General features: G+C 67.2%; 54 protein-coding genes, 1 tRNA gene and 1 pseudogene (2 of these 56 cut by a window edge). 28 read left to right on the forward strand and 28 right to left on the reverse strand.

The features are described 5' to 3' along the window. The 5 genes from ASF68_RS15825 to ASF68_RS15850 all read left to right on the forward strand — a co-directional run. Window positions 1-370: the 3' end of a hypothetical protein gene (locus tag ASF68_RS15825; protein ID WP_056013217.1), read on the forward strand. It extends 1,778 nt beyond the left edge of the window; only the last 370 of its 2,148 coding nucleotides appear in the window; the start codon falls outside the window, past its left edge; it ends in the stop codon at window positions 368-370. Between the two features lie 74 nt (window positions 371-444). Then, complete coding sequence (locus ASF68_RS15830) at window positions 445-921, forward strand: hypothetical protein (protein ID WP_056013220.1); 477 nt, start codon at window positions 445-447, stop codon at window positions 919-921. Between the two features lie 413 nt (window positions 922-1,334). Next, entirely contained in the window at window positions 1,335-1,988 is a 654-nt protein-coding gene (locus tag ASF68_RS15840; RefSeq protein ID WP_056013226.1) for a ScbR family autoregulator-binding transcription factor, read from the forward strand. 79 nt (window positions 1,989-2,067) lie between these two features. After that, a complete protein-coding gene (locus ASF68_RS15845) occupies window positions 2,068-2,955 on the forward strand; it encodes an arginase family protein (RefSeq protein WP_082498745.1) in 888 nt (295 codons plus the stop codon). 29 nt (window positions 2,956-2,984) lie between these two features. Then, a complete protein-coding gene (locus ASF68_RS15850; RefSeq protein WP_056013229.1) occupies window positions 2,985-3,977 on the forward strand; it encodes a phosphotransferase enzyme family protein in 993 nt (330 codons plus the stop codon). Window positions 3,978-4,026: 49 nt separating this feature from the next. On the opposite strand, the gene ASF68_RS15855 is transcribed toward ASF68_RS15850, so the two are convergent. Further along, window positions 4,027-4,533 carry a hypothetical protein gene (locus tag ASF68_RS15855; RefSeq protein ID WP_056013232.1) on the reverse strand — a complete coding sequence of 169 codons (507 nt, stop codon included), beginning with the start codon at window positions 4,531-4,533 and terminating at the stop codon, window positions 4,027-4,029. A 119-nt stretch (window positions 4,534-4,652) separates the two neighbouring features. Here ASF68_RS15855 and ASF68_RS15860 point away from each other — a divergent pair, with 119 nt between their 5' ends. From ASF68_RS15860 to ASF68_RS15870, 3 genes are all read left to right on the forward strand, one after another. Next, window positions 4,653-5,078 carry a helix-turn-helix domain-containing protein gene (locus tag ASF68_RS15860; protein ID WP_056013236.1) on the forward strand — a complete coding sequence of 142 codons (426 nt, stop codon included), beginning with the start codon at window positions 4,653-4,655 and terminating at the stop codon, window positions 5,076-5,078. Between the two features lie 51 nt (window positions 5,079-5,129). Beyond that, complete coding sequence (locus ASF68_RS15865) at window positions 5,130-5,975, forward strand: NAD(P)H-binding protein (RefSeq protein ID WP_056013240.1); 846 nt, start codon at window positions 5,130-5,132, stop codon at window positions 5,973-5,975. A gap of 109 nt (window positions 5,976-6,084) precedes the next feature. Then, on the forward strand, window positions 6,085-7,092 hold the full coding sequence (locus ASF68_RS15870; RefSeq protein ID WP_056013243.1) for a hypothetical protein: 1,008 nt from the start codon (window positions 6,085-6,087) through the stop codon (window positions 7,090-7,092). 146 nt (window positions 7,093-7,238) lie between these two features. Here the strand turns inward: ASF68_RS15870 and ASF68_RS15875 are convergent, their stop codons facing one another. Beyond that, window positions 7,239-7,805: a hypothetical protein gene (locus ASF68_RS15875; RefSeq protein ID WP_056013246.1), complete on the reverse strand. Its 567-nt coding sequence runs from the start codon at window positions 7,803-7,805 to the stop codon at window positions 7,239-7,241. Window positions 7,806-7,918: 113 nt separating this feature from the next. Here ASF68_RS15875 and ASF68_RS15880 point away from each other — a divergent pair, with 113 nt between their 5' ends. Continuing rightward, window positions 7,919-8,722 (forward strand): ATP-grasp domain-containing protein, encoded by an 804-nt coding sequence (locus ASF68_RS15880; RefSeq protein WP_056013248.1) that lies wholly within the window; start codon window positions 7,919-7,921, stop codon window positions 8,720-8,722. Window positions 8,723-8,741: 19 nt separating this feature from the next. On the opposite strand, the gene ASF68_RS15885 is transcribed toward ASF68_RS15880, so the two are convergent. From ASF68_RS15885 to ASF68_RS15895, 3 genes are all read right to left on the reverse strand, one after another. After that, on the reverse strand, window positions 8,742-9,008 hold the full coding sequence (locus tag ASF68_RS15885; protein WP_056013250.1) for a hypothetical protein: 267 nt from the start codon (window positions 9,006-9,008) through the stop codon (window positions 8,742-8,744). A gap of 123 nt (window positions 9,009-9,131) precedes the next feature. Then, window positions 9,132-10,166, reverse strand: coding sequence for a zinc-binding dehydrogenase (locus tag ASF68_RS15890; RefSeq protein ID WP_082498729.1), 1,035 nt, complete (start codon window positions 10,164-10,166; stop codon window positions 9,132-9,134). Window positions 10,167-10,231: 65 nt separating this feature from the next. After that, window positions 10,232-10,630: a cupin domain-containing protein gene (locus ASF68_RS15895; RefSeq protein WP_056013255.1), complete on the reverse strand. Its 399-nt coding sequence runs from the start codon at window positions 10,628-10,630 to the stop codon at window positions 10,232-10,234. A gap of 185 nt (window positions 10,631-10,815) precedes the next feature. Here ASF68_RS15895 and ASF68_RS15900 point away from each other — a divergent pair, with 185 nt between their 5' ends. Both ASF68_RS15900 and ASF68_RS15905 read left to right on the forward strand, forming a co-directional pair. Further along, window positions 10,816-11,688, forward strand: a complete 873-nt coding sequence (locus ASF68_RS15900) for a helix-turn-helix domain-containing protein (RefSeq protein ID WP_056013256.1) — start codon at window positions 10,816-10,818, stop codon at window positions 11,686-11,688. Further along, entirely contained in the window at window positions 11,685-12,254 is a 570-nt protein-coding gene (locus ASF68_RS15905; protein ID WP_056013259.1) for a sugar O-acetyltransferase, read from the forward strand. Before ASF68_RS15900 ends, ASF68_RS15905 begins: the two co-directional genes overlap by 4 nt. 54 nt (window positions 12,255-12,308) lie before the next feature. Here the strand turns inward: ASF68_RS15905 and ASF68_RS15910 are convergent, their stop codons facing one another. Genes ASF68_RS15910 through ASF68_RS15920 form a run of 3 tightly spaced genes read right to left on the reverse strand, consistent with a single transcriptional unit; the run spans window position 12,309 to window position 14,556 of the window. Beyond that, window positions 12,309-13,022 (reverse strand): DUF3349 domain-containing protein, encoded by a 714-nt coding sequence (locus ASF68_RS15910; RefSeq protein ID WP_056013262.1) that lies wholly within the window; start codon window positions 13,020-13,022, stop codon window positions 12,309-12,311. 2 nt (window positions 13,023-13,024) lie between these two features. Further along, complete coding sequence (locus ASF68_RS15915; protein WP_056013265.1) at window positions 13,025-13,333, reverse strand: hypothetical protein; 309 nt, start codon at window positions 13,331-13,333, stop codon at window positions 13,025-13,027. A gap of 11 nt (window positions 13,334-13,344) precedes the next feature. Then, on the reverse strand, window positions 13,345-14,556 hold the full coding sequence (locus ASF68_RS15920; RefSeq protein ID WP_056013532.1) for an inorganic phosphate transporter: 1,212 nt from the start codon (window positions 14,554-14,556) through the stop codon (window positions 13,345-13,347). A gap of 191 nt (window positions 14,557-14,747) precedes the next feature. Between ASF68_RS15920 and ASF68_RS15925 the strand changes: the two genes are divergently transcribed. Continuing rightward, complete coding sequence (locus tag ASF68_RS15925; protein ID WP_157580503.1) at window positions 14,748-15,098, forward strand: VOC family protein; 351 nt, start codon at window positions 14,748-14,750, stop codon at window positions 15,096-15,098. A gap of 87 nt (window positions 15,099-15,185) precedes the next feature. Here ASF68_RS15925 and ASF68_RS18840 read toward each other — a convergent pair whose 3' ends face one another. The 3 genes from ASF68_RS18840 to ASF68_RS15935 all read right to left on the reverse strand — a co-directional run bounded on the left by ASF68_RS18840 (window position 15,186) and on the right by ASF68_RS15935 (window position 18,030). Then, window positions 15,186-15,338, reverse strand: a complete 153-nt coding sequence (locus ASF68_RS18840; RefSeq protein ID WP_157580506.1) for a DUF2474 domain-containing protein — start codon at window positions 15,336-15,338, stop codon at window positions 15,186-15,188. Between the two features lie 148 nt (window positions 15,339-15,486). Continuing rightward, window positions 15,487-15,939 carry a VOC family protein gene (locus ASF68_RS15930; protein WP_157580509.1) on the reverse strand — a complete coding sequence of 151 codons (453 nt, stop codon included), beginning with the start codon at window positions 15,937-15,939 and terminating at the stop codon, window positions 15,487-15,489. 153 nt (window positions 15,940-16,092) lie between these two features. Then, window positions 16,093-18,030 (reverse strand): ABC transporter ATP-binding protein, encoded by a 1,938-nt coding sequence (locus ASF68_RS15935; protein ID WP_056013270.1) that lies wholly within the window; start codon window positions 18,028-18,030, stop codon window positions 16,093-16,095. A 205-nt stretch (window positions 18,031-18,235) separates the two neighbouring features. Between ASF68_RS15935 and ASF68_RS15940 the strand changes: the two genes are divergently transcribed. Continuing rightward, window positions 18,236-18,979 carry an alpha/beta fold hydrolase gene (locus ASF68_RS15940; RefSeq protein ID WP_056013273.1) on the forward strand — a complete coding sequence of 248 codons (744 nt, stop codon included), beginning with the start codon at window positions 18,236-18,238 and terminating at the stop codon, window positions 18,977-18,979. Between the two features lie 551 nt (window positions 18,980-19,530). On the opposite strand, the gene manA is transcribed toward ASF68_RS15940, so the two are convergent. From manA to ASF68_RS15985, 8 genes are all read right to left on the reverse strand, one after another. Next, window positions 19,531-20,736 (reverse strand): mannose-6-phosphate isomerase, class I, encoded by a 1,206-nt coding sequence (gene manA / locus ASF68_RS15950; protein WP_056013279.1) that lies wholly within the window; start codon window positions 20,734-20,736, stop codon window positions 19,531-19,533. Next, complete coding sequence (locus tag ASF68_RS15955) at window positions 20,736-23,486, reverse strand: CIA30 family protein (protein WP_056013282.1); 2,751 nt, start codon at window positions 23,484-23,486, stop codon at window positions 20,736-20,738. The genes manA and ASF68_RS15955 overlap by 1 nt, the downstream gene beginning before the upstream one ends. Next, complete coding sequence (locus tag ASF68_RS15960) at window positions 23,483-24,496, reverse strand: ROK family protein (protein ID WP_235526849.1); 1,014 nt, start codon at window positions 24,494-24,496, stop codon at window positions 23,483-23,485. The genes ASF68_RS15955 and ASF68_RS15960 overlap by 4 nt, the downstream gene beginning before the upstream one ends. Next, window positions 24,493-26,979 (reverse strand): glycosyl hydrolase 2 galactose-binding domain-containing protein, encoded by a 2,487-nt coding sequence (locus ASF68_RS15965; protein ID WP_235526850.1) that lies wholly within the window; start codon window positions 26,977-26,979, stop codon window positions 24,493-24,495. Before ASF68_RS15965 ends, ASF68_RS15960 begins: the two co-directional genes overlap by 4 nt. Beyond that, entirely contained in the window at window positions 26,976-27,737 is a 762-nt protein-coding gene (locus ASF68_RS15970; protein WP_369796511.1) for a carbohydrate ABC transporter permease, read from the reverse strand. The genes ASF68_RS15965 and ASF68_RS15970 overlap by 4 nt, the downstream gene beginning before the upstream one ends. A gap of 155 nt (window positions 27,738-27,892) precedes the next feature. After that, the gene (locus ASF68_RS15975; protein WP_056013287.1) at window positions 27,893-28,852 is read right to left on the reverse strand and encodes a carbohydrate ABC transporter permease; all 960 of its coding nucleotides are present in this window, start codon (window positions 28,850-28,852) and stop codon (window positions 27,893-27,895) included. Between the two features lie 83 nt (window positions 28,853-28,935). Then, a complete protein-coding gene (locus tag ASF68_RS15980; RefSeq protein WP_056013290.1) occupies window positions 28,936-30,234 on the reverse strand; it encodes an ABC transporter substrate-binding protein in 1,299 nt (432 codons plus the stop codon). 153 nt (window positions 30,235-30,387) lie between these two features. Next, a complete protein-coding gene (locus ASF68_RS15985; RefSeq protein ID WP_056013293.1) occupies window positions 30,388-31,257 on the reverse strand; it encodes a LacI family DNA-binding transcriptional regulator in 870 nt (289 codons plus the stop codon). A 74-nt stretch (window positions 31,258-31,331) separates the two neighbouring features. Between ASF68_RS15985 and ASF68_RS15990 the strand changes: the two genes are divergently transcribed. Further along, window positions 31,332-32,555 (forward strand): ROK family transcriptional regulator, encoded by a 1,224-nt coding sequence (locus ASF68_RS15990; RefSeq protein WP_200936456.1) that lies wholly within the window; start codon window positions 31,332-31,334, stop codon window positions 32,553-32,555. Window positions 32,556-32,604: 49 nt separating this feature from the next. Here ASF68_RS15990 and ASF68_RS19000 read toward each other — a convergent pair whose 3' ends face one another. After that, on the reverse strand, window positions 32,605-32,868 hold the full coding sequence (locus ASF68_RS19000) for a hypothetical protein (RefSeq protein WP_162239365.1): 264 nt from the start codon (window positions 32,866-32,868) through the stop codon (window positions 32,605-32,607). 68 nt (window positions 32,869-32,936) lie between these two features. Between ASF68_RS19000 and ASF68_RS15995 the strand changes: the two genes are divergently transcribed. After that, a complete protein-coding gene (locus tag ASF68_RS15995) occupies window positions 32,937-33,527 on the forward strand; it encodes a VOC family protein (protein ID WP_082498730.1) in 591 nt (196 codons plus the stop codon). A gap of 20 nt (window positions 33,528-33,547) precedes the next feature. Beyond that, window positions 33,548-33,913 (forward strand): hypothetical protein, encoded by a 366-nt coding sequence (locus ASF68_RS16000; protein WP_056013298.1) that lies wholly within the window; start codon window positions 33,548-33,550, stop codon window positions 33,911-33,913. 262 nt (window positions 33,914-34,175) lie between these two features. Here ASF68_RS16000 and ASF68_RS18845 read toward each other — a convergent pair. From ASF68_RS18845 to ASF68_RS18855, 3 genes are all read right to left on the reverse strand, one after another. Continuing rightward, window positions 34,176-34,242, reverse strand: a tRNA-Thr gene (locus ASF68_RS18845). Between the two features lie 827 nt (window positions 34,243-35,069). Then, window positions 35,070-35,258, reverse strand: a complete 189-nt coding sequence (locus ASF68_RS16010; RefSeq protein WP_056013304.1) for a hypothetical protein — start codon at window positions 35,256-35,258, stop codon at window positions 35,070-35,072. 45 nt (window positions 35,259-35,303) lie between these two features. Beyond that, on the reverse strand, window positions 35,304-36,143 hold the full coding sequence (locus ASF68_RS18855; protein WP_157580512.1) for a DUF6988 family protein: 840 nt from the start codon (window positions 36,141-36,143) through the stop codon (window positions 35,304-35,306). Window positions 36,144-36,212: 69 nt separating this feature from the next. Between ASF68_RS18855 and ASF68_RS18860 the strand changes: the two genes are divergently transcribed. The 4 genes from ASF68_RS18860 to ASF68_RS18865 all read left to right on the forward strand — a co-directional run bounded on the left by ASF68_RS18860 (window position 36,213) and on the right by ASF68_RS18865 (window position 40,267). Continuing rightward, the gene (locus tag ASF68_RS18860) at window positions 36,213-36,524 is read left to right on the forward strand and encodes a hypothetical protein (RefSeq protein WP_157580515.1); all 312 of its coding nucleotides are present in this window, start codon (window positions 36,213-36,215) and stop codon (window positions 36,522-36,524) included. Window positions 36,525-36,795: 271 nt separating this feature from the next. Next, window positions 36,796-37,632: a hypothetical protein gene (locus ASF68_RS16015; protein ID WP_157580518.1), complete on the forward strand. Its 837-nt coding sequence runs from the start codon at window positions 36,796-36,798 to the stop codon at window positions 37,630-37,632. 545 nt (window positions 37,633-38,177) lie between these two features. Next, complete coding sequence (locus ASF68_RS16020) at window positions 38,178-39,431, forward strand: AAA family ATPase (RefSeq protein WP_056013311.1); 1,254 nt, start codon at window positions 38,178-38,180, stop codon at window positions 39,429-39,431. Beyond that, the gene (locus ASF68_RS18865) at window positions 39,431-40,267 is read left to right on the forward strand and encodes a hypothetical protein (protein ID WP_157580520.1); all 837 of its coding nucleotides are present in this window, start codon (window positions 39,431-39,433) and stop codon (window positions 40,265-40,267) included. The genes ASF68_RS16020 and ASF68_RS18865 overlap by 1 nt, the downstream gene beginning before the upstream one ends. Window positions 40,268-40,859: 592 nt before the next feature. On the opposite strand, the gene ASF68_RS16025 is transcribed toward ASF68_RS18865, so the two are convergent. After that, window positions 40,860-42,845, reverse strand: coding sequence for a hypothetical protein (locus ASF68_RS16025; protein ID WP_157580523.1), 1,986 nt, complete (start codon window positions 42,843-42,845; stop codon window positions 40,860-40,862). A 202-nt stretch (window positions 42,846-43,047) separates the two neighbouring features. Here ASF68_RS16025 and ASF68_RS18870 point away from each other — a divergent pair, with 202 nt between their 5' ends. After that, window positions 43,048-43,461: a hypothetical protein gene (locus tag ASF68_RS18870; RefSeq protein ID WP_157580526.1), complete on the forward strand. Its 414-nt coding sequence runs from the start codon at window positions 43,048-43,050 to the stop codon at window positions 43,459-43,461. A 793-nt stretch (window positions 43,462-44,254) separates the two neighbouring features. Here the strand turns inward: ASF68_RS18870 and ASF68_RS16035 are convergent. Beyond that, window positions 44,255-45,394, reverse strand: coding sequence for an alpha/beta fold hydrolase (locus ASF68_RS16035; protein WP_056013320.1), 1,140 nt, complete (start codon window positions 45,392-45,394; stop codon window positions 44,255-44,257). Further along, window positions 45,391-45,624 (reverse strand): hypothetical protein, encoded by a 234-nt coding sequence (locus tag ASF68_RS18875; RefSeq protein WP_157580529.1) that lies wholly within the window; start codon window positions 45,622-45,624, stop codon window positions 45,391-45,393. Before ASF68_RS18875 ends, ASF68_RS16035 begins: the two co-directional genes overlap by 4 nt. 101 nt (window positions 45,625-45,725) lie before the next feature. Here ASF68_RS18875 and ASF68_RS16040 point away from each other — a divergent pair, with 101 nt between their 5' ends. From ASF68_RS16040 to ASF68_RS16055, 4 genes are all read left to right on the forward strand, one after another. Continuing rightward, a complete protein-coding gene (locus tag ASF68_RS16040; protein ID WP_056013322.1) occupies window positions 45,726-46,757 on the forward strand; it encodes a LacI family DNA-binding transcriptional regulator in 1,032 nt (343 codons plus the stop codon). 62 nt (window positions 46,758-46,819) lie between these two features. Next, window positions 46,820-48,085, forward strand: coding sequence for a flavin-dependent oxidoreductase (locus ASF68_RS16045; protein WP_235526851.1), 1,266 nt, complete (start codon window positions 46,820-46,822; stop codon window positions 48,083-48,085). Beyond that, the gene (locus ASF68_RS16050) at window positions 48,082-48,561 is read left to right on the forward strand and encodes a MarR family winged helix-turn-helix transcriptional regulator (RefSeq protein ID WP_056013325.1); all 480 of its coding nucleotides are present in this window, start codon (window positions 48,082-48,084) and stop codon (window positions 48,559-48,561) included. The genes ASF68_RS16045 and ASF68_RS16050 overlap by 4 nt, the downstream gene beginning before the upstream one ends. Continuing rightward, the gene (locus ASF68_RS16055) at window positions 48,558-49,025 is read left to right on the forward strand and encodes a DUF3237 domain-containing protein (RefSeq protein WP_056013328.1); all 468 of its coding nucleotides are present in this window, start codon (window positions 48,558-48,560) and stop codon (window positions 49,023-49,025) included. The genes ASF68_RS16050 and ASF68_RS16055 overlap by 4 nt, the downstream gene beginning before the upstream one ends. A gap of 46 nt (window positions 49,026-49,071) precedes the next feature. On the opposite strand, the gene ASF68_RS16060 is transcribed toward ASF68_RS16055, so the two are convergent. Further along, a complete protein-coding gene (locus ASF68_RS16060) occupies window positions 49,072-50,661 on the reverse strand; it encodes an APC family permease (protein ID WP_157580001.1) in 1,590 nt (529 codons plus the stop codon). Between the two features lie 229 nt (window positions 50,662-50,890). On the opposite strand from ASF68_RS16060, the gene ASF68_RS16065 reads away from it, so the two are divergent. Then, window positions 50,891-51,826: an alpha/beta hydrolase fold domain-containing protein gene (locus ASF68_RS16065; RefSeq protein WP_056013330.1), complete on the forward strand. Its 936-nt coding sequence runs from the start codon at window positions 50,891-50,893 to the stop codon at window positions 51,824-51,826. 18 nt (window positions 51,827-51,844) lie between these two features. On the opposite strand, the gene ASF68_RS16070 is transcribed toward ASF68_RS16065, so the two are convergent. Then, window positions 51,845-52,540: a TetR/AcrR family transcriptional regulator gene (locus ASF68_RS16070; RefSeq protein WP_082456092.1), complete on the reverse strand. Its 696-nt coding sequence runs from the start codon at window positions 52,538-52,540 to the stop codon at window positions 51,845-51,847. Window positions 52,541-52,606: 66 nt separating this feature from the next. Here ASF68_RS16070 and ASF68_RS16075 point away from each other — a divergent pair. Next, a pseudogene (locus ASF68_RS16075) lies at window positions 52,607-54,280 on the forward strand (amidase); the annotation flags it as partial. A gap of 408 nt (window positions 54,281-54,688) precedes the next feature. After that, window positions 54,689-56,402: the 5' portion of an aminotransferase gene (locus ASF68_RS16080; RefSeq protein ID WP_056013338.1), read on the forward strand. It continues 1,160 nt past the right edge of the window; only the first 1,714 of its 2,874 coding nucleotides appear in the window; the start codon lies at window positions 54,689-54,691; the stop codon falls past the right edge of the window.

Consider the following 56,402-nt stretch of genomic DNA (forward strand, 5'->3'; position numbering starts at 1 on the left):
CACCTACGACCATCGGCTGGTCGGCGGCTCCAGGGATGTGCGGCCCCAGGATCTCGGTCGGGCGTTCATGCTGGTGTCGGGCCCGAGGATGCCGTCACCGGTGTTCGCAGGCGCCCTGCGGTCGGTCCGGGCGACCACGGTCGCGCGCCGGCTGGAGATCCACCGACTAGCGGTCCTGCGGCAGCAGATCGGCTCGTTGCGCGCCATCCCCGCACCGCTCATGTTCGAGCGGACGGACGGGTGTCTGTTCGGGGCGCAGCACGACGGATGGCTCACGGTCGTGATCCCGCGTCCGGCGCAGGACGGCCAGCGCATCCGCCTCGCCCGGGTCAAGCTGACCCGCGCCGAGCGGGAGAGCCTCACCGTCTGAGGTCGTCCGGCGTCATCCCGGAATCCTCCGATCGGTCGATGGTCCGGCGTCGACCTGGTGCCTACCGTTGCAGGATGCCCCGAGACCTCGCTGCGGACCATCCACCCCTGATCGGCGACACCCGACCCGACAGCGATGGGCTCGTGCGTCGGCGCCGGCTCCGAGCCGCCGGAGTCCTGCTGCTCGTCCACGGCATCCTCATGGAGGTGCTCGTCGCCTGCGCGCTGCCGGTGATGCTCGTCCTCGGGGTGAGCCCGGCGACCGTTCCCGGTGGGATCGAGGTGTTCGCGCTCCCCTATCTGAACGAGAACCTGGCGTTGATGATGCTGATGAGCGGGATCTTCGGGATCCTCCGCACGATCGGTGCGGTCGGCGTCCTCCGGAATCGGGCCTGGGGGTTCGAGCTCTCGGTCCTCAACAGTGCCGTCACGCTCGTCCTGATGATCTTCATGTTGCCCGCCGGTGTCGCCGACGGGCTCCTCGCCGGTGCGGCGTTGACGCTGCTCCTCATGGCCCGATCCGGCGAGCGCCCGATCCTCCAGCTGCCATGAGGAGTGCCGGCGGCGGGCCAGGGCCAGCATGGGACCAATGAAGCGGGAGGAGCGGGCCACGCCGGCTCAGTCCCCCGACTGGCGCGTGACCCGCACGATCGCGATGATCGTCGATGCCAGTGCCCCCGATGGCATCGTGCGAGCAGTCCGACCGGCCTCGCCGGACGCCTTCCCTCGCGAGTGCGACCCGGCCCGGCGCGCGAACCCCCGGTTCGCTGCCGGTCGGATGTCTCCCCGCAGGAGCAACCCTGCCATAACTAAGCGGGCCGCACCAGTTAGTGGCGTCGTCTTCCACAGGCTCACCCGATCCCCGACCCATGGAACGCGGAGACCGGGACTGGTACCTTCAGAACCTCAACACGGCCATCGCTTCGTGACGGTCCGACCACATGCGCAGAGTCGAGGAGATCCGGATGCCGGCTACACGTCGCATTCCGACGCAGGAGCGCGGTCAGGCGACGCAGCAGGCTGTCGTCGAGGGAGCCGCGAAGGTGTTCGACCGGATCGGGTTCGGGAACGCGAGTCTCTCGATGATCGCGGAGGCCTCGGGTGTCTCGCAGGGCTCGATGTACTTCCACTTCAAGTCGAAGGAACAGATCGCCCTGGCGGTCATCCATGAGCAACACGCCCGGTCCTTTCCGGTGATGGCTCAGGTCAGCGCCCAGTACGACGGGGTCCTCGAGCGACTCATCCGCGCTTCGCGAGCCATCGTCGACCAGCTCGAGCACGACCCGGTCGTCCGCGCCGGCATCCGACTCGCGCTCGACGAAGGCTCGCTCAGCGCACCGGCGGGCGACTTCTACGAGGACTGGATCGCCGGGACGGCACTGGAGCTCGCGTCCGCGCTCGACGAGGGCGTGCTGCGGAGCTCCATGCAGGCGCCGGATCTCGCGCGGACCCTCATCGGCTTCTTCACCGGTGTGCAGCTCACCGCCCAGGCGACCCTCGGCCGAGGCGATGTCGCCGCGTCGGTCGACCGGATGTGGCGCCTGACGATCGACGCCATCGTTCCCGAAGCCGGCCGAGCCGCCGCGAACCGGATCCGCGAGCACGCGTTCGAGCAGTAGTCGCCTGCGCTCCACACGAGCGGGTCAGCGACGCACCGCTCGTGTCGGCAGTCGACGGCAGGATGGACGAGTGATCACCATGCTGTCCGCCCCGACCAACCTGGGCCTCCGACCACCGCAGCGCGGAAGCGTGCCCGGCGCGGCGAAGGCCCCTGAGGCGTTGCGCGAGGCGGGGCTGTTCAGCCGGCTCGCGTCGCTCGGCGCCCGAGACGGCGGGGTGATCCTGCCGGGTCGGTACGTCGATGACGATGACACCCGCGCCCCAGGACGGGTTCGCAACCAGGATCCGCTCATCGACCACACCCGACGACTCGCCGGTCGGATCGAGGACGCATGGTCGTCGGGCAGCACTCCGCTCGTCATCGGAGGAGACTGCAGCGTCCTGCTCGCCGCAGGAGTCGCATCGGCGCGACGCGGGCGCATCGGCCTCATCCACGTCGACGGTCACACCGACTTCCGGCACCCGGGCAACAGCGCCGAGTGCGCGAGTGTGGCCGGAGAGGACCTCGCAGCCGCCGTCGGGCTGCACTGGCCGGCGATCGCCGACATCGACGGGCTCGCGCCCTACTTCGAGCCGGCTCGGACATCCCACCTCGGGCATCGCGACGACGACGAACATGCCGCAGAGGCACGTGCCGTGCTCGGCTGCGTCGTCGCCGCTTCGGAGCTCTCCTCGAGCGGGCTGACTGCGGCGACCTCGGCCGCCCTCGAAGTGGCGGGCACCTCCTACTGGGTGCAGATCGACGTCGACGTCCTCGATCCATCCGTGATGCCCGCGGTGGACAGCCCAGATCCCGGCGGCATCGACGCCGCACAGCTCACCGAGCTCATCAGCGTTCTCGCCCCTCGTGCAGCTGGCATCTCGATCACCGTGTTCGACCCCGACCTGGACCCGTACGGCTCGTACGCACGACTCCTCGTGGACGTCCTCGCGCGCGGACTCCCTGCAGCCGGGTCGCGCAGCTAGGCTCGGCGCATGCTGCGAAGGGGGAAAGCATGACCGAGGTCGCCGCACCGCTGCTGGAGATGTTGTGGGAGAACGACGATCCCGCGGAGGTCATCAGCACACGGTTCGGCCTCGACGATGCCGCTGCGGCAGGCCGGTGGGTCGCCGCGACCGTCGGTGACCACTGGGGCGTCGAGGTCGAATCGGTCACGCGGATCGTGATGAGCGGCCACAACGCCCTGGCCTGGATCAGCGCGTCGTCCGGACCGTTCCTCGCGAAGTGGTCCGTCCTCCCGACGAAGTTCCCTCGGCTGACGGCACTGACCCAGCTCACGGCCTGGCTCGGTGAACGGGGACTGCCCGTGTCGGAACCGGTGCCCGCACTCGACGGGCGGGTGCAGGTGGAGACCGGCGAGCGGACGTCGATGAGCCTCCAACGCCAGATCACCGGGCTCCTCCTGGACATCGCGGAACCACAGCAGGTCCGAGCGGCCGGGGCTGCCCTCGCGAAGCTGCATCTCGCTTTGGCCGACTATCCGCGCATCGAGGACGTGGGTGCGTTCGCCGACCAGCCCCAGCCGCTGGCGACACGGATCACCGACTGGCTGGAGTCCGGTCGTTCGGGTGCGCTGACGCCCGCAGCCCACGAGCAGATGTTCGGGTTCCTCGCCGGTGCGCCGTCCGAGCAGTTGTCCGCGCAGCTCGTCCACGGGGACTTCCGGTCCTCGAACATCCTGTGCACCGGGCACGACATCACGGCGGTCTTGGACTTCGAGGAAGCCCGATTCGACTACCCCATCATGGAGTTGGCCCAATCGGCTGTGATGCTGGGGACCCGTTTCCGAGACTGGGGACCGGTCCCGCCCGAGGTCCACGTCTGGCTCCGTGAGGGGTACGAATCCGAGCGCCCGCTGACGGCGGCGGAGGCCGGCTGGTGGAAGCTCCTCGTGCTCTGGTTCTCCTTCCTCCTCGTCCCTCCGAAAGAAGATCCGACCGGATGGGGCCCGGCGGCGCGCGCGCTCCTCCCCGAGATGACCGCCTGACGCGGAGCGTCGACTGACACGTACCGCGAACGCTGCTGCCGGTGCAGGCTCAGGTGAGGACGGGCAGCGCCCAGCCACTCAGGACCGCACCCGCGGCGAGCACCGCACCAGCCGCACAGACGAGGCCCGCACTGATCCTCCGGGCGAGACCGAGACGGCCGCGCAGCCGTGTGACGGTGTCGACGTACTCCTCCAGCTCCCCCGCGAAACGACGCAGCAGCGCATCGTCGGCAGGCGTTGTCGGAGTAGCGGTCGTCGGCTCGGACAGACGTTCCACCGCGCGCGCACAGGCTGCTATCCGCAGTTGCATCGCTCCCGCGACCTGCTGAACGATGACCCCTCCAGCCAAGATCAACGCCCCGAACGAGGTCACCAGGATCGGCAGCGTTTGCGCCAGTTCCGCCTCCGAGTAGTCGTCGAGCGGACCGACGTACGCCGCGCCCACAACGAAGCCGACGCCCAACACCGCCACGACGACGACCAACGCACCGGGCCAGGTGGCGAGGGGCTCATCGACCAGCTTCCGGAACCGCTGGATGTTCTGCACCTGAGCCATGCATCGAACCTACCGGCGTCAGGAATCCTCGTACAGCGCGGGTCGGATCGTCGGGTATGCCGGGCATCCGTACGGTTACCGCTAGTAACCTGGTACCTCCTAGCGACCGAAGGAGCGCGATGACCTCGAACCCGCCCGTATGGAACGTGATGCTGGACACCTGTCCGTCTCGGACCTCGCTCGCGAGGATCGCGAACAAGTGGACCGCCATGATCGTGATCGCGCTGAGCGAGGGTCCCGCGCGCTTCGGGACGGTCCGGCATGCGGTCGGCGGGATCAGCGGGAAGGTGCTGGCCAGCACGCTGCGCGACCTCGAGCGCGACGGCATCCTCACGCGAACCGCCTTCGACGAGATGCCGCCGCGAGTCGAGTACGAGCTCACACCGCTCGGGCAGACGCTGCGAGAGCCACTGATGGCGCTGGGTCTGTGGGCCGAGCAGCACATCGAAGAGGTCCTGGGAGCACGAGACGCGTTCGACGACAGACGCTCGGACGAAACGGGTTCGACGCCGGAGTCCGAGAAGCTGCCACGAAGGGGCCTCTGACCCGGCTGGTTACCTTGATGTAACCGGGGCCCGGTGTGCGCTACTGGGCTCATGAACATTCTCGTACACGGCGCCACCGGCGCCCAGGGCGGCCCCGTCGCCGCCAAACTCATCGAACGCGGCCACACCGTCACGGCCGGCGTCCGCAACCCACAGGCGTATTCGGCTGGAAATGCGATCGCTCTCGACCTGGACGACGTCTCCACACTCACCAAGGCCTACGAGGACGTCGACGGCGTCTTCGTGCACCTGCCGCTCGGTTCGCCCGAGCAGCTGCAGACCTGGGCGAAGACCATCGCCATCGCGATCAGTTCGGCTCGGCCCGCGCGGGTGGTGGTGTCGTCCAGCGGATACCCGGTCGACTTCACAGCCGAGCACCCCAGCGCGATCGTGACGCTCCTCCGTGGACTCGAGGGAAGCGGTGTGTCGACGGCGGTCGTCGCACCACGGTTGTACCTGGAGAACCTGCTGGCTCCGCACATCGTCGGCGCCGTCCGGACCGACGGCGTGCTGCGGTACCCGCTCCGCGAGGACTACGCCGTCTCCTGGTCATCCCACCTCGATGTCGCAGACGTCGCCGCCGGTCTGTTCGCCGACACCGACATCACCGGAGTCGTCGATCTCGGCGCGCTACCGGGCCTCGTCGGCGCGGACCTCGCCCAGAGCTTCGGCGAACACCTCGGCCGTGAGGTGCGGTTCGAAGCGCAGAGCCCGGCACAGATGGGCGCGGAGATGGCCGTCCTGATCGGCGAGGAAGGGATCAAGCCGGTCGTCGCGATGTACACCCACCGCTTGACCCAACCTTCGGACGTGATCGACGAGTCGACCAGCGCCCAGAAGCGACTGGGGATCGCGCCCCGCTCCGTGTCGCAGTGGCTCGCGGATATGGGAGTCTGACCCGCCGCGAGGCCGCCGACCCTGAACTGGCCCCGTCCAGCCGACACTGGACGGGGCCAGCGGACTAGAGTTCAGGCCAGGGGCGAGAGCGCGATGATGCGGAGGACCGGTGAGTTCTGAGACCTTCGTGTTGCTCGCCGTCTCCGTGATGGTCGCCGGGTCGTGCGCGCTGTTGTTCGTCGTCGACAGCCGCCAGTCTCTGTCCGGCCGGTACATCAACCTCTGGCTCACGGCCTCGATGCTCGCCGTGCTGTGCACGGCTTCCTACCTGGCCGCGACGGCGCTGGGGGATCCGCCGTTGGCCGTCGCGGTGGGGAACGGTGCGATGGTCGGGGCTGTCGGCTTCGTCTGGCTGGGCTGCCAGGCGTTCAACGGTCGACGGGTCCGGTTCTGGCAGGTCATCGCCGTGACACTGATCGCAACGATTCTGACGTTCCTCCCCGATTCCTACGCCCCGAACTGGGCGGGTGTCATCCCGAAACTGCTGGGCTTGAGCCTCTTCGCCGCACTCACCGCGGTCGAATCCCGGAGGGGTCTCTTCGGATCGTTCCGGGTGAGTTGGGCGATGACCATCGTGCAGGCGCTCCATGCGTCCTACAGCGCGGCGCGCGCCGTGATCTTCGGCCTCGACGGGCCCGATGGTGGCGTGTTCGAGCAGTATTTCAACACCGAGATCACGACGGTGATCAACCTGGTGTTCGTGGTCGTCACCACCTTGGTCCTGGTGTTCCTGCGGCTCGAAGAGCTCTCCAGTCGGCGCGCGAGCGGGGGCCCCGGTTCCTTCACGACAGCCCGTCGGCTCCAGGCGCTCCATCATGAGCACCCGGGTTCCGTGATCCTCTCCGCCGAAATCGTCGATCTGCCCGTGGTCAAAGCCGCCTACGGTGTCGCGCACGCGAACGAACTGGTGAGTCGGCTCATCGACAGTGTCGTCCAGTCGAGCCCGGGTGCCCTCGCGGTCGCCAGCACCCGCCGTGGCACGGTCCTGCTCCTGCTGCCGCAACAGCATGAGCGCGAGGATCGGGCGGTCGGCGCCGCGATCGAGGACGCCTATTGGAAGCTGTCGGTCGCGATGGTCGACGGCTACGCGAGCACCCTGCGGATCACGACGCTCTGAGCCATGCCGCGACCGCAAGCAGCGCGCCGGCGACCTCACCCCGGCTCCTGAACACCTCCCGCGTACACCCAACGCGTGCAGTAGGAGCCGTCGTACCGCGACGCCCGTTCGCACGGTCGGGGGCGTGAGCGACCTGTCAGCCTGCGTCAGCGGGGGTCGAGCCGGCCGTTCGTGAAGGCGGCCGTCGCGGCGGCGATCGTGTCGATCGGCACGTCGATCCCGGCAGAGCCGACCTGGAGCCCGAGGTTGCCGATCGTCCGGTGGTGCTTCGGCGACAGCGTCGACCTCACGCCCTCGGTGGTTCCGGTGACGCCGTCGACCATCCGGTAGGTGAGCACGCGGTGCCGCAGCCGTTTGCGCGAGGTGACGGATGAGATCAGGTGCCACGGGAGGAAGATCGAGCCCTGCAGCATCGTCCACTCCATCCCTGCGGCGTCCAGTGTGAGGACGGAGCCGAGCGATGCCCGCTTGCGGGCAGTACGGATCAGATACACCGTGCCGAACACCAGGTACCCCGTGGTCAGCAGGACCAGACCAGAGGCGAAGAGCGCCGAGCCGAGGCTGGTCTGCGTCATCCCCAGCGCAACCGCTCCGACAGCTGAGAGGACGGCGAGCACGCTGGTGAGCACGATCGTGTTGCGGAACACCCGCCGGACCGCCGGGGCGTCCGTGCCGACGATCAGCGGCGGGAAGGCGTTCGGCGTGTTCGTCATGCCCCGAGTCTGCTGCATGTCGGGCTCAGCGGTCTCACCGAGACGCCCGACCCGGCACGAAGAGGGGCCCTGAGGATCCCGTGGAGGGCTCGATCGTGATCCATACTGGGGCGATGACGGCAGGTACGGCTCCCACCTGGGCCCTGGAGCGCGGGGTCTTCAGTAGCGGCGACGAGACGCTCCGAGCGGCGATCGTCCGTTCAGGCGGGACGATCCTGGAATGGAATGACGCCTGGCTGGCGGACGGCCGGCTTCCGGACGTTCCGGGGGCAGTGGTCTTCCACGGCTCCCTGGCGAACGCGGACTGGATCGTCCGAGAGACCGACTGGCGACCTGGCGCCTTCTGCGCGACCGGCCGGTTCGCGTGCTCGAGCTGGCACCCTGCCGTGCGTGAGCTGCTCCTGACACCGACCTCGGTGCTGACCACGGTCTCGGAACTCGTTGCGACGGGCGCACCCGAATCCTTCGGTGACCGCGTGTTCGTTCGTCCCGACAGTGCGCTGAAGCCGTTCAGTGGCCGCGTCCTCGAGCGCGCATCGATCACCTTGGAGTCCCTCGACCACGGCTTCTACTACGACGACGCGGACCTCCCCGTCATCGTCTCCCCCGTGATCGAGGTGCGCGACGAATGGCGTCTGGTGGTCATCGACGGAGCGGTCGTCGCCGGCAGCGGGTACGCCGCCGACGGGCGAACGGCCGGGGCACCGCTCGGTGCAGACCATCCCGCGTGGGTGTTCGGTGCGGGCGTCCTCGAGTCCCTTCCGCTCCCTGAACCGGCGTTCATCATGGACGTCGGCGAGGGCCCGGACGGCCTGCGGCTGGTCGAACTCAACCCGTTCAGCGGTGCCGACTTCTACAGCTGCGACCCGGACGCCATCGTCCACGCCGTCAACCGCCTGCTCAGCGCAGCCGATTGAGGCGGAGTTCCAGGTCTCGCTAGACGAGTTCCAGAACGGCGGTCGATCCGAGCACCATGCCGATGGCCGCTTCGGTCTTCGCGTCGTCGGTGTACGCGCCCAGCCGGATGTCCCGGCGACCACCGCTCATGAAGGTGAGTTCCACGAAGACGGTCTCGACGGCCTCGGAGGCTTCCACGTCCTCATCCCGGTACAGCTTGGTCTCCCACGAGACGCTCACGATGCTCTCGGTGTTGAAGAATTCGCGCTTCTTCCCGGTGCCGACGTCAGCAAGGAACCATGCCATGTTTGTCCCACATTCTCCGGCCGAAAATCGACCAAGGGTCGTATTCTACTGCCGACGTCGATGCGAGCGGATGCGGTCGGTTCCTCGGCCGGCCTCGTATCCGGCTGGAGCGCGTCGCGCCGACTATGGGCGGATCAGCACTTTGAGCGCCTCGCGGGAGTCCATGAGGCGGTAGGCCTCGGCGATCTCGGAGAGTGGCAGCTCACGATCGAAGACCTTGCCGGGCGTGATCGTCCCGTCGAGGACCTGTGGCAACGCGGCTTCGATGTAGGCGCGGACGGTCGCCGGGCCGCCGGTCAGGGTGGCGTTCTTGCCGAACAGCGACGAGAACCCGACAGGCGCGTCCTCGTACTGCGGGACCCCGACGCGCGAGATCGTTCCGCCAGGGCGCACCACCCCGTAGGCCTGCTCGTAGGCGGGCAGGTGTCCGACGGCTTCGAGCACGACGTGCGCTCCCTCCCCGCCGGTGAGCTCGAGCACCTTCCGGACACCCGCGTCGCCCCGTTCGGCAACGACGTGGGTGGCGCCGAACTCTCGGCCGAGGTCGGTGCGGGCCTCGTGACGGCCCATCAGGATGATCGTCTCGGCGCCCAGTTGGCTCGAGGCGAGAACGGCGGACAGGCCGACGGCGCCGTCGCCGATGACGACGACGGTCTTGCCGGCCTCGACCCCGCCCGTGTGTGCGGCGTGGTACCCGGTGAGGTACACGTCCGAGAGGGTCAGGAGTGACGGCATCAACGCCTCATCCGTCCCCGCTGGGATGACGACCGCGGTGCCGTCGGCCTGGGGCACCAGCAGCTGCTCGGCCTGGGTCGCGGATGACGCGCCGTCGAAGAACCCGCCGTGCACACATGAGGTGGTCACGCCGTCACGGCAGAACGCGCACGTGTTGTCCGACCAGGCGAACGGGACGATCACGGTGTCCCCGACGGCGAGGCGTTCGACGGCATCGCCGACCTGCTCGACGACGCCGATCGCCTCGTGTCCCATCCGGCGTCCTTCAGGGGTCTCCTCGAGGGAGTGGTACGGGTGCAGGTCGGAGCCGCACACGCAGGCGTAGGTGACGCGGATGATCGCGTCCGTCGGATGCTGGATCGAGGGCTCGGGGACGTCTTCGACGCGGACGTCGCCGGCGTTGTACATCAGGGTTGCTCGCATGAGCGTTCCTCTCGTGTCGGTCGTGCAGTGTGGTGCGGTGCAGTGTGGTGCGGTGTGATCGCGCTTCAGCGGTTGTCGTACTCGGCGTCGGTGACGTGATCGCCCCAGTGGGCACTGTCGTCGCCGTCGGGGGTCTCCCAGAGCGCGAGGTGGGTCATGAAACTGTCGGGTGCTGCGCCGTGCCAGTGCTCCTCGCCGGGAGGCGTGTACACGGTCTGCCCTGCGCGGACCTCGACCACGTCGCCGCCACGCGCCTGCACGAGCGCGGTGCCCTCCATGATGCGGAGCGTCTGGCCGAGCGGGTGGGAGTGCCAGGCGGTGCGAGCCCCGGGGCTGAACCTGACCAGGCCGGCGCTCAGGCGTTGGCCTTCGTCCTGCGGAGCGACGACGGGGTCGAGCCACACGTCGCCGGTGAACCACTCGGGAGGATTCTTCACCGTGGGGGTCGTGGGGAGGATGCGCATGATCGTCCTTTCTCTGGATGGGTCGTGGCGACGGTGGACAGTGAGCCCTGCCCGGTCCACCGGACGGAGGCGCCCGAACGTCACACCACGAGTGAAACGCGATCTCGCGCAAGCAGGGAGTCTCTCTCGAACGGTGTACTGCCAGTGCATCCCACACCCGCACGGACCGTCGTACGGTGGGTGGCATGGACAACAAGGCCGAGGTGCGTGAGTTCCTCATGTCACGGCGTGCGCGGCTCTCGCCCGCGGATGTCGGGCTCACAGCCGGCGCGAACCGCCGCGTGGCAGGACTGCGCCGATCAGAGGTCGCGATGCTCGCCGACCTGAGCGTCGAGTACTACGCCAAGCTCGAGCGCGGTGACATCGCGGGCGCATCCGCCGCCGTGCTGGAGTCGCTCGCCCGGGCGCTGCTCCTGGATGAGACGGAGCGGATGCATCTGCTCGATCTCGCGCGTGCGGCCGACGGCATCCCGACATCCGGCCGCCACCGGCGCCGTGCCAACGCCCAGCAGCCCTCCCGCGTCGCGTTGCAACGCACGCTCGACGCGATCACCGGGGGCCCGGCGTTCGTCCGGGACCGTCACCAGAACCTCGTGGCGACGAACCCGCTCGGTGCAGCGTTCTACTCGCCGGTCATCGGAGCCGGCGGAAGGATCCCGAACCTGGCGCGATTCCAGTTCCTCGACCCCGCAGCGCGCGACTTCTACCCCGACTGGGAGCTGTTCGCTCAGATGTGCGTCGGCATCATGCGGGTCGAGGCCGGCCGGGATCCACACGACCGCACCCTGCAGGATCTGGTCGGTGAACTCACCACCCGGAGCGAGACGTTCGCCCGGCTCTGGACGGCGCACGACGTCCGTTCACACGGATCCGGCACCAAACGGTTCCACCACCCCATCGTGGGAGCACTCACGCTCACCTACGAGGAACTCGCCGTCACGGCCGAGGACGGCCTCAGCCTCCTCGTCTACACCGCCGAACCCGGATCCCCCTCCGCCGAGCGCCTCCAACTCCTGGCGAACTGGGCCTCCGAGGCCCCGATCACGGAGCACTCATGACCCTCACCGAACTCCTCGCCGCCCTGAACGCCGGCGAGACCATCGCAGGCGGCTCCCCCGGGCACGCGGTCATGCACGACACCAGCCAGGAAGCCCTCCGGATCGCCGGTGAACTCAATGCCGGCTATCACCCACCCGCCCGGGTGAGGGAGCTGCTGGCCGAGCTGACCGGCCGTCCCGTCGATGAGACGGTGACGCTGTTCCCACCGTTCACCGCCGACTTCGGCAAGAACATCCGACTCGGCGCCCGGGTGTTCATCAACTCGGGATGCCGCTTCCAGGACCAAGGCGGTATCTCGATCGGCGACGACTGCCTGATCGGTCACAACGCCGTCATCGCCACGCTCCAGCACGGCATGCAGCCCAGCAAGCGGGCCGACCTCATCCCCTCGCCGGTCGTCATCGGGCGGAAGGTCTGGCTCGGAGCCAACGTCACCGTCCTCCCCGGGGTCACGATCGGTGACGACTCCGTCATCGGCGCCGGCTCGGTCGTCACGAAGGACATCCCCGCTGGGGTGATCGCCGTCGGCTCCCCCGCGCGCGTCGTCCGCGCCCTCGACGATTAGCCGGCGTCGACCGGTTTCGGGGCGTCCACTCCCGCGGCCGGGCATGCGGCCACCTCAGACCGCGAAGTCGCTCGGCCACCCGTGATCGGCGAGGGACCGGCGGACACGTTCCACGTCCTCGTCGCTCGGCAGCTCTGCGGTGACCTGGGCGATCGCCGTGGCGACGTCGACCCGGCTGAGCGAGGGGTCGCCCTCCGCCGCGAGGCGGGCGCCCACCTCGGCGACCTCGGCGTCACTCAGCCGCCGGCGGAGGAGCGCCACGAGGGGGACGAAGTCCTGCTCGGGGAGTCCTGCGGGGTATCCGGCTCGGAGCCAACGCACGATGCGGGCGACCAGCCCTCCGCGCTCCCCGAGCAGGTTCGCGCGATCTCCGCCGGCGTCGGTGTGGTCGGCCGCTTCCGCACGGACGTCGTCCGGGCTGCCGAGCGGCCACCCCGCGCTCGCGAGCCGGGCGGAGACCCGGACGAGGTCCTCCGGGAGCGCCGGTCCGAGGAGGAGCTGTTCGACCCGCGCCCGCAGCCGATCGTGGCCGACCGGCTCGCCTGAGGCATCCGCGTTCTCGGCCTCGACGATCAGGCCGCCGACGACCTGGTCCAGCTCCTCGGGGGTGAGGCTCCGTCGAAGGATGCCGAGCAGCGGCACGTAGTCGTGCTCGGGCACGCCCTTCGGGTATCCGGCGCGGAGCCAGCCGACGACCCGCGCCACCACGCCGGACCCACCGTTCGCGACCTCGACGCCGGTCGCGTCTCCGCCGTTCTGCTCCGACATGCTCAGCCCTTCGGGGTGAAGGTCGGGAACACGTGGTCGAAGCTGACCTCCTGCCCGAAACCGGTGGCGACGATGATCGTGAGTCCGACCAGCACCGCCGCGACGACGACGGCGAAGCACAGGACGCCGATCGCGCGGAGCAGCGCCGGCGGGAGCGCGGGCGTGCCGGACCCGCTCCGGTCGGCGGAACCGGCGCCTCCGGCGACCGCGAACGAGCGGACACCCACGGCGAACAGGGTGGGAAGACCCGCGCCGAGCACAAGCGCGATGACGGCCACCTGGGCGGCGGCTTCGAGGAAGAGCATGAACATGTCCGACGTCCTTACGCTGCGGTCTGCTGCGACGAGCGGGCGGGGGCGTCCTGCCAGTCGTCGTTCACGTTGTGGGATCCGATGCTGTCGCGGCGGGATCGGAGGTAGATGAAGAGCGCGACGCCGGCGAGGATCGCGACCATGAGGATTCCGCCGATCGCACCGCCCACGAGGTGACCGACCCACCACATCACCGCTCCCATGAGCGCGGCTGCCGGCAGTGTGATGACCCAGGCGACGACCATCCGGAGGGCCACCCTCCACCGCACCTGCGCCCCCGGTCGGCCGACCCCCGAACCGAGGATCGATCCGGTCGCGACGTGCGTGGTACTGAGCGCGAAGCCCAGGTGGCTCGAGGCGAGGATGACGGCGGCAGAGGAGCTCTCGGCGGCCATGCCCTGCGGCGTGTTCAACTCCACGATGCCCTTGCCGACGGTGCGGATGATCCGCCACCCGCCGATGTAGGTGCCGAGCGAGATCGCCAGGGCGCACGCGAGCTTCACCCAGAGTGGAACCGACTCGGTGTCGTCCCAGCCGCCGGCTGCGATGAGCGCGAGGGTGATGACGCCCATCGTCTTCTGCGCGTCGTTCGTGCCGTGGGCGAGCGAGACGAGCGACGCGCTGCCGATCTGCCCGATCCGGAACCCGCGGTGGAGACGCCCCTGAGCGATGTTGCCGATGACCCGGAAGACGAGCCAGGTACCGATCGCGGCCACTGCACCCGCGAGCACGGGCGACATGAGAGCGGGGAGGATGACCTTGCCGACGACACCGTCGAGCTTCGAACCGTCGCCGGCCCAGTTCACGCCGTTCAGGCCGAGGCCCGCGAGCGTCGAGCCGATGAGACCGCCGAAGAGCGCGTGCGATGAGCTCGACGGCAGCCCGAGGAGCCAGGTGAGCAGGTTCCAGATGATGCCACCGATGAGCCCGGCGAGCACGATGAGCAGGAGCGCCGAGCCGCCTCCTTCGAGGAGCGCCGGGTCGGGAGCGCCCGACGAGTCCTGGATCTTGACGACCGCGTTCGTGACGGTGAGCGCGACTTCGATGCTCAGGAACGCGCCCACGAGGTTCAGCACCGCCGAGAGGGTGACCGCGACCTTCGGCGGCAGCGCGCCGGTGGCGATGGAGGTCGCCATCGCGTTCGCGGTGTCGTGGAATCCGTTGGTGAAGTCGAAGGCGAGTGCCGTGATCACGACGAGCGAGAGCAGGATGATGGGGTCCACGGCGACGAGCTTGCTCCTCGATCGCTGGATCGACAACGGGTGCTCGGGCGGATTCACCCACTGTTCACGTTTCGTGGAAGCCGTCGGCGGCACGCGGCGGAAAGCGACGCCTACCGAGCTGTGTCGCTCGTCAGTCCACTGGCTGTCCCTTCTCCGGTGCTGAGCGCGACAAGGTCCACTACCGTGGTCGCATGAAAGCACGAGCGGTGACCGTGGGAATGCCCGTCCGTGACCTGACGCAGGCGATCAGTTGGTATCGAGCTGCTTTCGACCTCGGCGAGCCGGACCAGCTCCCGATGGACAACCTCGCCGAGTTCGATCTCGGAGCGTTCTGGCTGCAGTTGGCTGAGGATCCTGAGCTGGCCGGCCGACAAGGCATCTCCGTCAACATCAGTGTCGTGGACGCCGCCGCGGAACGTCAGAACCTGCTGTCTCGCGGCCTGGCCGTGACCGAGGTGCAACGATTCGAGGGTGTCGTCGAGTTCTTCGCGTTGACCGATCTCGACGGCAACACGATCGGTTTCGTCACCGAGCTCGGCTGATCACGCGGCGCAGTCGAACGCGAGCGCCGTGATCACCCGGGCGCGCGCAGGCTGATGCGGCCCGCGGCGACGAGGTGGGACCCGACCTCAGCGACCGACCAGACCGGCCGACCAGAGGACGAGATTCACGAGGATCGCGACGACTCCCACGACGAGGACGACGGCTGTCCAGAACATCACGATGCGGAGCAGCCGAGTCTGAGGCGATTCGCCGGGTCGATTCCAAGGTGCGGGAGCCATGGAGAAAACGTATCGTGTGGTCGGCGACGCCGTCCACAACACCCCGGATGTGCGCTTCTCCTGGTGTGGTCTTCGGCATCGCCGCGGCCACCACGTCGACGGTGAGCGCCCGCACGCCTTGACCGGGCCCGAGGGCCGCGGACCGTGCTCAGCTGTGCGTCGTGTTCGCCCGCATCTCCTCGACGGTCATCTCCGGTGCACCGCCGGCGGCCGCCTCAGGGTCCATCCAGACGAAGTCCCAGTGGTGGCCGTCGAGGTCGTCGAAGCTCTTCGAATACATGAAGCCATGGTCCTGCTCGCCGGCAGGTGTCGCCCCGCTCGCGATGGCCGTCTCGAAGATGGAATCGACGTCGCCCTTGCTCTCGGCGCTGAGCGCGAGCTGCACCTCGGTGGAAGTGGTGGCGTCGATGATCGTCTTGCTCGTGAATTCCGCGAAGAACTCCCGGGTCAGCAGCATCGCCGTGATCGTGTCGCTGATGACCACGCTCACCGCGTTCTCGTCGCTGAACCCCTCGTTGATCGAGTACCCGAGTGCCTCGAAGAACTCCCGTGACCGGGCCAGATCGTTGACGGGCAGGTTGACGAAGATCATGGTGGGCATCAGGGCCATCTCCCTCGATGGTGCCGGCGGCCCGGTGCCGTCGATCGTGTCTGAATCCTGGCGAGGGTGGCGGACGGCGTCAAGAGGGACTTGAGGAGAGACGGTCGGGGTGTCCGAGCCGAGGACGGCGATGCACTCGCCACTGAGCCCCGATCAGCCGACAGGGCGCCTCTGAGGGTAACCACCGGACGCTGGCCCGTTGAGCGCTTCTTCACCTGCAGGTAAGGCTGCGTTCTCCGCGAACTGCGTGCGGTGCAACTCCTCGTATCGGCCGCTCAGAGCCAGGAGCTCATCGTGGGTACCCCGCTCCACGATCGAACCGTCCTCAACCACGAGGATCAGGTCTGCGCTGCGGATGGTCGAGAGACGGTGGGCGATCACCATCGCCGTTCGGCCCTCGAGTGCTTCACTGAGCGCCGCCTGTACAGCTGCCTCCGATGTCGAATCCAGCGCCGCCGTCGCCTCGTCGAGGATGACGACACGTGGCTGGGCGAGGAGGAGCCTCGCGATGGTCATCCTCTGGCGTTCGCCACCCGACAGCCGGTAGCCGCGCTCGCCGACCATGGTGTCGAGCTGATCCGGCAGCGACCGGATGAGCGGCTCGAGTCGCGCACGGCGAACGGCGTCCCACACCTCGTCGTCGGATGCCTCCGGCCTGGCGAGGCGCAGGTTGGCGAGGATGGTCTCGTGGAACAGGTGGCCGTCTTGGGTCACCATGCCCAGGGTGTGCCGCATCGAGGCGAAGCTGACGTCGCGAACGTCGGTACCCCCGATGCGCACGGCGCCGCTGTCGACGTCGTACAAGCGTGAGAGGAGTTGGGCGATCGTGGACTTACCGGCTCCGGACGTCCCGACGATGGCGACGGTCTGACCCGGCTCGATCCTGAAGGAGATGCCGTGCAGCACCTCGTCACCGCCGCGGGTGTCGAGCGTCGAAACCTCTTCGAGCGAGGCGAGCGACACCTTGTCGGCGGACGGGTAGGCGAAACGCACATCGTCGAACTCGACGGACGCGGGGCCCTCGGGGAAGGTGACGGCGTCGGGCTTCTCCTGGATGAGCGGCTTGAGATCCAGCACCTCGAAGACGCGCTCGAAGCTGACCACAGCGCTCATGATCTCGACCCGGGCGTTCGCGAGGCCGGTCAGGGGCACGTAGAGCCGGGTGAGCAGGAGCGCCAGGGTGACCACCTCTCCGGTGTCGAGCTGGCCGGCGAGTGCGAGGGTGCCGCCGAGCCCGTATACGAGCGCGAGGGCGAGAGCGGAGACGAGCATCAGCGCGGTGACGAAGACGAACTGCAACATCGCCGTGCGTACCCCGATGTCTCTCACCCGGGCGGCGCGCACGCGGAACTCCTCGGCCTCCTCGTCAGGTCGGCCGAACAGTTTCACGAGGGTGGCGCCGGGTGCCGAGAAGCGCTCGGTCATCTGCGTGCTCATAGCCGAATTGTGGTCAGCTGCTTCGCGGCGCAGCGCGGCGAGGCGACGACCCATGCGGCGCGCGGGTATCAGGAAGATCGGGAGCATGATCACGGCGAGGACCGTCACGAGCCAGGACGTGCTGAGCATGACGGTCAAGGTGAGGATCAGGGCCACGATGTTCGTGACCACGCCCGACAACGTGCCGCTGAAGGCCTGCTGAGCGCCGATCACGTCATTGTTGAGGCGGCTCACCAGGGCGCCGGTCCGTGTTCGGGTGAAGAATGCGATCGGCATCTTCTGCACGTGGTTGAAGACGGCGGTGCGCAGATCCAGGATCACGCCTTCGCCGATCCGCGCCGAGAACCATCGCGTCACGAGCGACACGGCGGCATCCGCGAGAGCGACGAGGGCGATGACGGCGGCGAGCCACACGATGGTCGTGACCGCTCCCCGGGCGACGATGACGTCGACCACCTTGCCGGCGAGCACTGGCGTCGCGACCGCGAGGAAGGCTCCCCCGATGGAAAGCGTGATGAAGATCACCAGCTTCGACCGGTAGGGCACCGCGAACGTCAGGATCCGCATCACGGACTCACGGGAGAAACCGTGCTTGCCATCCCTGGCGGACGAGATCTTGTAGAGCGAGCTCCAGGCCGCGCTTTCCATGCTCATTGCGGTTCCTTCCGTGGGCGCCAGCCCTAAACGTAGATGCCGGGTGTTCAAACCCGAAATCCTCCTCACCTGCATCGAGCCGGGGTGTTCAGGAAGCGGCTCGGCAGGCGACGAGGGCGTGCGCTGTGTCGTTGCTCGGGTTCATCGGCGGTGTCGCCGTGGCGGCGACGCTCGGCGTCGCAGGGCTGGCAGGGTTGGGAACACCATGTTCTCCACCCGTTCCGGCCTCGACGACGCAGCGCCCGTGCTGCTGCTCCACGGCGGCGGCGTTGCCGGGTGGATGTGGGACTCCTTGAGGGGAACACTCGAGCCCTGCCATGCCGTTCTCGTTCCCGACCTCCCCGGCCACGGCCGCTCGGCCGGCGAGTCGTACGTCTCCCATGCAGAGACCGTTGCTGCACTCTCGCAGCTCCTCGTCGCGACGGTGCCTGGACGCCCGGCGACCGTGATCGGCTTCTCGCTCGGAGCCCAGCTCGCCATCCGACTCGCCTCCGAGCATCCTGAGCTCGTCAGCCAAGTGATCGTCGTCAGCGCTCAGGCGCAGGCCATGCCGTTCACGAACGTCACCTTGCGAGCACTCGGAGTCGCTGCTCCCCTGGCTCGCAGACGATGGTTCGCGAAGCTGCAGGCCCGAGAGCTGTTCATCCCTCCTCACCTGATGGCCGAGTACATCCGCACCAGCGCCGGTATCACGAAGGCGACGCTGTCGGCCGCGGTCGGCGACAACCTGAGGTTCGAGCTACCCGCGGGATGGTCGGCGTTCCGAGGGCGTGCGCTCGTCATGGTCGGACGACGGGAACGACGTCTCATGCGTGATTCGGCAGACGCCATCCATGCAGCGCTGCCCGGGAGCGAACGCTCGATCATCGACGGTTGCGGCCATGGCATCCCACTCCCACGCCCGGAGTGGTTCGACGACCGCGTCCTGCACTGGCTCTCCGCGGCCTGAATCGAACCGTCAGAGGAGGACGTCATGACCTCTTCGCGCACCGTCGAAACGAAAGTCCGGTATGTAGCCCGCTCGGTGTTGCGCGATCAGCGAGCATGGAATGCGACGTTCAGGTACCCCGGTCACGTCCCGTCGAGTGGTCCGACTTCCCGACACCATGCCGTAGCGGGGTCGTCCGCAGTGGCATACGCTCCGGAACACACGATGAGGGCGGGACCATGGCGCAACGGTGGGTGCTGGTGCATGAGGGCTCGGTCTACGACCTGCCGTCGCAGGCGGTGGCTCGGTTCATGCAGCGGCGGATCAGCAGGGCTCGATCCTCGGGCGAGGCGCTGCTCTTGCGCATTCCGGTACCCGGGTCCGTCGACGTCGTGACGGTGGTCGTCGACGCGAGCACACGCGTGTCCGTGCGGTCTCGTCACTACTCATGACGAGCGCGCGGGCTCCTGCATGCGCCGAGCGCTTGCGCATACAGCGCTTGACGATGCAGACCAGGAGTCTCGGGAACGCTCGTCGCAGGCGGATGGCGTTCAGGGATCCGGTCTGGCAGATCAGCCGGTGGCGACGAACACCCGTCCGTCGGTGGACACCGTGACGGGGTCCGGCCCCGGTGAGACGAACACCGCCGTCCCTCGCTCGAGCACCATGGTCTCCGAGCCCTGTTCCACCCGCGCCGTCCCGGCGGTGACAACGATCACCGCCGCCTCACCGCCAGCGAGGCCGGTCGCCGTCCCTGGACCGATCCGGGCGAGGAGGAAGTCGTCGACCGGCACCGGGTACACGACCCCACCGCCGGTGCGCGCAATCGGCTCGACGAACGGGATCGGCAGTGGCTCGAAATCGAGAACGGCGAGGAGCTCCGGCACGTCGACGTGTTTCGGCGTCAGCCCTCCACGCAGCACGTTGTCGCTCGACGCCATGACCTCGACCCCGAAGCCTGAGAGGTACGCGTGGATGTTCCCAGCGGGCAGGAACAGCGCCTCACCCTCCTGCAGGGTCACGAGGTTGAGGAGCGCCGCGACGACGATGCCGGGGTCCCCCGGGTACGCTTCGGCGAGCTGCAGGATGAGCTCGCGCTCGGCCGACCAACGTGCCGGACCGTCGTCGTCCCCGAGACCTTCGCCGACCGTGCCGGCACCGGCGGCACCGACGAGGGCTGCGACCGCGCCGGGCGTCGGTCGTTCGAGCACTGACCGCACCGTCGATTCCAGCCCCTCGTCGACCAGCTGAGCCAGGAGCGCCTCGAGCACCACCCGGCCCGGCACGTCGACGAGGCTGGCCAGATACGTCAGCAACTCGCACGACTCCTCGACCGCCCGGAATCCGCAGAGGGCACGGAAACCGTCCTGGAGAGCGACGATGATCTCCGGCTTGTGCCAGGCGTCCTTGTAGTTCCGATGCGGCGCGTCCAGCGGCACGCCGCGCGAGTCCTCGTCAGCGAACCCGGCCCTGGCCCGGTCGGGGGTGGGGTGGACTTGGAGGGAGAGCGGCCTCGCAGCAGCCAACAGCTTCAGCAGGAACGGCATCCTGGAACGCCCACCGAGAGCCGCGTCGGGGTCCGACGCGATCCACTCGTTGAGACTGCTCGGAAGACCGCGATCCTGACCGACGAGTTCGGTCACGCTGCCGGGGTGTGCCCCGAGCCAGAGTTCCGCCTGAGGCGAACCGTCGGCGGGCACGCCGAGCATCTCCGGGATCGCCGTCGTCGACCCCCAGGCGTATCGCTTGGGGTCGCTGGTGATGCGGTGCAGTCCCATCAGCGCACCCGTCGGCGACCGCGGGCCAGCAGCAGGCCACCGATCGCGAGGAGCGCGAGCGCACCGACGATCCAGGGCGTGGCCTCCAGGCCGGTGCGGGCGAGGTCTTCCGTCGACACCGTCGTGTCGGTGCCGCCCGCTCCGCCGGGTTGCCCCGTGCCCGGCTGCCCCGTGCCCGGTTGTCCTGTGCCCGGTTCCGGCTCCGCCGCCGCGACCGTCGTGACGATGTCATCGACCAGCAGGGTGCCGGTGCCCTCGCCGCCGAGGTAGAGCCCGATCTGGGTGACGGAGGTCGGGTCGAACGCCGCCTCGCCGGCCCACGCCGGTGGGGCGAAGGAGGAGAACGGGATCTCGACCAGCTGCCAGCCCTCGCCCTCGATGGGCGCGACCGTCTCCCAGTAGGTCCCTCGCGTCACGAACTGAACGGTGACGTCGTCGCCCGGTGTCCCCTGCACCCAGAGCTCGAGCCCGGTGTAGCCCCACCAGTCCTGCGGCGTCTGGAATGTGCGGACGACACCGGCGTATCCGGGACCGGCGAGATCGTACGCGGCTGTCATCGCCTGCGTTCCGGTGTCCGGGTTCGTCGTGATCGACGGGGTCACCGCACCGCCCCCGGTATTCCGCACGTAGGTGGCCTGCAACGCGGCGTCATCGGCATAGGACTCGAAGTCCTCGACGACGAGCGGCTCGCTCGGGAGGGGCTTCATGAGGAAGTCCGCCGCTCCCGTGCTCGAGGCGGTCGCCCCTGCTCCGTTGACCGCGGTGACCGACCACCAGTACCGCTGTCCTGGAGTGAGGGCCACCGTCGGCGTGATGGAGGGGTTTCCGATGCCGTCAACGACGACGACCGGGTTCCCGAGGTCGACCTGCGCCGCAAGCGTGAAGCGGTAGTACGCCGCTCCTGCCGCCGGCTGCCAGGTGAAGGTCGGGGTCGCGGTCACGTCGACGGTGCCGGATGCGGGCGAGATCGATGCGAACGCCGCCGGTGGCCCGCTCGGGGCGTCCACCGCCGACCAGATGGTGGCTCGCGAAACGCTCGCGCCGGCGGCGAGCGTCACCCTGAGGTACGGCCCCACCAGATCGCGTGCGGCCACCGCGCCGTCGGGTCCGACCTCGGACAATGCGGTCTCCCAGGCAGAACCGTCAGCACTGGACTCGACCACGACCGACCCGGATGCGATGAAGGACGCCGCCAAGAGCCGGTCCTGCTTCCAGGTGACGCTGGCTCCATCGGAGGCTGCGACCACACTCGTCCCATCCGCCCGTGGAACGATCGTCGTGCCGTCGTGCGCCTCGGTGAGCAGCCAGGATTCGAGCGGGTCCACGAGCACGCGGGTGTCGGTCTCGGTCGCGAGCGGGTCTGACAGCGCCGCATCGGCTCCGGCCCCGTCGATCGCGACGACGCGGTAGACGGCTCCCGTCGGCGAGGTGAAGTCCGTCGCGGACCCGGCGTCGGCTCGGAGCGCGCCGGTGTCCACCGCGGTCCACGAGGTCCCGTCGAGCGAGCGCTCGACCCGGTATGAGACCGCGCCGCCTGCCCCGCGCCATCGGATCGTGTTGATGCCGTCCGCGCGGTCGACCGCCGTGATGAGCGGTGTCCCGACGGCGGGAGCAGCCTGCACGGCACCGATCGCGGCCGCGTAGGCGGTGATCGCGGAGACCCGGGCGCGCTCGGCGTCGGTGACACCGGGTGCATGGATCGTGAATCCGTCGTCGTGCGGGACGAGCCCGCCACGGTCGTTGTTCCCGAACAGCGACCAGAACAGCATGCCGGTCACGTTCGGGTCGGCGACCAGCGGTTCGAGGAGTGCCGGGCTCGCAGCCGTGGAGGCGTACTCGCCAGCCAGGTACACCTTGCCCGCGGCGGTGACCGTGGCCGCGTCAGCCGACACGCGTGCGGCGGTGGGCGGGTAGTAGTGCACATCGACGATGTCGAGTTCCGGCGCGGAGAGCGTGTCCGGGTCGATGTCGAATCGCCGACCGGCCGCGACGAGCTGCTGTGGGGCGCGTTCCTTGATGAACGCGACCTGCCGGTCGATCCACGTTGCGGTCATCCCCTCCAACTCGTTCCCGAGCTCCCACGCCATGATCGTCGGGTCCTCGATGTACGGGACGCCGGTCAGCGCGTTCGTCCGCTGCAGGATCGCGTCGACGTAGGCCTGGTAGGCGGCGATCGGCCGCTCGTCGGTGTAGAAGTCGGCCGACGTCAGCCCGAACGGGGTCGTGAAGTCGCGATGCCCGCCGTGGTAGTACTCCCACTCGTCGGTGAGCGGGAGCACGAGCCGGATGCCGAGCTTGCCGGCGTACGCGACGGCGAAGTCGATCGTCGCGAACGCCTCCTCGTTCATCTGCCCGAGGCTCGGCATGATGGCCAGGGGGTTCGCGCCGTCCTGGCCCGTCGAGGTCATCATGTGCGTCCGGACGACGGTAGAACCCATCCGGGCCGCCGCGTCGAGGGTGTCGGCGATGCGGAAGGCCGTCGGGTAGTCGACCCCGCCCACGTTCTCGTCGAGACCGAGCCAGTAGATGTTCGGGCCGCTGAACCGGAAGGTCTCACCGTCGAGCACGAGGCGGGAACCGTCACGCTCGACGAACGAGGTGTTGCGTGAGGTCCAGTCGACCGGGGCGGCAGCGGCCGGTGCCGCGAGCGCCGGAAGCAGCGCGGCGGTGACGGCCGCCGCGACCATGCCGGCGGCCAGGCGGCCGCTCGTGTTGCGGTGGGGTGGGCGGGGGTCCGGGGTGCGGTTCATCGTGCCAGGCTCCTTCGTCTGGGATGGTGCATCGGGTCGTGTGGTGGGAGGCCGAGTGCCTCCGGTCGGTGGATGAGTGCTGCAGCGCCGAGGATCGGCCCCGCACCGTCGAGCGCGGATCCCGTGACGACCACGCCGGCCGCGTAGTCGAGGACGATGGCGTCCTGCACCGCGGCGCGGACCAGGTCGAGGTAGTCGGTGCTGACGGCCGTGAACCCGCCGCCGATGGCGACCGCTTCGAGGTCGAGGAGGGTCGCGGCACTCGCGATCGCTTGCCCGACCGCGGTGGCCGAACGGACGACGGCGGACCGCGCGACGGGATCCCCCGCCGCCGCGTCGACGGCGAGTTCCTCCCCGGTGTGTCCGTCCCATCCGTGGGTTCGCGCCCAAGCGACGCTCCGGGGGCCGGACGCGATGCGCTCGAGCGTCGCGTCGTCGGCCGACTCCCCCGGCATACGGGAGGCGATCTGTACCTGGCCGATGTGGCCGGCGTTCCCGCTCCTGCCGGCGATCAGCCGTCCGTGCAGGATGATCCCGCCGCCGACACCGGTCGAGACGATCATCGCCATCGAGTTCTCGGTGCCGCGGGTCGCTCCGAGCCAATGCTCCGCGAGCGCGATGCAGGTGCCATCGAGACGGACCACCACCGGGGCGTCCGGCAACAGCCGTGCGACGTGTGTCCGGAGGTCGAAGCCGTGCAGTCGCGGGAGGTTCTTCGGGCTCACGGTGCCTCGGCCGAGGTCGACGGGACCCGCCGAACCGATGCCGACGCCGACGAGCGCGGAACCGTCCGGCAGGTGCGCGACCGAAGCGAGGACCACTCGGTCGACGGCGTCCTCCAGCGCACGGCGTCCGGCATCGGGCCCCGTCGGCGCCCGGTGCGCACTGCCGTCGACCACGACGCCCTCGGCCGTGACGAGCGCGGCCTCCACCTTGGTGCCGCCGAGGTCGACCGCGAGCGCGACCGACCCCGACGGATCCCGCCCAGCGGTCAGGTCCGCCAGGGTCACCGCGCCCAGTCCTCGACCAGCTGGTTCGCGGTGCGCACGACGCGGGTCGACAGGAGCTCGTCCTCGTCGAGTTCCACCTCGGTCCGCACGTGGAACGTCACGCGCTCTCCCGGCAGGAGGGTGACGAGCTGGTCGTCGACGACGGCGGCCGGGTCCAGCTTGTCGACGAGCAGCGTGAGGTCGCGGAGGAACGACTCGGCGGCGACGGTCACGGCGTAGCCGTCGTCCTGGCGGGCGACCTCGGCGCTGAACCGCGGGGCGGGGATCGTCGAATCACGTGCCTCGGCGAAGGACCAGAAGCCGCGCTCAGCCCCGAGTGTCGCGACGAGCACCTCGTCAGACGCCGAGCCCGCGACCGCGACCGCTTCGGGGATCTCGACGAGCGTCGAGGAGCGTCGGTCCAGGGCGACGGGGACGCGCACCGAGGCGAGTTCGGTCCCGTCGAACCGGAGGCGTCGGATGACGAGGTCGTCCGCCCAGGCGTCCGGGCCGTCGTTGAGCACGGCGACCACGAGGGACTCCCCACGCGGCTGCACGGTCACGAGCCGGTCTGCGTAGACGTGCCGCAGGGCGTAGAGCAGCGGCTTCGCGCGCTCGTCGCCGTCGACGGCCGCCCAGGACGTGACGGGCCAGCAGTCGTTCAGCTGCCAGACGATCGACCCCATGCAGCGTGGGCTCCATGACCGGAAGTGCTCGATCGCGACGGTCACCGCGTTGGCCTGGTTGAGCGACATCGCCCAGTGCCAGTCCTCGGTGTCGTCCGGCAGCGGCAGGTGGGCGACGAGTCCGTCGGTCAGCTTGTCGTTCCCGTCCGTCGCCTTCTGGTGATGGATCATGCCGGGCGACTCCGGCGTGAGCGGGGAGTCCGAGATGGCCCGGTCGATCGTCGACCAGGTCGCCGGACCCTGCCAACCGAACTCGGCCACGAAGCGCGGCGAGACGTCGCGGTAGGCGGGGTAGTCGACGCGGTTCCACAGCTCCCACAGGTGCACGGATCCGTGGTCCGGGTCGTTGGCCGGGATGTCCGGCGTGCCCGACCAGGGGCTGCCCGCGGTGTAGTTGCCGGCCGGGTCGAGCTCGGCGACGAGCCGCGGCAGCAGGTCGAGGTAGTAGCCCATGCCCCAGGTGCGGCCCTGGACCCGCTTCTCCCAGCCCCACTCTTCGAAGCCCCAGATGTTCTCGTTGTTGCCGTTCCACAGCACGAGACTCGCGTGCGGCATGATGCGCGTGATGTTGTCGCGCGCCTCTGCCTCGACCTCGCTCCACAGCGGTTCCTCCTCGGCGTAGGCCGCGCAGGCGAAGAGGAAGTCCTGCCACACCATGATCCCGCGCTCGTCGCAGAGTTCGTAGAAGTCGTCGGACTCGTAGTAACCGCCGCCCCAGATGCGGAGCAGGTTGAGGTTCGCGAACTCGGCCTGGTCCATCCGGCGGGCGAGCCGCGCGCGGTCGACACGAGTCACGAAGGCGTCATCGGGGATCCAGTTGGCGCCCCGGACCCAGACGGCCTCGCCGTTCACGACGAAGCGGAACGAGGTGCCCTCCGCATCGGGTTCGAGTTCGACGGCGACGGTCCGGAACCCGATCCGCTTCGACCACTCGCCCAAGCGAGCCTCACCCTGCCCGAGCACGACGTCGAGGTCGTACAGCGGCTGCTCACCGTACCCGCGTGGCCACCACCGTTCGACGTCCGGCACGGCGAGCTCGAGCACGACGGAATCCGCGCCGGCAGGGAACACCACATCGGCGTTCGCCTCGGCGATCGTCGCCGTGAGCGCGAGCGCCGCGTCACCGTCGCCGGCGCGTTCCACGTCGACGTGCACGGCCACCCGGCCCTCGCTGCCGTGGACCGTCACGACCGGGCGCACCGAGGCGAGCCGGGCCGTCGACCACGACTGCAGACTCACCGGCTTCCAGAGTCCCGACGAGGCGGCGTCGAGTCCCCAGTCCCAGCCGAAGTTGCACGCGGCCTTCCGGATGGCGTTGAACGGGTGGGAGTAGGTGTGGGGGCGGTAGCCGATCTCGAGGCTGGCGAGGTCCGCCGCGGCGATCGGTGAGGCGAAGTGCACGACGAGATCGTTTTCGCCCTCGCACAGGACGGCACCCACGTCGATGCGGTACGTGCGGTGCTGGTTCCGCGTGGTCGCGACGACCGAGCCGTTCACGGTCACCGTCGCGACGGTGTCGAGTCCCTCGAAGACGAGGTCGTGCCGCTCGTGGCCGTCCGGCTCCCAGGTGAAGGTGGTGCGGTACTCCCAGTCCGTCGATCCGATCCAGGTCACGAGGTGCTCGTTGCGGTCGAGGAACGGGTCGGGGATGAGCCCGGCGTCGAGGAGGTCGGTATGCACGAGGCCGGGCACCGTCGCGGGGACACTCGTCCCGACGAAGGCCTCGGGGATCGCGCCGCCGACCGCACGCAGGCTCCACCCCTCGTGCAGGAGGCGGGTGGTCAGGGGACGGACGGTGGCGGTGTCGATGATGCTCACTTGGTTGCTCCAGAGGTCAGGCCGTTGTAGATGTATCGCTGCAGGAAGAGGAAGGCGACGAGCGTCGGGATGATCACGAGGATCGTCCCGGCCGCGATGATCTGCCACTGGGCGCCGAACGGTCCCATGAACCGGAACAGCGAGGTGGAGATCACCCCCAGGTCCTGCGACGGCATGTATAGGAAGGGGATGTAGAACTCGTTGTAGATGGCGATGCCCTTGATGATGACCACCGTCGCGACGGCGGGCTTCAGCAGCGGGAGGATGATGCGCCAGTAGATCGTGAATCGGTTCGCGCCGTCGAGCATCGCCGCCTCGTCGAGGGAGACGGGGATCGACTGCATGAACTGCAGGAAGATGTAGATCGCGACGATGTCGGTCCCCATGAAGAGCAGGATCGCGGCGCCGCGGGTGTTGAACAGCTCGAGTGCGGATACCACCTGGAACGTGGCCACCTGGGTCGTGACCGACGGCACGAGCGTCGCCAGGAGGAACAAGCCCATGACGAGCTTCCGTCCGCGGAAACGGAACCGGTCGAGTGCATAGGCCGACATGGTGCCGATCAGGATCGTCCCGGCGACGGACACGAGCAGGATGATCGCGGTGTTGAGGAAGCCGGTGACCATGCCGCCCTGATCGAAGGCGACGACGAAGTTGTCGAAGTTGAACCAGTTCGACGGCGGGGTGAGCGGCCCGGTCGTCCGCTGCTCGCGGTCGGTCTTGAACGCGAGCATGAAGATCGTGGCCAGTGGGACCACGGCGAAAAGGCTCGCGATGATGAGCGAGGCGTACTTGACCGTCGTCGCGGTGAGGGCGGCGGCGCCCTGCGGGCGCTTCGGCCCGCGCCGCGTCCGTCGCAGTGCGCGTCGGGGCTCGGGTGTGGGAACGGAGACCGGTCGGTCGGCGGTGGTGGTCACGATTCGCCTCCCTTCTCGTCGGGGAAGACCCGGCGTTGGACGAAGGTGATGATCAGGACGATCAGCAGCAGGACGACGGCCATCGCGGACGCCAGACCCACCTTCGAGAATTTGAACGCCGTGTTCACGGTCTGGATCACGAACGTCTCGGAACCGTTGGCACCGCCGGTCATGACGTACGGCATCTCGAAGGCGGACAGTGCTCCGGCGATGGCCAGGATGAACGAGAGGCCGAGGATGCGCCGGATGCTCGGCAGGATGATGAACCGGAACTTGTGCCACGAGTTGGCACCGTCGAGATCCGCGGCCTCGTACTGCTCGGACGGGACCGACTGGATCGCGCCGAGGAACAGGACGAAGTTGAGGCCCATGTACCGCCACACGGACGTGGCGGCGAGGGAGGCGTTGACGAACGAAGGGTCGCCGAGCCACTGCGGGGTGTCCTGCACACCGACTGCCGCGAGGAGGGCGTCGAGGGTGCCGCCTGGGCGGAGGAAGTAGAGGAAGACCAGCCCGATCGCGACCCCGTTGATGAGGTAGGGGAAGAAGATGACGCCCTTGAAGAGGTTCTTGAAGCGGGTCCGGAAGCTCAGCAGCGTGGCGAGGTACAGCGCCAGGACGAGCTGGGCGACAGCTCCGACCAGGTAGTACAGGCTCACGAAGAAGACCTGGAAGATCTCCGGTTTCGTGAAGATCTGCACGAAGTTGTCGATGCCGACGAACTCCTGCTCGGGCTCCAGTCCGTCCCACGAAGTGAGGCTGTACCAGAACATGTTCGCCACCGGCACGTAGGTGAGGACGATCAGGAAGGCGAGCGGCACCACGAGGAACAGCCACGGCGTGACTCGGGAGCCGGTGGCCTTCGGGGGCCGGCCCGGCCGCAGCGTGCGCGCGCGGCTTGGATGGTTCGTCACCACCGCTCGGGTGGCGGGTGATGCTCCCTGGACTGTGACCATGCTCGTTGCCTTCTTCACTGAATGGGGGTGGTGGGCACCCGGGCCCGCCGTGGGGACGGGCCCGGGTGCCGATCGGCGGGGTGCTACTCGGCGACGTCGGCGCGGGCCGCTGCCCAGCGCTCGTTGAGGTCGGCGAATGCGCTCTCCTTGTCGCCGTCGGCTGCGCCACGGGCGACGTCGATGAGCTTCTGGCGGTAGGTGTTGCCGAAGAGGTCGATCTCAGCGGCGTTCGCGATGTCGTTGATCACGGCTTCCTTGCCCACCGGGTCCGGAGCGAGCTCCAGGTAGGTGACGCCGAGGTCGGAGAAGTCGGCCAGCGTGTCCGGCGCCGGGTCGCTGATGACGGGGCTGATGGCTCCCTGGCTCGCGGCGAATCCGGACTCGTTCGTGAACCAGTCGATCCAGGCCTTCGCGGTCGCCTTGTTCTTCGAGTACTTGCTCACCGCCAGGAACTTGTCGGAGGCGGTGACGGAGGTGAAGCCCTCGTCGGTCTTCCACGGCATCGGCCAGAAGCCGATCACGTCGCGGGACTCGCCGGCCTTCTCCGCCGCGTCCTGCATCTGCGAGACGGCCCAGGAGCCGAGCACCATCGAGCTGATCTCACCCGAGGCGAGGAGGTTCTTCGACTCCTCCCAGTTGGTGGTGGTGGGGTCAGGCTCGCTCAGGCCGGCGGCAACGGTGTCGAAGAGGAGACCGTCGATGTTGTACTGGTCGTTGCCCTCGGTCCACGGGCTGTCGGTGGCGATCATCTCGGTACGGACCTTCGGGCCCTGGACCGCACCGAGGTTGCCCTCGAGCGTCGCGAGCGGCCAGCCGTCCTTGTAGTTCGTGTAGTACGGGATCGAACCGTTCGCCTTGATCTTCTCGAGTGCGGCGAGGTACTCCTCCTCGGTGGCCGGCGGCTCAGTGATCCCGGCCTTCGTCCAGACGTCGCGGTTGAAGACGTAGCCCATGGCGGAACCGAAGGTCGAGACGCCGTAGGCCGTCCCGTCGAAGGAGGCCTCGTTCGCGAACCGGTAGGTCTTGGACTGCTCCTCGGTGCTGCCGAGCGGCTCGAAGAAGTTCGCGTACTGATCCTTGGTGACATTCGAGGACGGGATGAGGAGCACGTCGCCGTAGTCCTTCGAGTTGAGGCGGATCTTGGCGTCGCCCTCGTAGTCGGTCAGGGCTTCGAACTTGACGGTGGTGCCGGGGTACTGCTTCTCGAACTCGGCCGCGTAGTCCTTGAAGGTGGTGTCGACGAGGTCGGTGCGGTTGGTGAGGACGGTGATCTCGCCGCTCGGGTCGCCGTCGTCGTTGGCGGCTCCGCCGGAGCAGCCGCTGAGGACGAGTGCCGCGGCCGCAGCCGTTGCGGCGAGGCCGATGATCGGTCTCCGGGACATGGGAACTCCTTCGTTCGTGGGGGCGAAGGGCCGGGTCGCCTCGTCGCTCGCTGTCCAGCATCGTCTGCCGCCTTGACCTCGTCAAGACTAAACATTATTAATTTATATAACAAATCGGTCACAGCACATCTCGGTGCGTGGCGCGCCGACGCGTCAGGCGCCGGGCACGGAGCCTGAGGTCGAGCGCTCGATGACCACGGCGTGCGGCGCCTCCCGGGTGGCGCCGGGGCGGCCCGCCAGCAGCTCGAGCAGCTCCTCGCCCGCCATCTCGCCGATGCGCTGCACGTCATGGCTCAGCGCGGACATCGGCGGGTCGGACAGCTGGCACTGCGCCGAGTCGTCCCAGGCCACGATCGAGAGGTCGTCAGGCACCCGCAACCCGGCCTCCTGCACCGCCTGCAGCCCGCCGAGCGCCATCACGTCGCTGTCGAACACGACCGCGGTCGGCCTGGGGTCGCGTGCGAGCAACGCCTGCATGGCCTGGACGCCTGAGGTCCGGGAGTAGTCGCCGCCGATCGAGACGGTGTCCACGTCAGGCCCGTCGGAGGCGAGCGTGAACGCCTCCATCCGGGACAGCGTGTGCGTGAGCTCCCTCGGGCCGGTGACGTGCGCGAGCCGCCGGTGCCCGAGCGAGACGAGGTGGCCCACGGCCTCGTGCATCGTGACCGCGTCGTTGGTCCAGACCGCCGGGAGGCCCTGCGCCGTCGCCGGTGCACCGATCACGATCGCCGGGATTCCGGACCGCTCGACGAAGGCCACCCGCTCGTCGTCGTCGATGAGGTCCACGAGGATGACGGCGCTCACCGCTCCGTCCTGGTGCCAGCGCCCCAGCTGCAGCAGTTCCTCCTCCCGAGTCGGCAGGACTCGGAGGAGCACCGACAGGCCGTGCGGGCGGACCACACGATCGATGCCGGCGATGAGCTCGTGGTAGAACGGCTCCTCCCCGTAGATCTCCGAGGCACGGAACAGCGTGAGGCCGATCGGCCTGGGCTGCGCGATAGTCTGTTCGGCGTCGAGACCCATCGGGACGCGGCCTTTCGTGAGAAGTGGTCGTGTGGCCCTCACACTACGCGCTCGAACATCGCCGGGAGGGGAAGATGGCCAGACGTGAGTCCGTGCAGTCGGGTCCCGGCAGCCAGGCGCTCATCGTCGACCTGATCCGCTCGGCCGGCACGATCAGCCGTACCGAGCTCACCGAGGCGACGGGCCTGACCCAGCCGTCGATCTCGAACATCGTCCGCCGCCTCATCGAGGACGGGCTCGTCCGGGAGACCGGTCGGGCTGCGCCCAGAGGCGGCAAGCCGCGGACCCTCCTCGAGATCAACGCGAGTGCCAAGTACGGCGTCGGGATCCAGCTCGGGTTCGAGTCGATCACGCTCGTCGCAACCGACGTCCGTGGCGGCGTCGTCGGCCGACAGCTCGTCGACGGGGCGGGCTCGGCCACGCCAGAGGAGGTGACCGACCGACTGGTCACGCTCTACCGCGACTTCGTCGCCGGCGTCGGGCTCGCGGCGCCGTCGATCGCGGGCGTCGCCGTCGTCGCCCCCGGTCCGATCGCCCAACTCGGCGGTGTCCTCCTCGGTCCGCCCACGCTCGTCCGCTGGGACGACTTCCCCCTGCAGCAGGCGTTGCAGGAAAGCCTCGACGTTCCAGTGATCGTCGACAACGACGCCGCCGCCGCCGCTGTCGGTGAATTCTGGAGCCGCCAGGTGTCGCGCACGGAGTCCTTCGCGTGCGTCTACATGGGCACGGGGATCGGCGCAGGCATGGTGCTGGGCGGTGCGCTCTATCGTGGTTCGAGCTCGAACGCCGGCGAGCTGGGTCACATCAGCATCGAGGTCGACGGTGTCCCCTGCCACTGCGGCAACCGCGGGTGCCTGGAGCGCTACGCGGCGCCGGCAGCCGTGATGGCGGCGGCCGAGGCCTCGCGGGATCGCCTCGACGGACTCGGGCTCGGCTTCGCACCGGAGACGCTTAGCCGCGACTTCGACCAGCTCGCCCGAGCCGCCGTCAGCGGTCACGAGGCCGCCCTCGACCTCATCCGCTTCTCGGCCGACCGTGTCGCCGCCGCCACGGTGACCCTCGCGAACCTGCTCGACCTCGATCGACTCGTCCTCGCCGGCCCCGGCATGGCGGTCGCCGGTTCGCTCTACGCCCGGGCGATCCGCGAACGCCTCGAGCAGCGCTTCTTCGCCAGGCGTGCCCACCCGATCGTCGTCGAGCTCTCCGCCAACCCTCGCGATGCGGCTGCGATCGGTGCCGCGTCACTCGTCTTGCAGGGCTCGATCGCACCGGGCCACGGCCCGGCACTCACCCGCTGAGGCGCTGCAGCGGTCGCCAGAGCGATCGGCTCGGCGGACAGGTTCCAGGTCATCGACGATTTCTGGATGCGACGAATTCCGGGAAATCGACCGGCCCTATCCCACCTGGGGCGAAGAAGTGGCGGACGCAAGCGGCGACGCTCGCCTCCAGCCCTTCCGTCGAGAACCCACTGGATGAAGACGTCGACCCGATGGTGAAACCGTACGCCGGTTCGCTTGGTCCGTTGATCCATGAGAAGTCATAGACGCGACGTCCGTCTGGCTCTCGGCGCACCTCGACAGAGAAGCGTTCGCCCTCAACGTCGATCAACATTGCTGACCAGGGTACGTCCTCATGAGATAGCTAGCGCTTTGAGCAGGTACTGCCAGCGACGCTGAGCGATGACAGAAACCCTCCACTCAGCGATACAGTCCACAGGCACGGACCGCGCAACCGACGACAGAGCGGACGATCTCATGACTCACAGCGATTCCCACGTGCTGGCGTTCGAACACGTCGGCATCACGGTCGCCGACCTCGACCGGACAGCGTCGTTCTTCTGCGACGTCCTCGGCTTCGAATTGAAGCGCCGGTCGCGCACACACGGTGACGCAGCGCATCACGTCACCGGCGTGGCGGATGCAGACATCCAGCACGTCTTCCTCACCGCTGGCGACTTGGAAGTCGAGCTGCTCGCGTACCAGTCACCCGACCGCCGTGCCGCTGGCGCGCCTGGACCTGAGACGCCGGGGTCGATGCATCTCGCTCTGCGCGTCGACGATCTCCCTGGCATCATCCAACGAGCTGGAGCGTACGGCTGGGTTCCTCCCGGGCGGCCCCACCGGATGACAACCGGGCCCCGAACCGGGTTCCTGATGAGTTACCTCCGCGATCAACAGGGCGCGACGCTGGAACTGATCCAGGGCACGACCGATCCCTTCGAAGGTCGCAGCACCAACAGAGATCGTTTTCGAGCTGGTCTGGTCGACTGACGATCGTGCACAGTAAATCCGTGAACGAAATCCATGCCGAGCTGAGCCGAGAGGCGACCGAGGCCCTGAACGCCTCGATGCCCGATGCGGTCATCACCGCCAGTCGCGCACGAATCGCGATGTATATGCTATTCCCCGCGTGGCTCCTCGTCCCCGCCTTGGGTTTTTTGGTCGCGATCTTCGGCCCGGCGCTTGTCAACGGCTTCCCTGGCTTCGTCACGGTGGTCGGCCTGATCGTCTTGGTGTTGATAGCGGTGATGGTGACGGCCTTAGTGATCGCCCTCCGCGCCAAGCGAGCATTCAACCAGATCGCTCAGATCATCCAACGTGAACGCCACGCAACCCTCGTCCGCGTCGTGAATCGCCAGATATTCGTGCGCCGCTAGGTCGCACGTCGGGCCGCCGACGCTGAAGGGCGTTTCCGAGGCGATGAAATCCGCGCTCTCCAACCGAGGTCCGAGCCTTACCTGACCGCCGCCGTGCGCCGGCGTCCGTGGGCGTTGCTGTCAGCCGTTGCTGTCAGCGTTGCTGTCAATCGGGCCGAAAACCACACCTGGCCGCCACAGTCGGGAGAGACATATGGTCGGGGCGAGGCGAGAAAAAAGCCGCTGACCTGGGTTTTCCAGGGCAACGGCCGGGTGATGCTGGTGGAGCCGCCCAAGGGAATCGAACCCTTGACCTTCTCATTACGAGTGAGGGCGGTGGGGTCCGTGGCGGTCCGTGACAGCCCACTGAACAGGGATTCTCCAGGCCGGAGTCGGCTGAAGCTTGTCACGTCCGTCCCGCGTTGCTGTCATCTGGTGAGCGCTGGTTTTGATGTGGCGCTCGATGACGCTCCTGGACCAGACGCGCACTGCAGCTTTGTCGGCACACGAGGCGCGCAATGCCGGATCTTCGAACCGGTCCAGCAGGACCGTGACCTGTCCCCATGGCAGTTGTGCAACAGTCTGTTGCACATCGTTGGGATCCACCCGTGCCTGATGTTGCGTGAATGGTCGCAGGCGGGGCTCTGTGAGAACAAGGGCTTCACGGCAACAGAACGCACCCGCAGGGTGCACACAGCCGCACGCGCAGCGGGTCACCACCACGGACCGAATGGTCCGCCATCATGCTTTATCTGGATCACCTAAAGCACTCCCATGCTCCTAAAGCCGGGGAGCTCGAGGGTGTTCGCCCCCTCGCATCGCGCGCGGCGCGTGCGATGCCGCCCCGCCTGTCCGAGGTGAGGCGCGGGCCTCACCCCGACCAGGACGTTCCCGTGCTCGTCGCGTCGGGCGATGATCGGCTGCGTAACATTGAACCGGCGAATGCCCTCGATGAATTCGGGGGTGAGCGGGGCGACGGTGCGGACGTAGGTTTCAACGATGAAGGACTGTGAGTCCAGATGTTCCAGCACGCCCCCTGCGGTGGCTAGCGGCTTGGCTGGTGGCGTTCTTGGTCACGATCTTGCCTTTCAGGTAGTGTGTCGGGTGGCCGGGAACGGTGACAGTACGAATGTCACCGACCCCGGCCCTTGTGTTGCTGGGGTGCTGCTGCGCTGAGTTAGTGCGCGAGGAACGCGAGGCCTGCGGCCACCGGCGTGTACGGGCAGGACGTGGCCTCAACCCGTTGAGTTGCGACGGCTGCGATCTGTGCCGCGTCGAGGCTGACCGTCGCGCCGTCGTGCTCGGTGACGGCGAAGAAGATGCCGGGGTCGTAGAGCACTCCGGCGTATCTGAACGCTTGCGCCATTGCGGTGAGTGTCGGATTCAGCTTCGGGTTCGCGGGGAACGGTCCTTAGCTCGATGAGGCTTTGGAGGTCTTGCGGAAAGCGGAGTGACGCCGACGATAGCGTTCGCTGAGCCCCAATTCGGCGCTGATTTCTAGTCGACCAGCAGCGTGGCGGAGCACGCTGCGATGCGCTTTGTTGTGACTCGAATAGGTGAACGCTCGCGCACTCCACACCATCGACGTTGCCGCAAAAAACAGGAGGGTATCGGGGTTGAGCGGCCGCCGGGGTTTCAACCGGCGCTGCGGAAGCCCAGGCGTCTCGGGTAGCGCCTTCAGGTAGTAGAACTCGGACACCTCCAGTGACGCGTGACTGAACGAGGAGAGCAGGCGGTAGAAGATGTAGGCGTCTGTACCTCCTGGCGATAGATCCTTGCAGATGTTTTCGAAGTTCCTTGTGGAGTCGAGTGAACCTGCGTATGGTTCACGATCGGTATCGGCCACGTCATCGGCGCCGTCTCGGAACACCTGTGATGCAGCTTGTCGCGCGTCTCTCTGAATCGCGAGGCGATTTCGTGAGTGCTCGTCCAGGAGCGCTTTGATGCCGTGATCATCCTTGCTCTGCATGAGCCAGACAGCGTTAAGGGCGCACTCGTACATGAGGCGCACCAGCGGCAGCGCTGAGTTCACCTGGCCGGCTCCGGTGAGTAAGAGCACGCTCGATGCCGTCTCGTGCACGTGCCGAGTGAGTCCTTCAACTGCTGCCACCCGGGCGACGTCTGAGCCGACGAATCTGCGTCCCTCACGTGCTGCTGGTTGGTGCCACGTCGTCGTCCCAAGCCCGTGGATGTCCCATTGTTCCCGGAGGTGTTCTATGAGGGCGCGCAGCTCTGCGGCGGCGAGGGTCATCCAGCAGCTCCAAGGGTGTCGGTCGCAGCGTGCTCGGTGTATGACGGTGGACGCTCATAGGCTGGCGGGGTGAAACTCGCCGCGATCGTCCGCCCGCCAGCCACTGTCACCTTAGAGGGCGCCGGGATTGGCGTCGAAGAACTGCGCGCTGCGGCGCTCGAACAACAGCCGGCCGATCACGAGCTCGCGCAATTGTTGGTCCACTCTGGCCGCGTCGACGGAAATCTGGTGGGCACGGGCATCTTCCGCCCGACGACTACGCGGACCATCGAAGCGGACGACCGCGACTATCCGAGCGCGCGCTACGCTCAAGGCGCGGGTACCGGCGGACCATATCGTGCTCTTGGTGCGCGTAGTCGACCAGCCGACGTAGCTCCGTAGTTCACGTTACGGCTAGCGGGCAGTGCCGGAAGCCGAGCGCCGTAGGTTCTGACGGCACCGGGGAAAACGGTGCGGTGGCGACGCGTCGCTTGCTGGCGATTGGACCCGGCGGGGCGTCCCAGCAGTGGCGGTGCCGTGGCTCAGCGCCGGCGGCAGCAGCGCTCAAAGAGCGATCCTCACGGGAGAGGCTCCGTCAGTCACCTGTTGCGATTTCTGACGCCTCGTCCGTTCGGGCCCGTGACGCGGACCGAAAATACGAGACTATTGCTCTGTGAACCTGTTCTCTTCTGATTGGCAAGCCGTCGTAGCAGTTGCTGTATCCGTCTTAGGACTTGTCGCAACCTTCTACACGGCATTTGGTTCGAGCGCGCGACGCCTCCGTAGCGATCTCACTACAGACGTCAACCTTGTGGCCGAGCTCGATGGCGATGCGAAGGACGACCTTCAGGAGAGTGTCACCGATCGTTCCTACCTCCTCGTCGCAGCTACCCGCTATCCGAGTCTCACGTGGTACGAGGTTATGCTCACCCTCTTGCTGGCTCCGGTTTTCTGGTTGCTATTCAGCATGCCCGGCGAACTGCGTGCACTCGCTGCACAAGACGCAGTCGAGCCCATACTGTTGGGCCCCGGGCAATTGTTCATGCTCCTGATCGCCTTCGTGACGTACGCCGCCCTGGCGCACTCATGGGCCGGTCGGGCGGCGAAACGGGTGATCTACATCCACAAACGACTTGGCGACGATGAGGCGCGCACCCTTGTTCGGCTGCTTGCATTCCCAGCCAACTTGGTACCGGTGATTTTCCTTCTGACCCTCGCCTGGAGCGTGGTTCTCAACGTCAAGGAGATCACCGAATACCATTCCTGGCCGCTGTTGGCGGCGGTGCTAATCACCATGCCCGTTTTCCTGAGTCTGATTTGGCTCGTCTATTACATAGCTTCTCACGAGGACCTATTCGAGTATCTGCGCTTCTATACGGACGTCATGCACATCGGAGCTGATATACCACGTCTTCGTCCAGTTGAACTGGGCCAAACTGAGGAAGACTCGGCGCGCTATCGAGAGGCAGTCGACCGACGATTCCCTCGGCGGCGTCGCGCTGAGGAGTGACGCTGCTCGGACTGGCGCCGGGTCCCGCGATCGCCTACCAGCTCCGCGACCGTCAGGAGTTCAGGCACATCGTTTGACGCGAGCCCTGCCACAGAAGGCCGACAGGCTCGCCTGTGGGTAACACACGCCGAACAGCGCAGCCGCTGCTCCGCCCCCGCGTGACCCGGCACGCCCCGCGACACCAGACATGTCATTCCTGCCATCGAACATATCAATCTACTGATCTGAGCTCGTCGTGCCGGTTTGTGACCCGAGAACTGTCGCTCGCTCGCGCGGAACTTCGATCCTCGGCGTAAAGCTGAAGTAGCCCGCCGATACGGGGTCGACCGGAGCACACTGCATCGCGCCCTTGCGAGACCCGAACCGCAGACTCCGCCGGCCGCCGTGCGCGAGGGAGGTGATGAGAACGAAGAGATCGGACTCATTCAAATCCAAGCGACGTAACGGATCCGCCTCAAGCACGACACCAGGGTGCTGAGTCGTCCGCACGACGCAGCAATCACTAGTATCAACTCAAGAGTGAAACTTGACGGAGGACTGAAGCTATGCGGATCGAGCATGCGAATAGCATTCGCGAGATTGAAGCCGAGGATGTACTCGGCGAGTTTGGCTATGTCGTCCCGTTTGAAGGCGATTCGGACGCCGATCGAATGCGAATCATCTACGCGCCAAACGGTCGCGGAAAGACCAACCTCCTACGAGCCGTGAACTTACTCTTGGCACCAAGCCCCGAGTCGTTCAGTGCCCTCATCGAGATACCGGTCCGTCTGATGAGGATCACGTTCATCAGCGGCGGAGTTATCCAGTTGGTTCGCAAACAGGTCTCTGGGTCCTTCACGGTGTCCGCCCGCTTGGGAGCAGACAGTGAATCGGCCTCGCTCACGGTGGATCCATCAGACATCAATGCCCGCTTCCTAAGAAGAGTGTGGGACGGGCGGGATGACTTCACCAAGTACATTGAGGTCGTAAACGAGCTGTCCTCGGGAGCGGTCTTCATTGGGGACGATCGCCTGTTGCTGACGTCGGAAGATCAGGCTCGCCCGGATGCGCGTCGCAGATCCGCTGGTTCAGTGAGCCGCTTGCTGGAGGCTGTCGAGCGAATGCTCACGCAGGCCGCACTCGCCAGCCTCTCCCGGGAGAGCGCGCAGACCGGCGTTTACGGCGAGATCACTCGTACGACCCTTGAAGGCGCGAGCGCTCTTACAGCTACAGCTGCGAGAACAGAACTCGAGCAACAGATTGCCCGCCTGCTGGACGCTGGCACCTCGCTTGAGACTTACGGACTACTTTCGATGCGACAGGTTCGTGACATCTCGGCCCAGTTGGCCGTCGCCCGGGCGAACAACGCGCGGATCCCGGCAGTGCACCGGGTGCTCAAGCCCTACTTTGACAGTCTCGAAGATCAAGTGGAAACTCTCACTCCAGTTCAGGAACTGATTGATACCTTCGTGACGGCCGTCAACCGTTTCCTCGATCGGAAGAGCCTAGAGTTCTCTACCAGCGGTGGCATCCGATTGGTGGGGCGACGCCAGGAGCATTTGCACCCCGAGAGCCTGTCGAGTGGCGAAAGACACTTGTTGCTACTTGTCTCGCAGGCGATCCTCGCGACTGTGGAGCGGCCACTCGTCATCATCGACGAACCAGAGATCTCGCTCGGACTCGACTGGCAGCGAAATCTAATTCCCGAGCTGCTCCGATGCAGCGCCTCCGGCCAGGTCCAATTCCTAGTCGCCTCCCACTCGACACAGATCATGGGTTCTGTGCCGCGTGACGAGATAATCACCCCGTCTGAGAACTGATGACGGACGTTCCAAGGCAGAAGCTTGCTGAGCTCTTCCTCGAGGCCGCGCTTACATCTCGACCCCACCTCATAGTAGAGGGACCCGATGACGAGCGGTTCTTTCGTGCGTGGGCGGCCGCCGTGGGTGCCGATTTCCTGACCGTTTCATCGGTTGAAGACATCGACATCGATACTGATACCGTACTCAGCATCGGATTGGCCGACGGTAATCGAGGAAGGGTCGTCGCGACGGCGAAGTCAGCTTCTGATGAGGACGTGCCCGTCATTTGTGTCGCAGACAGAGACTGCGGGCATCACGTCGAGGAGCACTCCTACGAAACGCTCTTATGGACCGACTTTCCCGCGATCGAAAGCTACGCAGTGGATGAGGCGACGCTCGATCGGGCGAACGACCTCAGCCTCCTAGGAAAGCTCCCCAAAGCGGAGACACTGCTACCACCGCTCACTTTCGCACTTCGCGAGATTTTCGCAGTGCGAACTCAAAATGAACATCTTCAGGGAGTCAAGCACGCCGCAGGACTGCCGAAAGGCTCTTCGGACCTAAGCGCGTTCGACGTTTCTAGAGCCATCGATCAACGGCTCGTTGGCGAGCTAGAAGGTTACCCCCGCTCCGAGGACCCAGATCCACGGACGTTTGCGTACGGTCACGACATCGCCGACCTCTTGCTTTCCGCGTTCGGCAACGCGATCAAGAATCAAGCGGGTCTGACACATCGGAGAGCCCTCGAGGGAGCGTTGCGGAGTGCCATTCAGGTAGTTGGCACTTATCGTTCGGAGCCGATGTTCACACGTCTTGAGCATTGGGTGCGGGATCAGGCCAAAAGGTCTGGATAGCACCGGCACAGGCCGGGGGCATGATGGTGCAGGCCGAGAGGGCGAGCTCGCTGCAGGTCGAGAGACCGAATCGGCCCAGCGAAGCTCGGCGCCTGATAGGCAACGCGCGCCGAAGGCGAAGGCTGCCCAGCGCTCCCGAGTCACGTGGTCGACTCGATACCTAGCCCTGCCTCGTTACGCGGAACAGCAACGGTCCCGTCCTCGACGGTTTCACCTCGTCGATTTCATCTTTAAGGTAGTCGAAGTTCGCGACGGGATGGCCACCTGCCGCCATGCGTCCACAGTGCCACAATTTGGAGTCGAGAACCTACCAGAGCGGCCCCTGATCCTGCGCGATACCGAACGGTACGTCAGCTGCTCTCCGACAAAGGCGCATCTCACCGATGCCACGTCTCACAAAACTCCAGGTTTACAAGACACACAGTGCGTCGATGACCGTGCCGATCTTAGGTCCGGAAAGCCGCAGGAGTTGCCAGCGATTGCCCGTCTCGGAAACAGTGTCTCACTGCGTGGTGTGTCTCATCGTTACTCGCACCAATTTCTGAGAGGAACCACGCCATCGGACTTCGAGGCTGTCTCAACGGGACCCTCATCAGATCGTTTGAAAATTCCCGTTAGTCGGATGCTCGAGAACCGCAGGTTGGGGTTCCGAGGATTCGACTGCCAGGCGCTCCGGTACGAGCGGATGACGAGCGACTGGACCCCATTTCTCCCATTGAAGTCGCATACGCCGCAGCTCCTGATTGTTCATGGCCGCGCGGTGGTCGACGGGCGGCGTGCGTTCAAGCCAACGTCGCAGATCATGCAGTGATGCGGCGATGCTGTCCAGTCTTGGCTCGGCCTGGCCAATGAATTCCACAAGCTGGGAGACGGCTGTGTCGACCACGACCAGGCGAACCGCAAGCACCTGAAGCACCGAATCATTCCACTGACCCGGGCTCGCGTTGATCGCGTCAAAGACGTCGTCGAGGGCGATCCAGGCGGCGGCTCGAACGGCGGCGGACCCCGTCTCCGCCCGACGTCGCGCGTCATAGTTTGCGGGCAGGAACGTCGCGAATGGAAGGCGGTCCAGAGAGGAAACCGCATACTCCCAGCTCGGCATAGTCGCGCGCAGCGCGGCCGCCGACACTGTGATGGATGTCGCAGGATTCTCTTCGGCGGTGACAGTGAACGTCTCGATGCGCGGCAGGAGACGGTGCGCGGTTAGTAGTGCTTGGAAGCACGGATTGATGTCGGAGATCCCTAGTTGTGCGACGCGGAGTTCTGCATCCCGCGCGTTCAGTTGTTGTTGTATCAGCTGAAGATTGTTTGTGCCGAAAAATGCGAGCGCGCGACGCCAGGCGGGCGTTCGACCGGGTTCGTTCGGGGTAGGAAAGGGGCTGCGGTCAGATGGCAGGGTCAGCGTTCGAACGGCGGCTAGGCCAGCTTCACATCCGGCGACGAAGGACTTGGCCTCAGAAACCGCGACGGCCACGTGAGACTGGCCCACACGATCGGTTTCGGTAACGAACTCCTGGTCAATGCCGTCCCATCCGAGCGTTTCATGTGCCTCGCTGTTCCGCATTTCGGGGAGAACGACCCTGTCGGCGATCATGGCGAGGAACCCGCCGTCGGCAATCAGCCGTTCGCGCAACGTTGTCAGCATGGGTGTGGGTTCCCAGAAGCCGTTGCGTAAGCAGTACAGGACCCACGCGTACTGACGGAAATGCCCCTCTGTGATGCGCTTGTACATGTCCGCAAGCGCAAGGGCTCGGTCTTCGGCGTACCCGCCCGCAAGCATGGCCGCAAAGGCTCGGTCGACCATCTGCTCGGTGCGCCGTAGCGCCGATTCACTGGCATGCAAATGCGCAAGGGCCTGAGCGGCTACGTCTGTCGGTGCGGAGAGGTAGCTGGTGACGAATGTGTCCATCGCGCTGTAGGCACCCACCGGATTGCCACAGTTGAGCACGCTGCCGATGATGTTTGTGCCGGCAAGAATGTCCGGGACGGCCGGCGTACCGAGGGAGTCAAGATGCTCGAGGAGGCGGGTGAGGAGGGCGGTGTTCTTGTACGCGTAGTGCTTGAATACCCAGTCAGCGCGGAATTGACCGCTGGCGTCGATAGGCGAAGCAGGCAGCCGGAATGCAACCTCAAGCGCATCGTCGTCGTCGTGCGGTGAATCACGGCTACCCCACCACGACATGCCAGTACGCAGCTGCGCCGATGGCCCGCTGCTCGGGGTCCCTTCCCGTACTGCGACGGCGGCAGAGAGCATGGCCTCGTCAATCGCTCGCATCAGTTGTTCCGCGGCTCGTCTGTCAAAAGGCGTGAAGGGTTCCGCCGCCAGCAGCATCGAGAGGATCTGATTCCGCATCGAGGTGAGAGCGAGGGCCGAGACACGTATGGCGTTGAAGCTTTCATCGGGAAGCGGCAGGCATGCAGCGAACTGCTCTGTCGCCCGTACGATCGCATCTCGGTGTCGCCGCCACGCGTGTTGCCCGATTGGCATGGTGTGTCGTTCCCGCTCGAACTGGCGGAGGCCTTGCGGCGGTTGCAGGAGGTCAGCGAGACGATCCCGGGCTTCGGGTGGAAGAGCCATCAGCTGGTAAGCCTAGCGAGTAGGCGAGCGGGGTTGCATGGTGCGAGGAACCGCTTTCCAATGGATGTGGGTAGTAACCTGCGCGCGGTCGGTTGAGACGACGCACACCGAAACCGACCTGAGGATCGACGCCCTTCTTCGGTGAAGGCATCGTCGGATGGCAGACTCAGAGCGTGGACGCTTCACATCCCGCGGAAGCTGCGTGACCTTCTCACGATTGGTGACGACGACCTCAGGAATTGAGGTCGTCGTCACCATTGCGCGCGAGGCCGGCGTAGTGACCGCATACGCCGACGCGATCCCATCGCCCCTCACCCGGCAGTACGACGAGATCTACAGCCGAGCATCCCAGGACTACCTCGCGGCCGCAGCAACCCACGGCCCTAGCCGAGCTGGGGACCCTCCGTTGACCGGCGCCGAGAAGTACCTTGCTGAGATCCGAATCGCCCTCTCCGAACTGCCCGCCGATGGCGCGGACCCAGGCATCAGGTACTTAGGTGGCGACGGAACGGAATGGCGATCGGTATGGAAGTGGTCGCTGCAGCCGACGCCGACACGGTTCGAGATCCGCACACCGCTCGGCGTTAGCCCTATCGATCTGTCGACTCCAAATTAGCGGCTGGCGCGTCCTGCAAGCTCACTGCGGACGGCCCTGGTTCGAATAGCAACAGGCCCGGCGACGACGCGCCGAGCCTGTTGATGATTCACCGACATGTAGCTCATATGTCTGCCTGCGGATCTGCCTGGTGTGCCAGTGTCGGATGCTCCTGCTGCTCTCGTGGCGCAACTCGTCAGCTGCTTCGAAACCGAGCCGGTTGGATGCTCGTACTCGTCCAGCTCGGCATGTCGTTGAGCGGCCTCCACCCGAAGAGTTCCGCCTCGAGGTCCTGCTCCTCTTGTCCGCGTGGGAGCCACTCAACCTCCCAGTCATGCATGAGGCTCACGAAGTAGTCAGTATCTGGGATGTATCGATCGTCCGGCACTGTCGCGTCGGGGGTCGTTTCGACAACCACCGTCCACCAAGGCTCGGCCGTGTCGGGATATACAAACACATAGCGGTTGAGTAAGTCCCCACTCCTGATTTGCCCTAGCCGACCCTGACTGCCCCAAAACCCGGACTCGGTTTCAACCATCACCAGCACCACTTCCCCGACCAACGACGTCCACGGCATCTAGCGAAGTGCCAAACTGGGAGACCCTGATAACGACCGATAATAACTCGCGGGCGAACTCTTCCGTGGATCACTATCCAAGGTGGCGGTAGTCGCCGAAGACGAAGTTGAGCTCGCGGAGTAGCCCCTCCTCTCGGCCAGAGAATGGTCCAAGATCGGTGACCTCCTCAGAAGCTCCCGACTCGCCCGCAATGTGCAGCGGTTGTGGCCGGTTCCGTCCAAGGACTGGGCGTTACTTCAATGCACGGAGGCGCGAGGGGGCACCTCACCCGGCCAGGTGTCGGCATTGATGCTTTCCATCCATCGCCGAATCGCGCTCTCGAACTGTCGGGCGTCGCGGTTCCATTCGAGGCCGTGCGGCGCATCGGGCAGACTGATCAGCGTCATCTGGTCTGTAGCGTCTGTGGCCCATTGGGTTGACTCGATTGGTAGGAGCCGGTCTCCCACCGAATGCAGAGCGAGTACCGGCAGACCGTTCGGAACCCCGCGCGAGAGTGCTCGAATGCGGAGGGCTCCTCGTACTCCCACCCGCCGAGCGGCTAGCGGGAAGCTCAACACAGCAAACGCGGCCACGACAGGCACACGCGATCGCCCCGTGCGACGAGCCCCGTCGAAGGCTGCTCGGGCGAGACTGATCATCGGGGACACAAGGATGGCTCCGGCGACTAGTTCCGGTCGCACCCGAGCAGCGGCGAGACACATCGCTGCTCCGAACGACCAGCCGCAGAGAATCGCACGCGTGGCACCGAGAGCTACAGCCTCGTCGACGGCCGCCACGACTTGATCGATGTCGTCGGAAGCCAAGCCGACCCGCCGCGCCTCGAATGGCTGGCCGAACGAGACCACAAGAGACGGCAAGCCGAGCTTCTCGACGGTCCGCACTGAGCGCAGGGTCGATTGCGGGGATGCACCGAGCCCGTGAACATGGATGACCCACGTGTCGGAGGTGGCGCCAGCGTCGAAGCGCCAGGCTCCGGATGGCGTTCGGTCGTCCAAGCTCGCGTGCGGGAAATCTTCAATGGTGAGCGTGGTTCCCGTGAAGCGGGCTTGTGTCGCGCCTACGGGGATATCGCCTGTCACCACGAGCCGGTCAACCCTGCCCGCGGCATGGTCGACCGAGAGGACGTCCTCGATGAGGACCCGTTCCCCGGTGTCGAACTCCAGTGCAAAGTGACCGGGGACGGTCGTCACCGCATCGATCCCCAAGCGGACGGTGCCGCCCGGCGCGATCGCTTCTGCGGCGTTGAGAACGCTGACGTACCGAACGGGACCGCCGAGCACTAGGCGCCTTGCGGTCGCGACCCCGACGCCGCCCAGAGCAGCAACCGCGCAGATCGCCACCGCACCGATGATCGCTCCGACGATCACGAGATTCATCGTCCGTCCTCGAGTTCGGCGAGCGCCGCCATCCGCGATTGTGCTGTCTCGACCGTCGCTTGCTCGTCTGGCGTGAGGGCCGCCTGCGCGTCCTTGGTGAGCAGCACGTCCTCGATTTCGATGAGTTGGCGGTGCAGCAGCATCTCCGGGTCGTCGTGGTCGAATCCTTCGCGCTCACGTGTTTCAGCCGGAACGATCCTTCGCCAGATGGCGTCGACGCCGCGGGCCAACTCACCGATCTGAGCGGCACTATCGGCAGCCGATGCGCAATCGATTGTTCATCATCGGTTCATCTCGATCGATCACCTAGGCTCGTCACGGAGGAGCGGACATGCCCACGAGACGAATCGCGACGCTGCAGGATGTCGCCGACCTGTGCGGCATCTCCCGAGGTACGGCGTCACGCGCACTCACAGGCGGAGGACGAGTCTCCGCGGAGACTCGTGCGAAGGTGCAGGATGCCGCGCGACGACTCGACTACGTCACGAACAGCGGCGCGCGGAACCTCCGACGAGCGCGAGCCGGCGCGGTCGGCCTCTGGCTCCCTCGGGATCTCCGCTTCATGGATTACTACATGAACTTCACCTTCGGCTTGGTCGAAGGCACACAGGACGAAGAGCTGACGGTCTCCCTCATCCCCGGAAACCTCGCTGGACGCAAAGTCGCCGGACTCCATGTCGATGGGTTCGTCCTCGCAGACGTCGACGCACACGATGATCTGGCCCGAGCGATCCTGCTCGACCCACGGCCGACGGTCAGCTCGGAGCTCGTCCCTCCAGAGCTACCCCAGCCTGCCGGCGTAGTGGCTGCCGACCACGCCTCGGCCGTACGCCACGTCCTCGAGCGCCTGCGTGACGGCGGGTCGCGCACGATCGGCATCCTCGCTCCGGATCTCGATCAGATGTGGGTCCGGGAGGCCAGCCAAGCGGCGCGCGAATGGTCGTCCGCCAACGGGGTGAGCCTCCATGTCACCCTGCTCCACAGGGTCCCGACGTCACCGGAACTGTCCGAGATCGTGCGCGGCATGCTCACCGAGCGGCCCGAGCTCGACGCGATCCTCTGTCTCCCGGAAGGGCTCGGCGTCGGGGTACTGACGGCGCTGCACGCGTCGGGACGATCGGTGCCCGGTGACATCCAGCTCGCCTCGTACACGGACAGCCCGTCACTGCTCATCGTCGATCCCCCGGTCTCCGCGGTTGACCTCCGTCCGCGGGAGGCAGGCATCCGCGCCGGGCGCGCATTGGTCGCGCTCCTGCAGGATCCAGCCCCCGAAGGCGACGTCTCCCGAGCGGCACCGCAGGTCGACTGGCTCGAACTGCCGTTCCGGCCGCGCGGGTCAACGAGGGGACCGTCGGCAGATTGACCCTGTACATCAGGTAATTCAAATGCAAAACTATGTGCACTTCAGGCCGACGACGATGTCGGATGAGAGAGGGACACATCATGCGCGTGGTCATCATCGGAGCTGGCATCGGCGGACTCGCCACGGCACTCAGCCTCGAAGCCGCCGGATTCCGGGACATCCAGATCTACGATCGGGTCGCACGGATCCGCGGACTTGGCGTCGGCATCAATCTGCTCCCCCATGCCCTCCGCGAGCTCACCGAACTCGGACTCGCCGAGCGCATCGCGTCGCTCGGGGTCGCGCCGTCACGACTCGGCTATCACAACCGACGCGGGCAGCTCATCTGGCAGGAGCCGCGTGGTCTCGCCGCGGGCTACCGGTGGCCGCAGCAGTCCGTCCACCGCGGACGCCTGCAGCTCGAGCTCCTCGATGCGGTGCGCGAGCGCCTCGGAGACCGAGTCCACACCTCGCACCGACTCGTCGAGGTGATCTCCGGCACCGACCGTGACCGCGTGGTGCTCGATACGCCGGACGGGCCGGCCGACGTCACCGCCGACCTCGTGGTCGCCGCCGACGGCATCCACTCCGCCGTGCGCGCGCAGTACTACCCGACGGAGGGCCCGCCGCGCGAGAGCGGTTTGACGCTCTGGCGTGGAACGACGGTCGCAGCGCCGTTCCTGGATGGCACGACGATGATCATGGCCGGTGACTCGGACCAGAAGTTCGTCGCCTACCCGCTGTCCCCGCCCGACGCCGACGGGCTGGCACGCATCAACTTCGTCGCCGAGCAACGCGGCGCAGCGTCCGCGGCGGTCGACTGGAACGCTCGGGTCGATCCCGCGCCGATCGTCGAGCGCTTCCGCAACTGGTCGTTCGACTGGCTGGACATCCCCGGACTCATCGGCACGGCTGACGAGATCCTGGAGTACCCGATGGTCGACCGCGACGCGCTTCCGCGCTGGACCTTCGGTCGCACGACACTGCTGGGCGACGCCGCGCATGCGATGTACCCGAACGGGTCGAACGGCGCGTCCCAGGCGATCATCGATGCGCGGACGCTCGCCCATCGACTCGCGACCTGCGCGACGATCGACGAGGCGCTGGAAAGCTACGAGGCGGAACGCCGCCCACGCACCGCCGCCCTGCTGGAGGAGACCCGCAGGACCGGCCCGGAACAGGTGATGCAACTCGCCTACGAGCGCGCGCCCGAGGGGTTCGAGCACATCGACGACGTGATCCCGGCCGCGGAGCTCGCGGCCATCGCGGATGGGTACAAGCGGGCTGCCGGGTTCCATCCCGAGGCGCTGAACCTGCGCCCGTCGCTCAGCGCCCGGGTGCGGGCATGACGCTCGACGCCTCGCGACTCGCCGCCGTGATCTCGCCGCTGCGGCGGGCGTTGCTCGCCGCAGCGAAGGAGCGGGAGGGGTTGCCGAACATCCCGGACGCGCAGATCGAGGTCTTGCGGGCGCTTCCGCCCGGGGTGGTCCGATCGCCTGGCGAGCTCGCAGCCGAGCTGGGCCTCCAGCGGTCGACGTTGAGCAATCTGCTCGGCGGAATGGAGCAGACCGATCTCATCACCCGGCAGCCGGGGGCCGGTGACCGTCGCCAGGTCGAGGTGCGCGCCTCAACGCTGGCGCTCCAGCACCTCACCGCGTTCGACCAGGCAGCCACCGAAATCCTGGCCGACGTCACCGGCGCCCTCGGTCCGGACGATCAACGACTCCTGTCCGATGCGCTGCCCTCGTTGGAACGACTCCGCGCGGCCCTGCAGACCCGACCGAAACCGCTCCCCGACCACCGATCGAAAGACCTCCGCACATGACCACCCAGGCACCTGTACCCACGCTCGTCCCAGCCTTCGACGCGATCGTGACCCTGGGCGAGCTCCAGGACCACGGACCCACTCGAGCCGGCCACCGCCGGATCATCCCGGTCACCGGCGGTTCGCTGCGCGGTGATGTCGAGGCGGAGATCCTTCCCGGCGGAGCCGATTGGCAGATCATGCGTACCGACGGCGCCTTGGAGATCGACGGGCGGTACTCGGCGCGGACGCGGTCCGGAGACCTCGTCCATCTGCGGGTCAGCGGCGTGCGAAGTGGGAGCCCAGCCGTCCTCGCGTCACTCCTCGCGGGGGCCGAGGTCCCACCCGCCGAGTACTACTTCCGCACCAGTGTCAGCATCGAGACCTCCGCTCCCCGGCTGGAGCACCTTCAGCACTCGCTGTTCGTCGCGTCCTGCGTCCGGCGCGCGGCGACGGTCGAGTACCGCGCCTACCGCGTCACCTAGCAGCCCACTGCTGGATGCCCGGTGAGTCTCCGGCGGAGCCCCGCGGTCACGACAGCAGGCGTTGCTCGTCGAGGGCCGCATCGGCGACCGCATCGGAGCGGCTCAGGGTCTCGCCGCGGAAGAAGGCGGGTGAGGCCTTCGCCTGGATGAACATGATGACGATGCCGACCACGAACACCAGCACACCCATGATGCCGACCAGCCCCACCCCGAGGATCTGGCTTCCGGAGCCGAACGCCGGGTCCATGGCGTCCCAGAGAGTCTGCGCGAAGATGACCAGGAGCATCACCCCGCCGATCCCGGGTAGGACCACCTGAGCGAGCACGGCCTTCCAGCCGGTCGCAATGGCCTGCTTGCGGAAGTACCAGGTACTGGCCAAGGCGGTGAGGCCGTAGTAGAAGCACACCATGATGCTCAGCGTCGTGATCGTGTCCCAGAGCGTGTCCTCGCTCACGAAGCGGAGGACCGCGTAGAACACGGACGCGACGATCGATGAGGTCAGGAGCGCTGCCGACGGCGATTTGTATCGCGGATGGATGCGCTTCAGCCCGGCGGGAAGGGCGCCGTAGTGGGCCATCGCGAGCATCGTGCGCGCCGGCGAGATCGCGGTCGAGTTGATGGATGCCATGGCGCTGACCAGGATCGCCAGGGACAACAGGATCGCCGCAGGTCCCATCACCGGGTTCGCGAGCGCGGCGAAGACGTTCTCCGCGATGTCCGGATTACCGAGTCCGGTCCCGGTCGTACCGGTGCCGGCGAATGCGAGGGTCGCCGCCGCGATCCCGACGTACATTACGACGAGCAGGACGAGAAGAATCGATGCCGCCTTGCTCTCGGTGGAGATCCGGCCGCGCGCGGCCCTGGTCTCCTCGCCCATCGTGAGGACCGTGTCCCATCCCCAATAGACGAAGATCGAGACGGCGAGCCCTGCGGAGAATGCACTGAATCCGTCGATGCGGGTCGGGTCGAACCACGACAGGTCCGGGACGCGGCCGGCCGGGTTGGCGTCGTCGGCCGCTCCGGCGAGGAGGGCGATGAGGAACCACACGAGGATGGCCATCTGGAACGCGACGGCGCAGTACTGGAACACCTTGGTTGACGTCATCCCCCGGTAGGAGATGAACGTGGCGATCGCCATGAAGGCGAGACAGGTCGCGACGTTGATGGCCGGGTTCTCCGTCAACAGCGCCAGCGATGGATCGCGGAACAGAATCGCGAGGCTCTGGTAGAAGAAGTCGACGGCAATGCCTGCGAGATTGGACAGGACGAGCACCGTCGATGCCACGAGTCCCCAACCGGTGAGCCATCCGACCCACGGCCCGAAGGCACGCGAGCCCCAGGTGAACGACGTCCCCGAATCCGGCATCGCCGTGTTCAGCGCCCGGTATCCGAACGCCACGAGGAGCATCGGGATGAAGCCGACGAGGAAGATCGCGGGGGTCTGATCCCCCACCACACTCGCCGCCGGGCCGACCGACGCGGTGAGCGTGATCGCCGGCGCACAGGTCGAGATCCCCAGGACCAGCGCTCCGAGCACCCCGATCTGTCCCCGGGGCAGGCCTTTCCTGCTCAAGCCGGTCACGGCGTCCAGGGAACGTGTCTGCGGGCTCGGGCCGCTGAGGTCGAACGTGTCCACGCCAGGCCAGTCTTTCTCGAGGGTGATGCAGGACGCGCGTCGTCGATGACGGCGGACGGGTCGTGTCACCTGAGAGAGGCCGACCAGAAGCTGACGTTAGGAGTCAATGCGCAATTGTGTCAATAGCGATTTCTTTACTGGATATTCACTCTCGACCTAGACCGACATACGGTGTATGTTTTCCTTTCGACGCGAGGGACCCGACCCGGACGCGACCCAAGGAGACAACGTGCCGATCACGGTCGATCCGATCTTCGACGCCGCATTGACGGAAGCAGCCGCGGCTCCAAGACTGCCGCGGGGCGACGCCGCAGCCCGCCGCGCCGCGCTCGATCCGCTCCTCGCGGAGGAGTTCCGGCGCATGGGTCCCACACCCGACGTCTCGCATCGTGATGTCCGCCTGCCGGTGGACGATGGGCAGGAGATCCTCGCGCGCTGGTACAGCCGCGTCGGATCGGCGCCTGGATCGGCGGTGGTGTTCTTGCACGGCGGCGGTCTGATCGCCGGTTCGGTCGAGATCTACCACCCCTACGTGGCGCACCACGTGCACTGGTCCGGGGTGCCGATCCTCTCCGTCGACTACCGCTTGGCCCCCGCCGCCACTGGCGACACCCCGGCGCAGGACGCGATGGCCGCCCTGCGCTGGTTGTCCGAACACGCGACCGAGTTGGGGGTCGATCCACACCGGCTGGCACTCATGGGAGACTCCGCCGGCGGTGGAATCGCGGCGGCGGCGGCGATCATCGCGCGCGACAACGGGATCGAAGTCGCCCGCCAGATCCTCATCTTCCCGATGCTCGACGATCGCACGGTCGGCGCGGATCCCTCACTCGGCCGACCGGGCATCTGGACGGACGACGACAACTACACCGGCTGGCATGCGCTGCTCGGCGACCGTCTGGGGACCGACGCGGTCTCGGCGTATGCCGCCCCCGCACGGCTCGGGGACTTCTCGCGCCTTGCGCCGGCATACATCGAGGTCGGAAGCGTCGACCTCTTCCGCGATGAGAGCATCGACTACGCGCGCAGATTGTTGCGGGCGGGGGTACAGACGGAACTGCACGTCCACCCCGGCGCACCGCACGCCTACGACTCGATGGCCCTCGACTCGGCGTTCGCGGACCGTTGGAGGGCGGATCGCACCCGAGCACTCATGGGGATTTGAGCCGCCGCGCGTCGCGGCCTAGCGTTCCTCGGTCGGTCGGCCCTGCGGCCGAGCGGACGCGATGAGCATCCGTAGCCCCAGCTCGAACGCTCGCGTCGCCACCGGGTCGAGCGGGTCCTCGTCCTCCAGAGCGACGAACGCCGCGGCGAACCGGGGGAACCGATCCTCCTGTCCGCTGGGATCGAAGACGACGGTCGGACCAGACATGTCCAGCACGCTGCCCAGGATGAACGACTCGAACGCGGTCAGGAGCGGCAGGACGTCGCCGATCCGCCATCCGACGGCTTCCGCCGCGACGACGAAGTCCTCGTACTCGGCGAGGAGCACTGGCGCGGACACCTTGGTGGTCATGAGGAGCGGGATCGTCTTCGGATGGTTCGCGAACGCCCGTCGGTAGGACGTCGCCCAGGCGAACAATCCCTCCTCCCACGGCTGTTCGACGAGCGGCCGTGAGTCGATCGGCGCCGACACCAGCGCTCGTACGTCCTCGACCATGGCGGCACGGCTCGGCACGTGGTTGTACAACGACGCCGGATTCACGCCGAGCTTCGCGGCCACACGGCGGATGCTCGCACCCTCGACGCCCTCTCGGTCCACGAGTGCGAGGGCGGTGCGGGCGATGAGATCACGACTGAGTAGGGGTCTCGGCGGTCGAGCGATAGGAACCTCCTTGTACGCACCCCAGCCTATCCGTTGAAGAAGTCTGGTGCTCAAGAAACAAACGCTGTATGTTTTAGTCCCAACGCGCCGGATCGCCGTGCGTATTCGGAAATGAGACTCATGGACAACTCGACTTTCACCGTCGTCGAAGCCGACATTCGGCAGCTGAACGCTGCGATGGACGAGGGGCTCGTGACGAGCGTGGAACTCGTCGCCCGCTATCTCAATCGCATCGCCTTCTATGATCGGTCGGGCATCCGGCTCAACGCCGTTCCTGTCATCAGTCCCCGCGCGTTCGACGACGCGCGCGCTTCCGATCTCCGGCGTGCCGACGGAGCGTCGCTCGGGCTGCTCGACGGCATCCCGTTCACCGCGAAGGACAGCTACGCCGTGGCGGGGATGACCGTGTCAGCCGGATCTCCTGCCTTCTCCGACGTCGTCGCGTCGCGGGATGCGTTCGCCATCGACCGACTCCGGAAGGCCGGCGCGGTCTTCCTCGGTCTGACCAACATGCCGCCGATGGCGGCCGGCGGGATGCAGCGCGGTCTCTACGGTCGGGCGGAATCCCCGTACGATCCCGGCTTCCTGACGTCGGCCTTCGGCTCCGGATCGTCGAACGGGTCGGGTACGGCGACGGCGGCGAGCTTCGCCGCCTTCGGACTCGCAGAGGAGACCTGGTCCTCGGGCCGGGCGCCGGCGTCGAACAACGGGCTCGTGGCGTACACGCCGTCCCGCGGCGTGATCTCCCTCCGAGGCAACTGGCCGTTGGTACCGACCATGGACGTCGTCGTTCCGCACACCCGGACCATGTCCGATATGCAGATCGTCGTGGACACGCTGATCGCCGACGACCTGGACACGGACGGCGACTTCTGGCGGACCCAGCCGTGGATCGCTCTCCCCCGCCCGTCGGAGCTGCGACCCGGCTCGCTCGTCGACCTCGACCCACTGCCCCTGAAGGGTCTGCGATTCGCGGTGCCGCGGATGTACATCAATGGAGACGCCGAGTCCGCCCACCCGATCACGACCCGTGAGAGTGTCATCGCCCTCTGGTCGACCCTGCGAGCTGAGCTCGAGGCCGCCGGCGCGGAAGTGGTCGAAACCGCCTTCCCGGCAGTCGACAACTACGAGCGATTGCATGAGGGCGACCTCGACCTCGTCGAGCGAGGCCTGGTCACGGAGCAGTACCTCCTCGACGAGGTGGGCGCATTATCGATCTGGGCGATGGACGACCACCTCCGACGGAACGCCGACCCGACGCTCCACCGGCTCGCCGACGCGGACGCGCCGCGCATCTTCCCCAAGCCGCAGGGAGCCCTCGACGACCGATACGGTCGGTTCCCGTTCGACATCGCGTACGACATCGCCGACTACGTCCCGCGGGCCGCTGAGCGCGTCGTCGACTGGGCCGAGATCCCCGGCTTGGAACAGGGGCTTCGCGGCCTGGAAGCGGCGCGGCGCAGCGACCTGGAAGCCTGGATGGACGAGGAACGCCTCGATGCGGTGATCTTCCCCGCAGCCGCCGACATCGGCCCGGCGGATGCGGACGTGAACCCGCGATCCGCCGACATCGCCTGGCAGAACGGTGTCTGGGTGTCGAACGGCAACCTGGTGCCGAGGCACCTCGGGGTCCCAACGTTCACCGTCCCGATGGGCGTCATGGACGACCTGGGAATGCCCGTGGGCGCGACCATCGCCGGGCGCGCGCACGACGACGTTCGCCTCATGCGGATCGCCGCAGCCGTCGAGTCCCTCCGTCAGCGACGAGTAGCACCCGGGAGGACGCCGACGCTCGCGACCGAGCAACTCTTCCCCACCGCAGCTCCCGCCGCACCGGGTTCGATCACCGTGGCGATCGGAACGGTGACGGTCGACGCTGGAGCGCACGACGACGTGGTCCGGTTCACGGCCACGGTAACCGGTGGCGTCGCCGATGAGGCCGTCGCCTCCGTCGACGGCGTGCCGGTGCAACTCACCCGGCGAGGGGACCGGCTCGAGGGCGAACTCACCGTCCCCGCCGGTCGCTTCGAGCAGCCGCACAGCGAATGGCGGGCGCCGTACGGCCCCCTCGTCGTGGTCGTGGTCAGGCAGTCCGGTGGAGCCACCGTCGGGGCTGTCGCCACGACGCTGGCAGCGCCCTTCTGACCTCGAACGTTCAGCTCCACTTCCACCTCACCATCTGTAGACCATTGGAGAAACATCATGGGGACCGAGTACTTCGACTACTTCCAACACGTCGAGCTCCCCTCGCCGGCACTCCCGGATGACGAGGTCCGGAGGCTGTTCACCGCCACGTTCGGCGTCGACGTCGACGTCCGGTCGCTCGGCAGTCAGCAGGATCAGAACTTCCGGGTCTTCGAACGAGGTTCAAGCAACCCGCTCGGCGTGCTGAAGCTGAGCAACCCAGCCTTCAGCGAGACCGAGATCGCGATGCAGGACGCCGCATCCGCGCTCGTCGGTGAACGCGAGCCAGCGCTCAGAGTCCCCCGTGCCGTCGTCGGACCGCGGGGCACGATGAGCGCCTGGTGGGACACCTCGCAGGGTCGCATCCACGCGCGGGTGATCGAGAACCTCGAAGGACGGACCCTGATGGGCTCCGGTCATCTCTCCGCCGCCGTCGTCGAGCGCATGGGGGATCTCGCGGCGAGAGTCAGCCTGGCCCTCGCCGACTTCGAGCACCCGGCCGCAGATCGGGTGCTCCAGTGGGACCTCAGGCATGCCGGCCGCGTCATCGACACGCTGCTCCCGTTGGAGCCGGAGGCCGACGTGCGGGCGACCATCCGAGCCGCCGCGGACGACGCGCTCCTCGCCCTCGACCGCGTAGCGGACGGACTGCCGATCCAGGCCGGACACTTCGACATCACCGACGACAACGTGCTGCGCCGCTCCGACGAACCACTCCCGGACGCGGTGATCGACTTCGGGGACGTCGTCCGCTCGTGGCGCGTGGGCGAGATCGCGGTGACGGTGTCCTCGATCCTCCACCACGACGGGGCGACGATCACCTCCGGGCTTCCTGCGATCAGGGCCTTCCACGCGCGCCGACCGCTCGATGAACACGAACGGACCGCGCTCTGGCCCCTGGTCGTGCTGCGCGGCGCCGTGCTCGCACTGAGCGGCCGTCAGCAGGTTCGACTGGACCGGGAGAACACCTACGCGAGCGATGCCCTCGATCGCGAGATGCGCATCCTGGAGGTCGCGGCATCCGTGCCCGTGCAGGTGATGACCACCCTCATCCGCGACGCCCTGGGGGAACCATCCCGTGCCGGCGTCGAGTGGCTGGGGGCTCCCCTACTCACCTTCGCTCGCGCAGTCGCCATCGATGCCGGCACCCTCTCCGAGGTGAACGCCGAGGGCGCTTGGATGCGTGAGGACACGCTCGCCGGCGCGGCCCTGGCAGCCCTGGACGACGGGGCTGACGCCGCTTTCCTCCCACCGTGGCGGCCTGTGCTCACGGGCGCACCTGCTCGCACCCCGTCCGCCCCGGCGACCGTCCCCACCGGGATGGGCCTGTGGCTCGCCGACGCGACACCGGTCGACCGCCTCGGCACGGTGAGCGCCGTCCGGCCGGGCACGATCGCCGTCACAGGCGAGCATGGGACGATCACCGTATCCGGCTTGCCCGTCACCGGAGTCGACGTCCTGCCCGCGCGCACACCACTGTTCGTCCAGTTGCACCACGGTCCGGAGTCCCCCGCCCCGGAACGCACCACCGCCGCCCTCGCACCCGGGTGGCGGTCGCTCCTCGGCGACCCCGGCCCGGCCTTCGGCCTCGCCCCGCAGCACCCGGACGACCACGACGACGTGCTCGACCGTCGTGAGGCCGTCCTCGCGGAGGTCCAAGAGCACTACTACGCCCACCCGCCCCAGATCGAACGCGGGTGGAAGGAGTACCTCATCGACGTGGACGGACGCG

Source organism: Plantibacter sp. Leaf314 (assembly GCF_001423185.1).
In the GTDB taxonomy this organism is placed as follows: domain Bacteria; phylum Actinomycetota; class Actinomycetes; order Actinomycetales; family Microbacteriaceae; genus Plantibacter.

Coding starts and splice junctions, on each gene's coding strand:
- ASF68_RS15830 (WP_056013220.1), top strand. CDS start 445: ATGCCCCGAGACCTCGCTGCGGACCATCCACCCCTGATCGGCGACACC.
- ASF68_RS15840 (WP_056013226.1), top strand. CDS start 1,335: ATGCCGGCTACACGTCGCATTCCGACGCAGGAGCGCGGTCAGGCGACG.
- ASF68_RS15845 (WP_082498745.1), top strand. CDS start 2,068: ATGCTGTCCGCCCCGACCAACCTGGGCCTCCGACCACCGCAGCGCGGA.
- ASF68_RS15850 (WP_056013229.1), top strand. CDS start 2,985: ATGACCGAGGTCGCCGCACCGCTGCTGGAGATGTTGTGGGAGAACGAC.
- ASF68_RS15855 (WP_056013232.1), bottom strand. CDS start 4,533: ATGGCTCAGGTGCAGAACATCCAGCGGTTCCGGAAGCTGGTCGATGAG.
- ASF68_RS15860 (WP_056013236.1), top strand. CDS start 4,653: ATGACCTCGAACCCGCCCGTATGGAACGTGATGCTGGACACCTGTCCG.
- ASF68_RS15865 (WP_056013240.1), top strand. CDS start 5,130: ATGAACATTCTCGTACACGGCGCCACCGGCGCCCAGGGCGGCCCCGTC.
- ASF68_RS15875 (WP_056013246.1), bottom strand. CDS start 7,805: ATGACGAACACGCCGAACGCCTTCCCGCCGCTGATCGTCGGCACGGAC.
- ASF68_RS15880 (WP_056013248.1), top strand. CDS start 7,919: ATGACGGCAGGTACGGCTCCCACCTGGGCCCTGGAGCGCGGGGTCTTC.
- ASF68_RS15885 (WP_056013250.1), bottom strand. CDS start 9,008: ATGGCATGGTTCCTTGCTGACGTCGGCACCGGGAAGAAGCGCGAATTC.
- ASF68_RS15890 (WP_082498729.1), bottom strand. CDS start 10,166: ATGCGAGCAACCCTGATGTACAACGCCGGCGACGTCCGCGTCGAAGAC.
- ASF68_RS15895 (WP_056013255.1), bottom strand. CDS start 10,630: ATGCGCATCCTCCCCACGACCCCCACGGTGAAGAATCCTCCCGAGTGG.
- ASF68_RS15900 (WP_056013256.1), top strand. CDS start 10,816: ATGGACAACAAGGCCGAGGTGCGTGAGTTCCTCATGTCACGGCGTGCG.
- ASF68_RS15905 (WP_056013259.1), top strand. CDS start 11,685: ATGACCCTCACCGAACTCCTCGCCGCCCTGAACGCCGGCGAGACCATC.
- ASF68_RS15910 (WP_056013262.1), bottom strand. CDS start 13,022: ATGTCGGAGCAGAACGGCGGAGACGCGACCGGCGTCGAGGTCGCGAAC.
- ASF68_RS15915 (WP_056013265.1), bottom strand. CDS start 13,333: ATGTTCATGCTCTTCCTCGAAGCCGCCGCCCAGGTGGCCGTCATCGCG.
- ASF68_RS15925 (WP_157580503.1), top strand. CDS start 14,748: ATGAAAGCACGAGCGGTGACCGTGGGAATGCCCGTCCGTGACCTGACG.
- ASF68_RS18840 (WP_157580506.1), bottom strand. CDS start 15,338: ATGGCTCCCGCACCTTGGAATCGACCCGGCGAATCGCCTCAGACTCGG.
- ASF68_RS15930 (WP_157580509.1), bottom strand. CDS start 15,939: ATGCCCACCATGATCTTCGTCAACCTGCCCGTCAACGATCTGGCCCGG.
- ASF68_RS15935 (WP_056013270.1), bottom strand. CDS start 18,030: ATGAGCATGGAAAGCGCGGCCTGGAGCTCGCTCTACAAGATCTCGTCC.
- ASF68_RS15940 (WP_056013273.1), top strand. CDS start 18,236: ATGTTCTCCACCCGTTCCGGCCTCGACGACGCAGCGCCCGTGCTGCTG.
- manA (WP_056013279.1), bottom strand. CDS start 20,736: ATGGGACTGCACCGCATCACCAGCGACCCCAAGCGATACGCCTGGGGG.
- ASF68_RS15955 (WP_056013282.1), bottom strand. CDS start 23,486: ATGAACCGCACCCCGGACCCCCGCCCACCCCACCGCAACACGAGCGGC.
- ASF68_RS15975 (WP_056013287.1), bottom strand. CDS start 28,852: ATGGTCACAGTCCAGGGAGCATCACCCGCCACCCGAGCGGTGGTGACG.
- ASF68_RS15980 (WP_056013290.1), bottom strand. CDS start 30,234: ATGTCCCGGAGACCGATCATCGGCCTCGCCGCAACGGCTGCGGCCGCG.
- ASF68_RS15985 (WP_056013293.1), bottom strand. CDS start 31,257: ATGGGTCTCGACGCCGAACAGACTATCGCGCAGCCCAGGCCGATCGGC.
- ASF68_RS15990 (WP_200936456.1), top strand. CDS start 31,332: ATGGCCAGACGTGAGTCCGTGCAGTCGGGTCCCGGCAGCCAGGCGCTC.
- ASF68_RS19000 (WP_162239365.1), bottom strand. CDS start 32,868: ATGTTGATCGACGTTGAGGGCGAACGCTTCTCTGTCGAGGTGCGCCGA.
- ASF68_RS15995 (WP_082498730.1), top strand. CDS start 32,937: ATGACAGAAACCCTCCACTCAGCGATACAGTCCACAGGCACGGACCGC.
- ASF68_RS16010 (WP_056013304.1), bottom strand. CDS start 35,258: ATGGCGCAAGCGTTCAGATACGCCGGAGTGCTCTACGACCCCGGCATC.
- ASF68_RS18855 (WP_157580512.1), bottom strand. CDS start 36,143: ATGACCCTCGCCGCCGCAGAGCTGCGCGCCCTCATAGAACACCTCCGG.
- ASF68_RS16020 (WP_056013311.1), top strand. CDS start 38,178: ATGCGGATCGAGCATGCGAATAGCATTCGCGAGATTGAAGCCGAGGAT.
- ASF68_RS18865 (WP_157580520.1), top strand. CDS start 39,431: ATGACGGACGTTCCAAGGCAGAAGCTTGCTGAGCTCTTCCTCGAGGCC.
- ASF68_RS16025 (WP_157580523.1), bottom strand. CDS start 42,845: ATGGCTCTTCCACCCGAAGCCCGGGATCGTCTCGCTGACCTCCTGCAA.
- ASF68_RS16035 (WP_056013320.1), bottom strand. CDS start 45,394: ATGAATCTCGTGATCGTCGGAGCGATCATCGGTGCGGTGGCGATCTGC.
- ASF68_RS16040 (WP_056013322.1), top strand. CDS start 45,726: ATGCCCACGAGACGAATCGCGACGCTGCAGGATGTCGCCGACCTGTGC.
- ASF68_RS16045 (WP_235526851.1), top strand. CDS start 46,820: ATGAGAGAGGGACACATCATGCGCGTGGTCATCATCGGAGCTGGCATC.
- ASF68_RS16050 (WP_056013325.1), top strand. CDS start 48,082: ATGACGCTCGACGCCTCGCGACTCGCCGCCGTGATCTCGCCGCTGCGG.
- ASF68_RS16055 (WP_056013328.1), top strand. CDS start 48,558: ATGACCACCCAGGCACCTGTACCCACGCTCGTCCCAGCCTTCGACGCG.